The organism is Frigoribacterium sp. CG_9.8, assembly GCF_015751965.1.
Lineage (GTDB): Bacteria > Actinomycetota > Actinomycetes > Actinomycetales > Microbacteriaceae > Lacisediminihabitans.
Genome location: NZ_JADOVH010000007.1, coordinates 1 through 56,392 on the forward strand (window position 1 = coordinate 1; position 56,392 = coordinate 56,392).

The 56,392-nt window shown below is 61.9% G+C and carries 58 protein-coding genes and 1 pseudogene; 28 read left to right on the forward strand and 31 right to left on the reverse strand.

Going from position 1 to position 56,392, the window contains the following annotated elements; all coding sequences use genetic code 11:
* The first annotated feature begins 109 nt into the window (after positions 1-109).
* Positions 110-688 carry a bifunctional 2-polyprenyl-6-hydroxyphenol methylase/3-demethylubiquinol 3-O-methyltransferase UbiG gene (locus tag IWX88_RS12670; RefSeq protein WP_196830858.1) on the forward strand — a complete coding sequence of 193 codons (579 nt, stop codon included), beginning with the start codon at positions 110-112 and terminating at the stop codon, positions 686-688.
* 65 nt (positions 689-753) lie between these two features.
* Here IWX88_RS12670 and IWX88_RS12675 read toward each other — a convergent pair whose 3' ends face one another.
* Positions 754-1,797: an NAD(P)-dependent alcohol dehydrogenase gene (locus IWX88_RS12675; protein ID WP_196830859.1), complete on the reverse strand. Its 1,044-nt coding sequence runs from the start codon at positions 1,795-1,797 to the stop codon at positions 754-756.
* A 119-nt stretch (positions 1,798-1,916) separates the two neighbouring features.
* Positions 1,917-2,387 carry a GNAT family N-acetyltransferase gene (locus IWX88_RS12680; RefSeq protein ID WP_196831034.1) on the reverse strand — a complete coding sequence of 157 codons (471 nt, stop codon included), beginning with the start codon at positions 2,385-2,387 and terminating at the stop codon, positions 1,917-1,919.
* Positions 2,388-2,857: 470 nt separating this feature from the next.
* Between IWX88_RS12680 and IWX88_RS12685 the strand changes: the two genes are divergently transcribed.
* Positions 2,858-4,951, forward strand: coding sequence for an amidase family protein (locus tag IWX88_RS12685; RefSeq protein WP_196830860.1), 2,094 nt, complete (start codon positions 2,858-2,860; stop codon positions 4,949-4,951).
* Here IWX88_RS12685 and IWX88_RS12690 read toward each other — a convergent pair.
* From IWX88_RS12690 to IWX88_RS12725, 8 genes are all read right to left on the reverse strand, one after another.
* A complete protein-coding gene (locus IWX88_RS12690; protein ID WP_196830861.1) occupies positions 4,911-5,816 on the reverse strand; it encodes a MurR/RpiR family transcriptional regulator in 906 nt (301 codons plus the stop codon). The two genes, IWX88_RS12685 and IWX88_RS12690, sit on opposite strands and share 41 nt — an antisense overlap.
* A gap of 85 nt (positions 5,817-5,901) precedes the next feature.
* The gene (locus tag IWX88_RS12695) at positions 5,902-6,840 is read right to left on the reverse strand and encodes an isoaspartyl peptidase/L-asparaginase family protein (protein WP_196830862.1); all 939 of its coding nucleotides are present in this window, start codon (positions 6,838-6,840) and stop codon (positions 5,902-5,904) included.
* Positions 6,840-7,676: a M55 family metallopeptidase gene (locus IWX88_RS12700; RefSeq protein ID WP_196830863.1), complete on the reverse strand. Its 837-nt coding sequence runs from the start codon at positions 7,674-7,676 to the stop codon at positions 6,840-6,842. The genes IWX88_RS12695 and IWX88_RS12700 overlap by 1 nt, the downstream gene beginning before the upstream one ends.
* A 43-nt stretch (positions 7,677-7,719) precedes the next feature.
* Positions 7,720-8,733, reverse strand: coding sequence for an ABC transporter ATP-binding protein (locus tag IWX88_RS12705; RefSeq protein ID WP_196830864.1), 1,014 nt, complete (start codon positions 8,731-8,733; stop codon positions 7,720-7,722).
* On the reverse strand, positions 8,730-9,728 hold the full coding sequence (locus tag IWX88_RS12710; protein ID WP_196830866.1) for an ABC transporter ATP-binding protein: 999 nt from the start codon (positions 9,726-9,728) through the stop codon (positions 8,730-8,732). The genes IWX88_RS12705 and IWX88_RS12710 overlap by 4 nt, the downstream gene beginning before the upstream one ends.
* Positions 9,725-10,609, reverse strand: coding sequence for an ABC transporter permease (locus IWX88_RS12715; protein WP_196830868.1), 885 nt, complete (start codon positions 10,607-10,609; stop codon positions 9,725-9,727). The genes IWX88_RS12710 and IWX88_RS12715 overlap by 4 nt, the downstream gene beginning before the upstream one ends.
* Complete coding sequence (locus IWX88_RS12720; protein WP_196830870.1) at positions 10,606-11,565, reverse strand: ABC transporter permease; 960 nt, start codon at positions 11,563-11,565, stop codon at positions 10,606-10,608. Before IWX88_RS12720 ends, IWX88_RS12715 begins: the two co-directional genes overlap by 4 nt.
* 63 nt (positions 11,566-11,628) lie before the next feature.
* Positions 11,629-13,197: an ABC transporter substrate-binding protein gene (locus IWX88_RS12725; RefSeq protein WP_196830872.1), complete on the reverse strand. Its 1,569-nt coding sequence runs from the start codon at positions 13,195-13,197 to the stop codon at positions 11,629-11,631.
* Between the two features lie 478 nt (positions 13,198-13,675).
* Here IWX88_RS12725 and IWX88_RS12730 point away from each other — a divergent pair, with 478 nt between their 5' ends.
* The 3 genes from IWX88_RS12730 to IWX88_RS12740 are packed head-to-tail and all read left to right on the forward strand — an operon-like array spanning position 13,676 to position 16,116.
* The gene (locus IWX88_RS12730) at positions 13,676-14,374 is read left to right on the forward strand and encodes an SDR family NAD(P)-dependent oxidoreductase (RefSeq protein ID WP_196830874.1); all 699 of its coding nucleotides are present in this window, start codon (positions 13,676-13,678) and stop codon (positions 14,372-14,374) included.
* Between the two features lie 52 nt (positions 14,375-14,426).
* Entirely contained in the window at positions 14,427-15,290 is an 864-nt protein-coding gene (locus IWX88_RS12735; protein WP_196830876.1) for an alpha/beta fold hydrolase, read from the forward strand.
* 22 nt (positions 15,291-15,312) lie between these two features.
* The gene (locus tag IWX88_RS12740) at positions 15,313-16,116 is read left to right on the forward strand and encodes an SDR family NAD(P)-dependent oxidoreductase (RefSeq protein ID WP_196830878.1); all 804 of its coding nucleotides are present in this window, start codon (positions 15,313-15,315) and stop codon (positions 16,114-16,116) included.
* Here IWX88_RS12740 and IWX88_RS14120 read toward each other — a convergent pair.
* Complete coding sequence (locus IWX88_RS14120) at positions 16,113-16,235, reverse strand: hypothetical protein (RefSeq protein ID WP_255526104.1); 123 nt, start codon at positions 16,233-16,235, stop codon at positions 16,113-16,115. The two genes, IWX88_RS12740 and IWX88_RS14120, sit on opposite strands and share 4 nt — an antisense overlap.
* Before the next feature lie 324 nt (positions 16,236-16,559).
* Here IWX88_RS14120 and IWX88_RS12745 point away from each other — a divergent pair, with 324 nt between their 5' ends.
* Positions 16,560-16,718 (forward strand): type II toxin-antitoxin system Phd/YefM family antitoxin, encoded by a 159-nt coding sequence (locus IWX88_RS12745; RefSeq protein ID WP_231369277.1) that lies wholly within the window; start codon positions 16,560-16,562, stop codon positions 16,716-16,718.
* A gap of 412 nt (positions 16,719-17,130) precedes the next feature.
* Here the strand turns inward: IWX88_RS12745 and IWX88_RS12750 are convergent, their stop codons facing one another.
* On the reverse strand, positions 17,131-17,790 hold the full coding sequence (locus IWX88_RS12750; RefSeq protein WP_196830882.1) for a hypothetical protein: 660 nt from the start codon (positions 17,788-17,790) through the stop codon (positions 17,131-17,133).
* Between the two features lie 302 nt (positions 17,791-18,092).
* Between IWX88_RS12750 and IWX88_RS12755 the strand changes: the two genes are divergently transcribed.
* Positions 18,093-18,884, forward strand: coding sequence for an SGNH/GDSL hydrolase family protein (locus IWX88_RS12755; RefSeq protein ID WP_196830884.1), 792 nt, complete (start codon positions 18,093-18,095; stop codon positions 18,882-18,884).
* A gap of 6 nt (positions 18,885-18,890) precedes the next feature.
* Positions 18,891-19,310 carry a GNAT family N-acetyltransferase gene (locus IWX88_RS14325; protein ID WP_196830887.1) on the forward strand — a complete coding sequence of 140 codons (420 nt, stop codon included), beginning with the start codon at positions 18,891-18,893 and terminating at the stop codon, positions 19,308-19,310.
* Positions 19,311-19,438: 128 nt separating this feature from the next.
* On the opposite strand, the gene IWX88_RS12765 is transcribed toward IWX88_RS14325, so the two are convergent.
* The 4 genes from IWX88_RS12765 to IWX88_RS12780 form a co-directional block, all read right to left on the reverse strand.
* A complete protein-coding gene (locus IWX88_RS12765) occupies positions 19,439-19,786 on the reverse strand; it encodes a type II toxin-antitoxin system PemK/MazF family toxin (RefSeq protein WP_196830889.1) in 348 nt (115 codons plus the stop codon).
* On the reverse strand, positions 19,780-20,025 hold the full coding sequence (locus IWX88_RS12770) for a ribbon-helix-helix protein, CopG family (protein WP_196830891.1): 246 nt from the start codon (positions 20,023-20,025) through the stop codon (positions 19,780-19,782). Before IWX88_RS12770 ends, IWX88_RS12765 begins: the two co-directional genes overlap by 7 nt.
* 93 nt (positions 20,026-20,118) lie before the next feature.
* Complete coding sequence (locus IWX88_RS12775; protein ID WP_196830893.1) at positions 20,119-20,376, reverse strand: type II toxin-antitoxin system RelE/ParE family toxin; 258 nt, start codon at positions 20,374-20,376, stop codon at positions 20,119-20,121.
* Entirely contained in the window at positions 20,373-20,621 is a 249-nt protein-coding gene (locus IWX88_RS12780) for a type II toxin-antitoxin system Phd/YefM family antitoxin (RefSeq protein ID WP_196830894.1), read from the reverse strand. The genes IWX88_RS12775 and IWX88_RS12780 overlap by 4 nt, the downstream gene beginning before the upstream one ends.
* A gap of 320 nt (positions 20,622-20,941) precedes the next feature.
* Between IWX88_RS12780 and IWX88_RS12785 the strand changes: the two genes are divergently transcribed.
* Both IWX88_RS12785 and IWX88_RS12790 read left to right on the forward strand, forming a co-directional pair.
* The gene (locus tag IWX88_RS12785; protein WP_196830895.1) at positions 20,942-21,340 is read left to right on the forward strand and encodes a hypothetical protein; all 399 of its coding nucleotides are present in this window, start codon (positions 20,942-20,944) and stop codon (positions 21,338-21,340) included.
* On the forward strand, positions 21,337-21,528 hold the full coding sequence (locus IWX88_RS12790; RefSeq protein ID WP_196830896.1) for a helix-turn-helix transcriptional regulator: 192 nt from the start codon (positions 21,337-21,339) through the stop codon (positions 21,526-21,528). The genes IWX88_RS12785 and IWX88_RS12790 overlap by 4 nt, the downstream gene beginning before the upstream one ends.
* 926 nt (positions 21,529-22,454) lie before the next feature.
* On the opposite strand, the gene IWX88_RS12795 is transcribed toward IWX88_RS12790, so the two are convergent.
* Positions 22,455-24,164, reverse strand: coding sequence for an alkaline phosphatase family protein (locus tag IWX88_RS12795; protein ID WP_196830897.1), 1,710 nt, complete (start codon positions 24,162-24,164; stop codon positions 22,455-22,457).
* A gap of 312 nt (positions 24,165-24,476) precedes the next feature.
* The gene (locus IWX88_RS12800; protein ID WP_196830898.1) at positions 24,477-25,121 is read right to left on the reverse strand and encodes a hypothetical protein; all 645 of its coding nucleotides are present in this window, start codon (positions 25,119-25,121) and stop codon (positions 24,477-24,479) included.
* Positions 25,122-25,403: 282 nt separating this feature from the next.
* Here IWX88_RS12800 and IWX88_RS12805 point away from each other — a divergent pair, with 282 nt between their 5' ends.
* Together IWX88_RS12805 and IWX88_RS12810 are read left to right on the forward strand one after the other, a co-directional pair.
* Positions 25,404-28,124 carry a hypothetical protein gene (locus IWX88_RS12805; protein WP_196830900.1) on the forward strand — a complete coding sequence of 907 codons (2,721 nt, stop codon included), beginning with the start codon at positions 25,404-25,406 and terminating at the stop codon, positions 28,122-28,124.
* Entirely contained in the window at positions 28,121-28,816 is a 696-nt protein-coding gene (locus IWX88_RS12810) for an ABC transporter ATP-binding protein (protein ID WP_196830902.1), read from the forward strand. The genes IWX88_RS12805 and IWX88_RS12810 overlap by 4 nt, the downstream gene beginning before the upstream one ends.
* Positions 28,817-29,049: 233 nt before the next feature.
* On the opposite strand, the gene IWX88_RS12815 is transcribed toward IWX88_RS12810, so the two are convergent.
* The 4 genes from IWX88_RS12815 to IWX88_RS14330 all read right to left on the reverse strand — a co-directional run bounded on the left by IWX88_RS12815 (position 29,050) and on the right by IWX88_RS14330 (position 32,200).
* On the reverse strand, positions 29,050-29,334 hold the full coding sequence (locus IWX88_RS12815) for a hypothetical protein (protein ID WP_196830905.1): 285 nt from the start codon (positions 29,332-29,334) through the stop codon (positions 29,050-29,052).
* 400 nt (positions 29,335-29,734) lie between these two features.
* Positions 29,735-30,907 carry a hypothetical protein gene (locus IWX88_RS12820; protein ID WP_196830907.1) on the reverse strand — a complete coding sequence of 391 codons (1,173 nt, stop codon included), beginning with the start codon at positions 30,905-30,907 and terminating at the stop codon, positions 29,735-29,737.
* Positions 30,908-31,095: 188 nt separating this feature from the next.
* Positions 31,096-31,443: a PadR family transcriptional regulator gene (locus tag IWX88_RS12825; protein WP_196830909.1), complete on the reverse strand. Its 348-nt coding sequence runs from the start codon at positions 31,441-31,443 to the stop codon at positions 31,096-31,098.
* 334 nt (positions 31,444-31,777) lie between these two features.
* Positions 31,778-32,200: a BLUF domain-containing protein gene (locus tag IWX88_RS14330; RefSeq protein WP_196830911.1), complete on the reverse strand. Its 423-nt coding sequence runs from the start codon at positions 32,198-32,200 to the stop codon at positions 31,778-31,780.
* Positions 32,201-33,001: 801 nt separating this feature from the next.
* On the opposite strand from IWX88_RS14330, the gene IWX88_RS12835 reads away from it, so the two are divergent.
* From IWX88_RS12835 to IWX88_RS12845, 3 genes are all read left to right on the forward strand, one after another.
* The gene (locus IWX88_RS12835) at positions 33,002-33,295 is read left to right on the forward strand and encodes a hypothetical protein (RefSeq protein ID WP_196830912.1); all 294 of its coding nucleotides are present in this window, start codon (positions 33,002-33,004) and stop codon (positions 33,293-33,295) included.
* A gap of 127 nt (positions 33,296-33,422) precedes the next feature.
* Positions 33,423-35,612: a hypothetical protein gene (locus IWX88_RS12840; RefSeq protein WP_196830913.1), complete on the forward strand. Its 2,190-nt coding sequence runs from the start codon at positions 33,423-33,425 to the stop codon at positions 35,610-35,612.
* Between the two features lie 12 nt (positions 35,613-35,624).
* Positions 35,625-36,317 carry an ABC transporter ATP-binding protein gene (locus IWX88_RS12845; RefSeq protein WP_196830914.1) on the forward strand — a complete coding sequence of 231 codons (693 nt, stop codon included), beginning with the start codon at positions 35,625-35,627 and terminating at the stop codon, positions 36,315-36,317.
* 184 nt (positions 36,318-36,501) lie between these two features.
* Here IWX88_RS12845 and IWX88_RS12850 read toward each other — a convergent pair whose 3' ends face one another.
* Positions 36,502-36,915: a hypothetical protein gene (locus tag IWX88_RS12850; RefSeq protein WP_196830915.1), complete on the reverse strand. Its 414-nt coding sequence runs from the start codon at positions 36,913-36,915 to the stop codon at positions 36,502-36,504.
* A 454-nt stretch (positions 36,916-37,369) separates the two neighbouring features.
* On the opposite strand from IWX88_RS12850, the gene IWX88_RS12855 reads away from it, so the two are divergent.
* The 3 genes from IWX88_RS12855 (at position 37,370) to IWX88_RS12865 (ending at position 38,616) form a co-directional block, all read left to right on the forward strand.
* Positions 37,370-37,621: a type II toxin-antitoxin system Phd/YefM family antitoxin gene (locus IWX88_RS12855; RefSeq protein ID WP_196830916.1), complete on the forward strand. Its 252-nt coding sequence runs from the start codon at positions 37,370-37,372 to the stop codon at positions 37,619-37,621.
* A complete protein-coding gene (locus tag IWX88_RS12860) occupies positions 37,618-37,878 on the forward strand; it encodes a Txe/YoeB family addiction module toxin (protein ID WP_134380285.1) in 261 nt (86 codons plus the stop codon). The genes IWX88_RS12855 and IWX88_RS12860 overlap by 4 nt, the downstream gene beginning before the upstream one ends.
* 75 nt (positions 37,879-37,953) lie before the next feature.
* On the forward strand, positions 37,954-38,616 hold the full coding sequence (locus IWX88_RS12865; protein WP_185204356.1) for a hypothetical protein: 663 nt from the start codon (positions 37,954-37,956) through the stop codon (positions 38,614-38,616).
* 153 nt (positions 38,617-38,769) lie between these two features.
* On the opposite strand, the gene IWX88_RS12870 is transcribed toward IWX88_RS12865, so the two are convergent.
* Positions 38,770-39,099, reverse strand: coding sequence for a hypothetical protein (locus IWX88_RS12870; protein WP_196831041.1), 330 nt, complete (start codon positions 39,097-39,099; stop codon positions 38,770-38,772).
* 83 nt (positions 39,100-39,182) lie between these two features.
* Here IWX88_RS12870 and IWX88_RS12875 point away from each other — a divergent pair, with 83 nt between their 5' ends.
* The 4 genes from IWX88_RS12875 (at position 39,183) to IWX88_RS12890 (ending at position 43,409) form a co-directional block, all read left to right on the forward strand.
* Positions 39,183-39,503: a helix-turn-helix domain-containing protein gene (locus IWX88_RS12875; RefSeq protein ID WP_185204355.1), complete on the forward strand. Its 321-nt coding sequence runs from the start codon at positions 39,183-39,185 to the stop codon at positions 39,501-39,503.
* A 237-nt stretch (positions 39,504-39,740) separates the two neighbouring features.
* Positions 39,741-40,010: a hypothetical protein gene (locus tag IWX88_RS12880; protein ID WP_185204354.1), complete on the forward strand. Its 270-nt coding sequence runs from the start codon at positions 39,741-39,743 to the stop codon at positions 40,008-40,010.
* A 1,438-nt stretch (positions 40,011-41,448) separates the two neighbouring features.
* On the forward strand, positions 41,449-41,895 hold the full coding sequence (locus IWX88_RS12885) for a MarR family winged helix-turn-helix transcriptional regulator (protein WP_196830921.1): 447 nt from the start codon (positions 41,449-41,451) through the stop codon (positions 41,893-41,895).
* A gap of 110 nt (positions 41,896-42,005) precedes the next feature.
* Complete coding sequence (locus IWX88_RS12890; protein WP_196830923.1) at positions 42,006-43,409, forward strand: deoxyribodipyrimidine photo-lyase; 1,404 nt, start codon at positions 42,006-42,008, stop codon at positions 43,407-43,409.
* Positions 43,410-43,444: 35 nt separating this feature from the next.
* On the opposite strand, the gene IWX88_RS12895 is transcribed toward IWX88_RS12890, so the two are convergent.
* Both IWX88_RS12895 and IWX88_RS12900 read right to left on the reverse strand, forming a co-directional pair.
* Positions 43,445-44,347, reverse strand: a complete 903-nt coding sequence (locus IWX88_RS12895) for a PfkB family carbohydrate kinase (RefSeq protein ID WP_196830925.1) — start codon at positions 44,345-44,347, stop codon at positions 43,445-43,447.
* Positions 44,340-45,269 (reverse strand): pseudouridine-5'-phosphate glycosidase, encoded by a 930-nt coding sequence (locus IWX88_RS12900; protein ID WP_196830927.1) that lies wholly within the window; start codon positions 45,267-45,269, stop codon positions 44,340-44,342. The genes IWX88_RS12895 and IWX88_RS12900 overlap by 8 nt, the downstream gene beginning before the upstream one ends.
* Positions 45,270-45,396: 127 nt before the next feature.
* On the opposite strand from IWX88_RS12900, the gene IWX88_RS12905 reads away from it, so the two are divergent.
* Positions 45,397-46,092 (forward strand): hypothetical protein, encoded by a 696-nt coding sequence (locus IWX88_RS12905; RefSeq protein WP_196830929.1) that lies wholly within the window; start codon positions 45,397-45,399, stop codon positions 46,090-46,092.
* Here the strand turns inward: IWX88_RS12905 and IWX88_RS12910 are convergent.
* Positions 46,035-47,345 carry a glycosyltransferase gene (locus tag IWX88_RS12910; RefSeq protein WP_196830931.1) on the reverse strand — a complete coding sequence of 437 codons (1,311 nt, stop codon included), beginning with the start codon at positions 47,343-47,345 and terminating at the stop codon, positions 46,035-46,037. The two genes, IWX88_RS12905 and IWX88_RS12910, sit on opposite strands and share 58 nt — an antisense overlap.
* Positions 47,342-49,504 (reverse strand): glycosyltransferase, encoded by a 2,163-nt coding sequence (locus tag IWX88_RS12915; RefSeq protein ID WP_196830933.1) that lies wholly within the window; start codon positions 49,502-49,504, stop codon positions 47,342-47,344. The genes IWX88_RS12910 and IWX88_RS12915 overlap by 4 nt, the downstream gene beginning before the upstream one ends.
* A gap of 181 nt (positions 49,505-49,685) precedes the next feature.
* Here IWX88_RS12915 and IWX88_RS12920 point away from each other — a divergent pair, with 181 nt between their 5' ends.
* The 3 genes from IWX88_RS12920 (at position 49,686) to IWX88_RS12930 (ending at position 52,649) form a co-directional block, all read left to right on the forward strand.
* Positions 49,686-50,921 carry a polysaccharide pyruvyl transferase family protein gene (locus IWX88_RS12920; RefSeq protein WP_196830935.1) on the forward strand — a complete coding sequence of 412 codons (1,236 nt, stop codon included), beginning with the start codon at positions 49,686-49,688 and terminating at the stop codon, positions 50,919-50,921.
* Positions 50,922-51,081: 160 nt separating this feature from the next.
* Entirely contained in the window at positions 51,082-51,402 is a 321-nt protein-coding gene (locus IWX88_RS12925; protein WP_196830937.1) for a thioredoxin family protein, read from the forward strand.
* Positions 51,399-52,649, forward strand: coding sequence for a chloride channel protein (locus IWX88_RS12930; protein WP_370568370.1), 1,251 nt, complete (start codon positions 51,399-51,401; stop codon positions 52,647-52,649). Before IWX88_RS12925 ends, IWX88_RS12930 begins: the two co-directional genes overlap by 4 nt.
* Here the strand turns inward: IWX88_RS12930 and IWX88_RS12935 are convergent.
* Positions 52,642-52,824, reverse strand: coding sequence for a hypothetical protein (locus IWX88_RS12935; protein ID WP_196830939.1), 183 nt, complete (start codon positions 52,822-52,824; stop codon positions 52,642-52,644). The two genes, IWX88_RS12930 and IWX88_RS12935, sit on opposite strands and share 8 nt — an antisense overlap.
* 302 nt (positions 52,825-53,126) lie before the next feature.
* The gene (locus tag IWX88_RS12940) at positions 53,127-54,113 is read right to left on the reverse strand and encodes a LacI family DNA-binding transcriptional regulator (protein WP_196830941.1); all 987 of its coding nucleotides are present in this window, start codon (positions 54,111-54,113) and stop codon (positions 53,127-53,129) included.
* Positions 54,114-54,195: 82 nt separating this feature from the next.
* Here IWX88_RS12940 and IWX88_RS12945 point away from each other — a divergent pair, with 82 nt between their 5' ends.
* Positions 54,196-54,930 carry an SDR family oxidoreductase gene (locus IWX88_RS12945; protein ID WP_196830943.1) on the forward strand — a complete coding sequence of 245 codons (735 nt, stop codon included), beginning with the start codon at positions 54,196-54,198 and terminating at the stop codon, positions 54,928-54,930.
* Positions 54,931-55,018: 88 nt separating this feature from the next.
* Positions 55,019-55,849, forward strand: coding sequence for a hypothetical protein (locus IWX88_RS12950; RefSeq protein ID WP_196830945.1), 831 nt, complete (start codon positions 55,019-55,021; stop codon positions 55,847-55,849).
* Between the two features lie 126 nt (positions 55,850-55,975).
* Here the strand turns inward: IWX88_RS12950 and IWX88_RS12955 are convergent.
* Positions 55,976-56,302, reverse strand: a pseudogene (locus tag IWX88_RS12955) (transposase); the annotation flags it as partial.
* Between the last annotated feature and the right edge of the window lie 90 nt (positions 56,303-56,392).

The following is a 56,392-nucleotide window of genomic DNA, read 5'->3' on the forward strand; positions in this document are numbered from 1 at the left end:
ACGTCATGGCTACCGCACCCCAGCTGAGGTCCTCAGCGAGATACTCTCGAACCAGTCAAATCAAGCCGGTGTTGCGACCACCGCCTGAATTCGCCCGCGCTTCGTAGACATGATTTCGTGCCGACGTTCAAAAATCCTCGATGTCGGATGCGGCCACGGGAGCGCAGTTGCTGCACTGCGCCGATGTGGGCACGAGTCCTATGGCATTGACCCGACAGTACGCATCCTCAACATCGCTCTAGAGCTATCGAATCCCGCTTGGTTTCGCCAACTCGGAGCGGCAGACCTCGTGCCCAGGACCCTGCTGGACGCCGGGCTACCCGATCGGTATGACGCGTTGCTGCTCGCGGGAAACGTTGCGGCTTTCCTGACTACCGCCGAACTCGAGTTTGTTTTCAACACAGCCGCGATACTGCTGCGTCCCGGCGGGCGCCTGATCATCGGCACGACCGTCGAGGCTGCTGGAGGGCCCGCAGATCAGGATGCCGCGGCATCGGGTTCCCCTCTCCAGCTGCAGAATCGCTTCGCGGATTGGCATCTTGGGCCATTTCTTGACAGCTCGCGATGGTCAGTGAGCGTCTTTGTGGGGTCTCAGCCCGCCAGTGACCCACACCACACCACCCAGGTGGATTTGACCTCGTCAGAGGGGATCTTTGTGCTCGATCGCACTCGGGATGCTGCGCAGTGAAACGGGAAGGTGTGACCGAGAGTACGGTCACACCTTCCCAACCAGCATTCGCCCAGAGACTGCTTCTAGCGGAAGGTCGCCGCGTCAATCACGAAGCGGTAGCGCACGTCTGAGGCGAGCACACGTTCGTAGGCGGCGTTGATGCCGTCGGCGGAGACGATCTCGACCTCGGGGGCGATGTTGTGCTCGGCGCAGAAGTCGAGCATTTCCTGGGTCTCGCGGATGCTCCCGATGCCGGAACCGGCGAATGAGCGACGGTTGTTGAACAGCGTGAACACCTGCAGCGGCAGCGGCTCTGGCGGGGCACCGACATTGACCATCGTGCCATTGAGGGCGAGCATCGACAGGTACTGGTGCAGATCGATCTTGGCGCTAACCGTGTTGATGATGAGGTCAAAACTGTTTGCCAGTGAGGTGAAAGTCGCAGCGTCGCTCGTGGCGTAGTAGTGATCCGCTCCGAAACGCAATCCGTCTTCCTGCTTGCTGAGCGACTGCGAGAGCACGGTCACTTCAGCGCCCATCGCGTGCGCGATCTTCACGGCCATATGGCCGAGGCCGCCCATTCCGACGACGGCGACCTGTGTGCCCGGCCCGGCATTCCAATGTGCCAGCGGTGAGTAAGTGGTTATTCCGGCGCAGAGCAGAGGTGCGGCCGCCTCGTAGGGGATGCTCTCCGGGACGGAGAGTACGAAGTCCTCCACGACGACGATATGGGTGGAGTATCCGCCCTGGGTGATGGTGCCGTCGCGGTCGACTGAGCCGTAAGTTCCGGTGTTCCCCTTGAGGCAGTACTGCTCTTCGCCGGCAAGACAGTTCACGCATTCGCGGCAGGAGTTCACCATGCAGCCGACCCCCACACGGGCGCCGACCGTGTGCAACGTCACTTCGGATCCGATCTCCGTGACCACACCCACGATCTCGTGGCCGACGGTGAGCGGGTACTGGATATCGCCCCACTCACCACGCACGGTGTGGATGTCGGAGTGGCAGATGCCCGAGTACGCGATCTCGATCAGCACATCTTTCGGTCCGACGTCTCGGCGTTCGATAGTCGTCGCGACGAGCGGATCGGTAGCCGAGGCGGCGGCGTAGGAATTGACTGTAAGCAAAAGCTTTCTCCAAACGTAAGGAACTGGGACCGAGGTAGTTAAGCCCACGAAGCTGGGTTACATTCCCAGCGAGCACGCTCGGACCGCGCACGATGTTCGCGTGCAACTGCAGCCGTTGGTCACCCTTCGGCGTTCAGCACCCGGCTCATGAAGACGCTGTTCGGGTCAGGCAGATAGTCCCCGAACGGCTCACATTCGGTGAAACCGTTGCGGCTGTACAGCCTCCTCGCCGGTGCGAAGAAATGCTCGGTTCCCGTTTCGAGGCAGAGGCGTTCATAGCGGCGTTGGCGCGCGACATCCACAATCCGAGTCAGCACCAGAGCGGCCACGCCACGCCCCCGCGCGGCCGATATCGTGCGCATCGACTTGATTTCACCCTGCTGAGCGTCGATCTCTTTCAGCGCACCACAACCGAGCAATGCGCCATCCTCCCGCGCGGTAAAGAACGTCACGGACTCGTGCGACAGGGCTGACGGGTCGAGGGCGTGCACGCTTTCTGGCGGCGACGTCGCGAACATGTCGGCCAGGTGCTCGGTGAGGAGTTGGAGAACGTCCGCCCGGTTCGGGTCGTCACAGTCGATGTCGATGATGGGCTCGAATCTACCGTTCTTGGCGGGGGTATCCCGGCCAAGGGTGCCGGCCGTATCGGCCCAGGCGGAGTCCCTCTTCGATCAGATGGAGATGATGGCGGAAGTCCGTCGCCGGCTCAGTTTCGGTGAAGCCACACGTGGCATAGAACGGTGCATTCCACGGCACATCGGCATAGGTTCGCAACGTGAGCTCGTCGTATCCGCGATCTCGGCGCCCAGACTGCTCCGACCCCCAACGCGTCCCATGTCGTGCCGTAAAGTCACTACAGGGTTTCATCCCTGAAACCCTTGAGTTTCGGGCCGCCTGCGCGATGAAACCTTTCGAATATCCCTTCGGAAAAATTCGGTGTTGGCAACGAAGGCACTCGTCTTGGTCGCTGGCGTCCGAAATCATGTCCTCTAAGTCGACCAAGGCATTTCCGGCACGTGAGCATCTGGACAATACAAGCCGACCCGAGGAGAAACCCGCCATGAAGTTCACGATCATCGGCACGGGAGCGATCAGTTGCACCGTCGCAGCCGAGCTAATTCGGAACGGCCATGAGGTGGTTCTGTGCGACAGTGATGCCGCGCGAGTGGTGACCATCAACGAATTTGGCCTCACCATCGAGGGCCCGATCGACACTGTAAAAGTGCGGGCGCGCGGAGTATCACCCGCAGACCTGCCTGAGATGCTGGGGGTGGTGGTGCTCACTGACGCTGACTACATGACATCGGCGTTCGCCGGGCTGGTCCGCGACAGGTTGGCCCCAGACGGTTTACTGGTCTGTCTCAACACCACACCGCATTCGGAACCGCTGATCACCGCGCTTGGTTCCCAGCGGATTCTCGCCGCGCTAGCCACAATCGATGCGCAACAGCTAAGTCCGGGACGAATACTGCTGAGAAGCGCGGGAACGGTATTTGTTGGCGAAGTCGCGAGCACGGAGATCACTGCACGAGTGCAGTCGCTGGCCGCCGTGCTCCCGTCTGGCCGACCGACCGACAATATCCAGGGCTGCCTCTGGTCGTTTGCTGCTAAGCAGGCGGTGCTTCTGGCCGTTTCCACTTCGGGCTTGTCAGCGGCAGCATCGCTCAACGCGCTTGACTGGCAACCGCTGTTAAGTGCGCTCGCCCGCGAGGTTCTCGATCAGTGTCCGACTCGGGCCGAAGCAATTGACGACTTTGACCCACGCGACCTCGAGGGAACGCTGAGCCGGATGAGTGCCTCCCCTCCATTCTTCGAGCCGGGCACGGGCGTCATCTCCGGGGCTCTCACTGGCCCGCTCACCACGCAGGTGGCCGCACTAGTTCGCGCCATCGAGTGCGGCGATCGCCCGAAAGACAGAGCCAACCTCGACCTCCTGGCAACCTACGAGCGAACCGAGCGATTGGGGCGACCACTCAATGCTGTTGTGGCGATGTTTCCCGCCCCTCAACGGGCTGCTGCCGGCCCGCTGCACGGCATTGCCATCGCGGTAAAAGACATAATCGATATCAGCGGGCATCCGCGGGGAAACGGAAACCCTCAGGCGATGCGGGGCCAACCCGCGAAGAAAGATGCCCCGGTCGTGGCGGCGCTGCGCACGGCCGGTGCCGACCTCTTTGTTGCCACCTCACTGCTCGAGTACGCAGCGGGGGCCCCGCACCCTGACGTACCGGAAGCCCTCAACCCGTTCGACCGCAACCGCACGGCAGGCGGCTCAAGCGGAGGGTCAGCGGCCCTGGTCGGGGTTGGTGCCTGCAGTATCGCACTTGGCACCGACACCGGCGGGTCGATCCGCATTCCGGCGCATTATTGCGCCACCGTCGGGTTCAAACCGAGCTATGGAGCACTTTCCCTGGCCGGGGTTGAACCACTCGCGCCAAGCTTTGACCACGTCGGCTTCCTCGGCGCGACCGTCGCCGCGGTGGAGCAGGTTTTCATTGCCCTGACCGGGGAAACTCCGGATGCCGAGGCCGGGCCGCTTCGCATCGGCATCATCGCCGGTCAGCTCGACCTGCCCATTCTCGACCCGGAGATCGTGGTGGTGCTCCGGAATGCGATCACGACGCTGACTTCGTCCGGATGCTCGATTATTGAAGTCGATGGTGCGGCGCTCGATGCCGTCAGCACGACCTTCGAGGACATCCTGCTGTACGAGGCGTGGCAGATTCACGGCGCGCGCATCGGCTCGGATCCGCATCATTACGGCCCAGAAACCCTTCGGTTGCTGGTCGGTGGCGCCGAAATCAGCGAGCAACAATATTCTGCGGCGCTCGCCCTGAGACTGAGCCTGTTACCTGCCGCCGCCGATGTTTTCGGCAATATCGATGTTCTTCTCACCCCGGCTGTTCCCTTTGTTGCTCCGGCGACCACACCCCCGATAGATACGCCCGAAGGCGAGGCCGAAGGCCTTTTCTCCGGGGTGTTCAACGTCACTGGCGACCCAGCGATCGTGCTCCCCTGTGGTTGGAATTCCGCGGGGCTGCCGATCGGGCTGCAACTCGCAGCACCGCTGGGGCGGGACCAGAGGCTGCTCTCGGCGGCCGCGTTTGTAGAAACTACGCTGATGTTTGAGAAACGCGCTCCGGCGTTGCCCTAGCCTCGCGGGCACTGGTGTCTTTGAAGGTCCGGTGGATTTGGACGGCGTTTTCCCACTGTCTCATTCGCTCCAAACCCTTCTTGCCGACGCGGTGAAAGACCGCCTCAACGAGACACTCGGCAAGGACGACCAGTGCAGCGAACGAATCGAAGGGCACTCCACCGACGGGAATCGGCAGCACTAAGTCGGCATCCTCAGCACAGGGTGATAGCTCTTCGTCGGTTATGACGATTACGGTCGCGCCCTGCTTCTTGGCCATCATCGATACTCGTCTGGATGACAGTTCATAGCGCCGGAGGTCAATGATGATTGCGACGGAGTCTCGTCTCAGCTCCAAATATTTCAGGGTGTCGTGACCGAGTGGGTCATCCGCAAAGCCAACGTGCGGAATGAGCTGCTCGAGCTGAAGCGCGAGGGTCCGGGCGACCTGTTTCGAAAAATAGCCCCCCGAGATCAGCACGTGCCGAGGCGATGATGCCAACAATGCCACGACCTGGTCGAACTCGGTCGGGGGCACAATCGACAACATTTGCTCGATTAGGGCGATCCGATCCCGGGCCGCAGCCTCAAGGAACGAGCCACCAACTCGCTCGACCGTGCTGTGCGCTGCCCGATTGACGGGGCTGCTCGTTTGATGGGTGATCTCATTTCGAAGCGCCTTTTGGAAATCGGGATAGCTACCCAAGCCCAATCGTTCCACCAGCCGCAAGACGGTCGGAGTGCTGGTGCCGGCGAGCGACGCGAGCAACGCCGCTGAAACGAGCCCCGCACTCGGATAATCAGCAAGCAGCACACGTGCCACTTTCTTCATGGCAGCGCTCAGCTCATCCATCCTCGCGAAAATCTCGTCTTTGATCAGAATCATCGTTTCCCCTGACACATGACGTAATCGGCGGGCAAGCGGTGGTGGATCGACCTGTCCAAAAACCGCACCCCCAAGCCAGTTCGAGTCAAGTCAGTGTCACCAGTTCACCGTCGTGTCGATATGCCGCGAACATGGCATCGGAATTGTAGGCGACCACCACCCGACCGGACGGGTCAACGGCGATGATCCCGCCATTGGCACCTCGGCTGCCGAGTTCGTCCGCAATTGTGCCGCTCACAGCGTCAGCCACGGTGGCACCGAGATAGCGTATCCGCGCTGAGATCTCGTGGGCGACAACTCCCTCGATGAATGATTCGCCCTCACCGGTGCACGAGACGGCAACCACACCGTCCCTGGCGTAGTTACCGGCGCCGATCACCGGAGTGTCCCCCACTCGGCCTTCGCTCTGGTTGACCATTCCGCCGGTAGAAGTTGCGGCTGCGACGTGGCCGCGAGAATCGACGGCGACCGCCCCGACAGTGCCGTGGCGAGAAGCAGCCATCAGCTCCGACTGAACATTTCTGAGCTGGGACAGGCGTGCTTGCGTCACGAAGTAGTTCGGTTCGACCGTTTCGAGCCCCCAGCTTTCGATGAGCCCCTTGCTCGGAGAGACCAGCAGAACATGTTCGGTATCTTCCATCACCTTTCGTGCGGCTCCGATCGGGTTCTTAACGTGGCGAGACACCGCGATTGCACCGGCCCGGCCAGCTCCGGTCATGACCGCCGCATCCAGCTCAGCCTCCCCCGTTGCCGTGAGCGCCGCGCCGAAGCCCGCGTTGAACAGCGGGTTGTCTTCGAGCGATTCGACGCTCGCACAGACGGCATCGAGCGCACTCCCGCCGGCTTCCAGGATGGCCTCGCCGACCAGGTAGGCGTCGGCGAGTCCGGCGGAGTAGTTTCCGCGCTCAACGAGGGACAGCTCCTGAATCTGGCCGCCCGCACCCCCGTGAATGGCCAACGCAAACCCTGTCGGTGCCGGATCGAGAGATATGACGGTGATTGGTAGCTGGGTCGCATCGGGCATCAGCGGCCACCGGCCTGACGCGTAATGTAATTGACCGCGACGAATGACTCAAAGATATTCAAGAAGTTCTCTCCCTCGATTCTGACCTCCCGGTCGCTTGTGCGAACCGCCCCGCGTGCCCACGTAGCGACTTCGGCCATGTCTGCCGTTTGGAAGTCAAGATCCAAAGCGGCTGGACTGCTGATTTGTGGGGTCGCAACGGCGCCTTCGCCAACTCGGCGCATTGCCAGCTCAGCACCAGCCCGAATCGCCGCGCACGACACTGCCGGATGCAGATTCTTTGCACTGAACCTGGTGATCGATTCCTTCGTCACGACCTCCACTGCGTCCGGCGCGAACGGCCTAGTCTCCTCATGCAGAACGGAGTCACCCGTCACCAGGGCGATCGGCACTCCAAAATGATGAGCCACGAGCGCGTTGATCCCGCTCTCTCCCACATATTGACCGTTGACCCTGGCGCCGGAGATTACTTCGGGGTTGTAAGTGTGCGACAGGGTCGAGGGCGGACCGGAGATTGATCCGTGATAGCCAACGAAGAAGATGGCGTCGAAGCTGGCATCGAGCCCCTGCATCATATACATCGGCTTGTGCCGCCCTGAAATGTACTGGGCATTGCCGGCGATTTTGCGCGGATCGAGGTTTGCCATGGTGCTGTGCGAGTCATTGAGCACGATCTCTGTTGCACCACCGGCCAGAGCGCCCTCGATCGCCGCGTTGACCTCGTCCTGGAGTAGTGCACAGCCCAGGGCATACGGTACGCCACTGCCCGGCCGACACTGTTCCCAGTCGACTATCCCGGCGACGCCCTCCATATCGAATGAGATCCAGACCTTCACATTTCCTCCTACTTTGGGCTCGAAAAAGCTGCACAGCGTGCAGTTAGGACGTGGCGACGGGGTAAAACGCCGGCAATTCATTGGCGAGAAGACACGCGCTCTGGTGGTCGGCAGCGACAGCGGTGAGCGAAGGATCGATCTCTCGGCAGGCCGTAACGGCAGCTGGACATCGCGGGTGAAAACGGCACCCACTGGGAATGTCGTAGGGGCTTGGCGGCTCGCCTTCCAGCACCAGCTCAAGATTAACGCTGGATTCGGACATGCGCGGAATCGAGCCGATCAGTGCCTGGGTGTAAGGGTGTCGGGGGTTAGCGAAGAGCTCAGCCGTTTCAGCCACCTCGACAATTCGCCCCAGGTACATCACGGCAACCCGCTGGCTGAGGTGCTGCACGACGGCAAGGTTGTGGGCCACGAAGAGGATGCTTAACCCGAGTTCAACGCGCAACGACGTGAACAACTCGAGGATCGTGGCCTGCACCGAGACGTCGAGAGCGGACACCGGTTCGTCGGCAATGAGCACATCGGGCCGCACCGCGAGGGCGCGCGCTATGGCAATACGCTGGCGCTGGCCGCCGGAGAACTGGCTGGGGTATGCGTCAAGCGCCTCCTCCTGCATCCCGACCAGGTTGAGCAGGCGAATGCTCTCTGCCCGCACCTCGTTGCGCGGCACGATCTTGTGCAGTTTCAGGAGTTCAGCCAGGATCGCGCCGACCGTGATCCGTGGATTGAGCGAGGAGTAGGGGTCCTGGAAGACCATCTGAATACGCCGCGTCGCATCGCGGCCGCGCCGAACCGGCATCGGGAGCCCGCGATAGTCGAGCTGACCGGCAGACGCCTCGACGCTTCCGACCAAAATCTTGGCCAGGGTCGACTTGCCCGAGCCGGACTCGCCAACCAAGGCCAGGATCTCACCGGCCCGCAGCTCGAGATCAATGCCGTCGAGCGCCGTAAGGGATTCCCGACGCAGTGCCCCCGGCCGAAGCTTGCTTAGGATGGGGCTTGGGACATGGTAATTCTTTGAAATGTTGCTGACCCTCAGCACAGCGGATGTGGTCATGCCGGTACCCCTTGAAAGATCGAGTCGGACTCTATGCAGGCCACCGAACGCCCCGGTGCCAGCGACTCGAGCGCCGGGGATGCAACGAGACAGCCGGGCTGCGCGTGGATGCAACGGGGCGCGAAGGCGCATCCGGATGGCCGGTCGGCGAGGTTCGGTGGAAAGCCGGGAATCGGCACGAGCGCCCGGTCGGGTTGATCGAAGTCGGGGGCGGAGTCGAGAAGCCCCCTGGTGTATGGGTGGCGGGGGTCACGGAACACGTCCTTGACCCGCCCGGATTCGACAATGTGCCCCGCATACATGACGGCCAGGTTGTCGCAGGTCTGGTTGACGACCGCGAGGTCGTGAGTGACGAAAATCAGTGCCGCGCCGAAGTCATCGCAGAGTTGCTCGAGCAGGCGCAGCACCTGATGCTGCACCGTCACATCGAGCGCAGTGGTCGGCTCATCGCACAGCAGCAGTTTCGGTCGGCACGAGAGCGCCATCGCAATCATGATGCGCTGGCGGAGACCGCCGGAGAGCTCGTGCGGAAATGCCCGTGCCCGCTTGGCCGGATCGGGGATTCCCGTCTTTGCCATCATCTCGATGGCGAGCGCCATTGCTGCCGCCCGCGACAGCCCGAGGTGGCGGCGTGGTCCCTCGGCGATCTGCTCGCCCACCCGAACGACCGGATTCAACGCCGTCATCGGTTCCTGGAACACCATCGCGATTTCGGGCCCCATCAGCTTGCGGCGAGCAGCCGACGAGGTGCTGAACAGGTCGCGGCCCTCATACGTCACCGATCCGGAGAGAGCGTCGATCCCGGCCGGCAGTAGGCCCGCGATGGCGCGCAGGGTCAAGGACTTTCCGGAGCCGGATTCTCCGACGATTCCGAAGCGCTCACCCTTGGCGACGGTGAAGGAAACGTCGTCGACGATAACCGTTGGTCTATGACCGGATCGAACGACTCCCAGACTGAGGTTGTTGACGCTAAGCAGCGGAGCTGGTGTTGTCATTTTCTTCTCTCCGGGCTGAGCAAGTCGGATAACCCATCGCCGATCCACGACAGCCCAAGGCTTGTGACCACAATCACGAGACCGGGGATGGTCGCTTGCTGCCACTGGGTGGTGATGAACTCCTGGCCGTCGAGGATCATGCTTCCCCACTCCGCGGTGGGTGGCGCAACTCCCAGACCGAGGTAGCCCAGAGTGACAATCGCCATGATGTCGAGGACGATGTCGCTCATCGCGTAGACGATTGCCTGCGACATGACGTTCGGGCCGATGTGACGCACGATGACCCGGCCGTGCGACATGCCTCCCAGCCGCGCGGCGACGATGTAGTCCTGCTTCTTGACCACCAAGACTTCGCCCCGCACGATCTTGGCGTAGGCCACCCACGAGATTGCCGAAATCGCGAGATAGATACTCACCTCACCGGCACCGAGCAGGAACACCAGCACGATCACCATGACGTAAAACGGGAAGGCGAAAAAGATGTCGACGATCTGCATGACGATCGAATCGAACCAGCCGCCGAAGTAGCCGGCGAGAGCACCGACGACTGAGCCGAAGACGAACGGGATCAGAACCGCCATGAAACCGATCCGCAGGTCGACTCGGGCGCCCCAGATCAGCCGCGAGAGCACGTCTCGCCCGTACTTGTCTGTGCCGAGCCAGTGTGCCCCGCCGGGAGCCAGCAGCGAGTTCTGCAGATCCTGCTTCACGGGGTCGAACGGCGCGATCACCGGTGCAAGCACCGCAACGAGCACGAGGGCCCCCACCACGATCAGGCCCGCAATCAACGAGGGGTTGCGGTACCAGGCCTTGAGCGAACGGGTTCGAGTGTTGCGCCGCTTTTCCTGGGCGAGGAACAACAGGGCAGTGGGCGTGGTCATGCTCGTTCCTTGCTGCTGAAATTGACCCGCGGATCGAGAAGGGTATAGATCACGTCGGTCAGGATGCCGACCACGATGACGAACAGCGCGATGAACAGCGCGACAGCTTGAATGGTGGTGAAGTCCCGCGAAAAAATTGCGGTGAGCATGAGGGAGCCGAGGCCGGGAACGGCGAACACCCGCTCGATGACGATCGAGCCGCCTACCAGGTATCCAAGGTTGACGCCGATCACCGAGATGGTGGGGATTGCAGCATTGCGCAGTACGTGGTGAACGAACAGTCCGCTTCCTCCGGAGCCCTTCGAGCGCGCGGTTGCGACATAGTCAGACCCGAGCGCGGCGATCGTTGACGTCCGAAGGCTGCGAATGATGGTGGGGGACATCGAGATCGCCAATGTCAGTGCTGGCAGAAACAGGTAATACAGATGCTCAGAATCTGTCAGCCCGTATCCGCCGACGGGAAACAGGCGGAGGTTGACCGCGACGAGCAGGATCAACATGATCCCGACCCAGAATTGCGGCATTCCCTGACCGAGCAGCGTGAAGATACGAACGAGGAGATCACGGGCACCGTTCGGCCGAGTGGCGGCGATTCCGGCGAGCGGAATGCTGATCACCATGGCTATCACCAAGGCGAAGAGCAGCAGGGTGAGAGTTACCGGGATGGCCTGGAAAAGCACCTCCGAGACGGGGCGCTGATTGACCAGGCTGTCGCCGAGATCGCCCTGCAGAAGTCGCCCGATAAAGGAGAAATACTGCACCCAGAGCGGCTGGTTGAGGCCGAGTTGTTCCCGCAAGGCGGCGATGCGCTGAGGTGTTCCCTTGTCACCCAGGATCGCGATCGCCGGGTCCCCTGGAAGCAGGTGAACCATCAAGAAGACGACGATGGTGACTCCGAAGACGACCGGGACAGCCCGAAGAAGTCGGCCAGGAATAAAATTCAGTCGATGCAGCATCCGGAGCTCCCTCCCCCTGGGAGAGGGGCGGCCGCCGAGGTGGCCGCCTCTCTCAGGTGCGAATTATTTGGTTTTGTAGACGTTTTCGAGGTGGAAGGTCAGAAGCGGGGACACCTTGTAACCGCCGACCTTGTCTGAGGTGGCGAACGCGTACGGCGAGTAGTACAGGTAGGTCAAGAACGCGTCATTACCAGTCGTCTTCTGAAGCTCCTTATAGAGCACCTCGCGCTTGGCCGGGTCAGTCTCCTGCTGTGCTTTCTTGTTGAGATCGTTGACGACCGGGTTGTTGTAGAAAGTGAACGCCGAGTGGTTGCCACTAGTGGGGTCAGTCGCGAAGGTCGTCCACTCGTCCGGGTCCGGAATATCCATCGTCCAGGCAGAGAGGTTCATGTCGAACTCGGAGGTGATGGCGGCCTTCTTGGCTGCCGTCGCATCGAGCTGCTTGATCTCCATGGTGATGCCGATGGCTTTTAGCTCAGCCTGCATGATCTGAGCAACCGAGCTCTGATTCGCGTCACCCGACCGGATGAGAACCGAAGTCGAGAAGCCGTTCGGTTGGGACGACATGGCCAGCTCTGCTTTCGCCTTGGCCGGGTCGTAGCTCGGCCCCGGAGCGTTCTTGTCGTAGAACGGCGTTCCGGGCGGGATGAGCGAGTTCGCCTCACTGCCATTGCCGAAGAGCACTGCCTTGACTAACGCCTTCCGATCGATAGCGAAGGCGATTGCGCGACGAACGTGGATGTCGCTGAAGGGAGCGCGCTGTTGGTTGATCGCGACGTAATCGATCTGGGTCGACGGGAAGGCAAAAACCTTCACGCCCGGGCTCGACTTGAGCGACGCGAAACTCGCCCAGTCTGGCGTGTTGTCGATATCAGTCTGGCCTCCCTGCAGCTGGAGTTTGCGGGTGTTGGCATCGGGAACAACGCTGTAGGTAACGCTGTCCAGGAGCGGCTTTCCCTTTTGCCAGTAGTTCGGGTTCTTGACAAGCTTGAGGTACTGACCCTTCTTCCACTCATCCCACTTGAACGGGCCAGTGCCGACAGGGGCCTCGAAGAACTGCGCGGCAGTCTTGCCACCGTAGTTGTCAGGAATGATCGCGTTGCTGAAGAGTGAAAGGTCAGCCAGAATCGGCGCCCACGGGTACTTGAGCGACACGGTGACGGTTGCGTCATCAACGACTGTGACCTTGTCGATCGCTGCGTTGATGAAGCCCCAGCCGGTGTCGGCTGTCTTGGTGTCCTGGTCGATCGAGAACTTCACGTCCTTTGCCGTGAGGGGCTGCCCGTTCGAGAACTTGACGCCCTGGCGGAGTGCGATCGTGTAGGTGAGGTTGTCGCTCGATACTGTGTACCCGCTGGCCAGCCATGGCTTCACGGTTTTGCCGTCGTCGGTCACGGTGAAGAGGGACTCGCCGATGTTCTGGTACACCTCGATCGAGTAGTTTTCGAACGAAGCCGATGTGCTGTCCATCGAGATTGCGTCGCTCGAGCGGGCAATCCTGAGATCGCCACCCGCCACAGGCTGCCCTGCGGTTGCCGTGCTGTTGCTGCCTGCCGCGGCGCTGCATCCGGTGAGGATCATCCCGCTTATCGCAATCAGACTTATGAAAATAGTCCGATGGTTCTTGTTCATCAACTGCTTCCTTTTCTCTTCGCCTTTTATCGCTGTGATCGGCTTGGTTTCTTCTGCCGATCCGCCACTGCCAGCGTCACGACCGAAGAGTTGTCGTTAACCTATATCGAACCATCAGCAGCTGTAAAGAAAATTACAAAATAAGCTAATTCTGTGAAATTATTATGTCTGAAACACGATGTTGATATCTCTGAAACATTGCTCTCGAGTATTTCTTTCGGGCTAAGCTGCGATCACTGCACCCGCCAGAATCAGAAATCCCACCCCGCTGACGAGCCATGTCGGTGGTCTTGTTCTCGCCCGATTACTAACTCGCCCGCGGCGTTCTCCAGGGCCAAAATGGTCTCCACGCTGAGGCGGATTGGTCCGCGTGAATCACGAGCGCCCCACAACCGTGACGACGTTGACACCGGGGGAGTCCGGCAGCTGGCAATCACCGATAAGCCGTAATTCATCAACCCGAGGAGCATTGAAAAACGTGAACAACCTAGACGGTATGGTCGCGATCGTCACCGGAACCGCCCAGGGAATCGGGCAAGCCATCGCACACGATCTTCGCGAAGCTGGGGCGGTCGTTCACGGCGTCGACCGAGACACTATCGACCTCAGCGATGCGGACGCGACCGAAAGGTTCTTCGCCGGTGTTGGCCCCATCGATATCCTGGTCAACAACGCCGGTGGCGTGGTGGGCCAAACCCACACTCCGATTGATGAGCTCACCGATGATGCGTGGACCGCGGTCTTTGACGCCAACCTCAGAACGACCTTCAACTGCACCCGTGCGGCCGCCCGCTCGATGAAGGTTCGCGGGTACGGCCGAATCGTCACCATCTCTTCCGGCGCGGGGCGGAGCGTGAGCCTCACGGGGATCCAGGCCTACGCATCCGCAAAGGCCGCACAGATCGCCTTCACGCGTCAACTCGCGCACGAACTGGGCCAGTTCGGAATCACGGTCAATTGCGTCGCTCCTGGTTTCGTTCTGTCAAACCCCACCACACAGGCCCAGTGGGAGAGCTATGGCGTTGAGGGTCAGAAGGCGATGCTTGGCCAAATCGCCACCCGAAAGATCGGCTCGGCGAAAGACATCGCGCGTGGGGTTCGGTTTTTCGTCTCGCCGGACGCCGGCTGGGTGAGCGGCCAGACACTGTCCATCGATGGTGGGCATTCACTGTTTTAATTTGGCGCCTCACCCAGCACTCGCCCTTGGCCCACAGGAATTGGACTAGACCATGAATGTAGTTATCAACGGTTGTCGACTCAACGTCGAGGCATTCGGCCCAGAAGACGGTCCGGTGCTCATCGCCCACCACGGCGGAGGAGGCATCGGGTCGCTGGCTGAACCGCGCGAAACGTTTGGCGGATTGGCAGACCGGTTTCGCGTCATCGTGTTCGACGCCCGCGGGTGCGGCTTGAGTGACGGGATCCCGCCCTATTCGCACGAGCAGTGGGCTGCCGATATCGAGGGCCTCCGCCTATGGTCCGGCGCCGAGCAGATCGTCGTCGCCGGTGGCTCGTACGGCGGATTCATCGCGCTCGAGTACGCGGTCGCGTATCCCGAACGCGTCTCAGCGATCCTGTTGCGTGACACGGCCGCTGATGGGAGCAACCTCGAGCTTGCCTTCGAGAACGCCCGGCGAAAGGATCGGGTAGAGATCAATTGGGAGAATTTCAATCGATACTGGACCGGCAACATTCGGGATGATGCAGATCTGAAAGCCTGCTGGGCCGAACTGATTCCGCTGTACGACTTCGAATACGACCCGGTGAAATCAGCCGCCGCAGTCGAGGCCGGCTATTACCGACACGAGTCACACAACTGGTGTTTTCAACACAATTGGTCCGGTTACGACCTCACCGGTTCCCTGGCTGGCGTCCAGGCGCCCACGCTGGTCACAGTGGGTCGCGAAGACTGGATCACTCCGGTTAGCTCGGCGCAGACCATCGCCCGACTGCTACCGAATGCCGAGCTGGTGATCTTCGAAAAGTCCGGCCATTCACCCCAGATCGAGGAGCGCGAGGAATTCAATCGAGTCGTTCGTGATTTCGTCGACCGGGTTGTACCGGCTCCATCCGTTGGCTCCACAACAAACTAAGCGAATCGAAAAGGCGAAGAACATGTCAACACTGCTCGGAAAAGTTGCCGTCGTCACAGGGTCCGGAAATGGCATCGGTCGCGCCATCGCCCTGGCCATGGCCGAGGCGGGGGCGGCCGTGACGGTGTCAGACGTTCTTGTCGAAGACGGCGAACGCACCGTGCGCGAAATCCTGGCCCTTGGCGGGTCCGCGATCTTTGTTCGAACAGATATTTCGGTGGCGGCGGAAGCCCAGAACCTGATCGACACCACGGTCAGCGCTTTGGGTGGGATCGATATTCTCGTGAATAATGCCGGGATGGGCGGGTCCTCCGCCCGGCTGCACGAAATCGAGCCGGATGACTTCGATCGAGTTCTGGACGTAAACCTCCGCGGCACCTTTCTCTGCAGCAAGTTTGCACTCCCACATTTCTTGGCGAAACGTGACGGGCGAATCATCAACATCGCCTCCACCTACGGAATTGTGGCTGCGCCGAAATCTGCCGCGTACTGCGCAACCAAAGCGGGAATCATCCACCTCACCCGCCAGCTCGCAGTTGATTACGGCCCCGACCAGATTCGCGTGAACGCGATCTGCCCCGGCTACATCGACACAAGCCTGGGGCGTCGCGCAGCTCTGCTCAGCGCCGAGGAGCTCGTTGATGCTTCGGCCCGCCGAGAAAAAGCGGCGGCCATGCAGCCACTCGGACGACAGGCGCAGCCGAGCGAGGTCGCGAGCGTTGCGGTCTTCCTTGCCGGGGACGGTGCATCCTTCATGACCGGATCGATCGTCACGGTTGACGGCGGATGCACGACCACCTTCAATTACGGCGAGGCCAGCAACTAGTCGACGACACACGTCGTTCCGATTCCGAAGTTCTTCGCGATGCGCGCGATCGGCGCTCCACCGCAACGCGCGACCGCGACGACGTCACGGCGGAACTCCAGGGGCAAAGCTTTCGGCATGCTGAACATCCATCCGGCGAGGACCTCAGTCCTCACAGCGTTGGAGCCAACCGAATCGACCGCAGTCCCATCGTCCCTCTCGCGAGGGGTGGCCATGGCCCCGTTGGGCAGACACCTGAGGTCAACAGCGTTTTGTAGGGTCGTCCAGATGTATCTATGAAGCCCACCCGCATTTCGTCGCACCTCCGCGCGCGTTGCATATGGAAGCCTTAGCAACCGCCGCAACCGGACGGTCCGGGCGGCATGCCGCTGGCTGAGGCACTTTACGGACCCACGTGCCGATGGATGGTGTGTCCATCGGCAACGGCTTGCGGAACCGCAGCCGTGATCGACGCCGACGACTTAGAGCGCCTGATCGAATTGGCGGAAGACATGGCGGATATTCGCGCGGCCGAGGAATCGCGCGAAGAAATGCGTCGCACACAATCGCAACCGATACCGATACCGTGGGATCAAGTTATTGCAGACCTTGGCCTCGTATGACCTACTCGGTGATGATCGCACCAGCGGCGTCTTGAGCGAGACCGGCGAGCGTTCGTCCGGGGTTTAGGGGTCGAGAAAGTCGCCCAGGCGACAACGCCCGGCGCAAGCTCAAGATCGCTCATGCAGTCAAATCGGCGAGTTCGGTACGTTCCCACTCGGCGGTCTCCGCTGCGTAGAGCGCCACACTGGCGTCCGACGTGTGGGCGATCGCAGTCTTGAGGTCGCTCAACCTATGTGCGCGGTCATCCGCCTCAGCGAGGCGAGCCAGATGGGCCCTCAAAGTTAGGCCATCTCGCGCAGCCTGCACCTTCAATCGATCTCGCAGCTCGTCACTGACCTTGATCGTGGTGTTCAGACTTTAGGTATACCGACGTTGTCAACATCGCCGGAGTCGATCGCAGAGACGGTACTTCTATTGGGACAGAAACCCTATGGGCGCCGGAGTTGCGTGGAAGGAAACTGCACACTTCGAAGCAGCACGTTCAGCCTCGCGAATAGCTCCGCCATCGTTCTTCGACGTGAAACCCCATCGACTGCACGAGGCCGAGACTGGCGGCATTGACTGCAGCTCCCCAGCGGAAAACATTCGGACCCCCTCTGCCGCAAAAGTCAGAATGGATAGAGCCGCCACCGCAGCGCCGAGCCCGCGACCCCGATGACTCTCCAATACAGAAGCGAAATCGTTGTCTCCCACCCCATCGACGATTTGGCCGACTGCGGCAGCAACTAGAACACCACCATCGAGGGCACCAAAGATTCTCTTTCCCGACTGCCAAAGCCCACGAATAGCGTCTCGCTCGGGCGGTACCTGGAAGGTCGCGGGCGTATAGGGGTAGTCAGCGTTATTGGCCAGTTCAAGATCGTAGAGAGCATCGGCATACTCCACGGGTAGCTCTTGGACCGTGATCCCTGATTGCTCTGCCCGCATAACGGCCTGACGGATCTTCATAAGGTCAGGCGGCTCGGACAGTCGCAGCCGAGCGCCCCAACTCTCACCCACGAGCACATAACCATCGGCTTCGAACGCAATGCCTCGAGCATCCTCCGCGCGGATAATTTGGACGTCATTCACTCCTAAACCATAGTGATGCGGTCGTCGGACGAGACGATCACACCGCAAGCGGAACCTCGACCGGGCTCTTTCTCGGCTTAAATCCTGTCTTTTAACCAAAAGAACGCGGCACAAAATCCGGGACGGTTCAGTGCTCCAACTGTGGATGTCGGGCTGCCCCATTAAGTGGGACTATCGGGTACTTCCTGAGGCTGAGAAAGTTGAGGGTTATGTCGTATTTGCGGCAGGCCGTAGCTCCGAATGCAAGGTCATTCCATCGGGGTCAGTTCGCCACATCCGAAGGCCAGACAGAGAAGACATCTGTGGTTTTCCAGAACGGCGAAAGTGGTAAAAGTGCGCTGCGGTCGTTCTTTGTCGATGTTGTCGTGTTTTGTGCGCACCCACTGTTGCGGATGCCGCTTGCGTTATACAAACAAGAGGTCAATTCGGGCCCATTTCCGGCAGATGAGCCGGAATTGGTTATTGCCGGTTCGGACCCTGACCATCTGCTATTCATCGGTGATGTGGCAGTTGCCGGATACGGTGTGATAGAACACGGGATGACCGTTGCGTCCCACACAGCTCGGCTGATCTCCCACGATCGTAGGCGCGGATGCCGGTGGGCAACTATCGGTGCTACAGACCTCACCATCGCGAAAGTGGGGCAAATGGATGATCTGGGGGCCGCCGACGTTGATGTAGCCATCATCATGTTGGGTATCCCCGACGTACTGCTCGCCACAAGCTCAACACGGTGGGCCGCCAATCTGGGGACAGTCATAGATCACATTCAGGATCGTGCCGCAGCTGATTGCCGCATTATTTTGGCCGCAATTCCCCCAATGGGCGACTTTCAGGACATGCCACTGTGGGTGCGCAAATTACTGACACTGCAAATCCACCGTCTCAATCAGGTCACACTGGCGGCCACCTTGCACAGACCCAACACCGTATTCGTGCCATTCCCGGACTTGCGGGTCGGAAAAATGTTCGTGGGGGACCTTTTTTCCTGGAAAGCACTTCATCAGAAGTGGGCACGCGTCATCGCAGCGGCAACGATGACAGCTCTGGATGAAGCTGACAAAACGGGCCCACACCTCACACGTGGAGACTGACCCCAGTTGTCAACCTCCACCCACACACATCGCCCGTCCCTTGAAGATCTCGAAGACCGGATTCGGGACGAATACGTTCAGCCTTGTTTAGGGCTGCTGGCTGCGGTGCGAAAAGACAGCCGGGAGGTCATCGGCTGCTGCGGTCTGATCGCAAACGCACATGGGCAGGAAGATGAGCCCGAGCTTGCGTATGAGTTTCTTCGAAGAGAATGGGGCCACGGTCTCGCGACTGAGACTGCATCTGCAGTCCTCGAATGGGCGGAGTCGTCGGGCTACACCCGCTTGTGGGCGACTATCCGAGACTGGAACACGGCCTCACAACAGGTCGTCTCGAAGCTGGGGTTCGTTGTGACCTCGCGAATAGAGCCAAATGCCGGGCACGGTGATTCCCTCTCCTATCGCAAGGATCTTGAACCTGGTCGCTGATCAGAACATCCGAGAGTGCCTGCATCAGCGAAGCCCCCGGAGGCCCGCTGGGGAAGGCGGAACGGGCACTTGCTGAGCCCCTATCCCGACGGGGATCCTTTCATGAGCCGCCGCGCATCATGCGGGCCTCATATACCCAAGGTCAATCGAATGCCGTCGGCGATCCTTGAGAGGACGTAACTCGGGGCATGTCCGACCGGATAGGGTTCTACGAACTCCCGGCTGACCGGACCGATCTGCGACACCACTGCAACTGAGTCAAGCCCAAGCCCCGATGCGTCGACCGGCACGAGTACGTTGCCAGGGAAGGCCTCGAGCGCAACATTCGACGTCAGCGGCACCACGAGCACGGTCGCAATGTCCGTGGCAAGCAGCCAGTTCTCCTGCATGACAACGGCTGGACGGCGCTTGGCTGGTTCGGAACCTCGCGGAGAGCCGAAATCGACCCAGACGACATCGCCATGGGCGATTACCACTCCGATCCCTCGAGCACCGTGCGCTCAGATTCGCGAAGGAAGGGGCTCTCCGCGGATGGTTGTCCGACCCGTGCGATTACCGCATTGGCCTGCGCCGTCAACTCAGCTTCTCCTTCCAACTCTTCGACGAGGCGACTAGCAGCGAGGCGGAAGAACTCTGATCGGTTCATTCCAAGTCGCCCAGCCACCCGCTCGAAGCGCTCGAAGTCGCGGTCCGGGATCGAGATTGCAGTCTTCATGATCGAAGTATAACTGGTTATACTCAGCTGTCGTGATGGGGGAACCCTCTGTAGGAGGTCAGCGCCGCGGAAAGTGGATCCGCCTGAGGGTGCTCAGCGGTCGTAGACGTTGCTGCGATGACCGAGCGTGATCACTGCGACAACGAGGATGTCGTCATCGACCGTGTAGATGATGCGGTAATTCCCGATGCGAACTCGGAATCCGGAGCGCCCCTGCAGTGTTTTGGCACTTGGTGGCCGTGGATCCTCACCGAGGAGTGCGATCGCGCCGCGAATGCGGTCACGATCCTGATGGTCAATTTGCCTCAACGCACGAACCGCGGCAGGACGCAGTTCGACCTGGTAGGTCATGTCCAGCCCAGATCGGCCTTCACTTGGGCCCAGGGAACATTGGGGCCCTCCTCTGCCATCGCTTCGTCAAACGCGACGACATCTTCGGAGTCTTCGAGCGCTTCGAGCATCCGCTCGTAGCGCTCGGGACTGACAATCACCGCGGCACGTTGACCGCGGCGCTCGATGAACACCGCTTCGCTCTGTGAGCGAGCGATGACGTCGGAAAGGTGGTTGCGTGCGTCCGCGACGCTAACGATGGACATAGCCCAAGTGTACAACCCAAATCTGGAAATGTACATGAATACTGCCCCGACCGGAACCTTCAATGCGACGGGGCGACGGCCATTCCACGCATCGAATAAGCGTGTGGACGCTGTGTCACTTGGGAACGGTCACCGGTGTTGCCAGAGGCGTGCTTCGTTCCTCCTGCCGCGATCACGTCCGCGAGCGGTGACTGCGGTAAGCGGACTTCACTGAGTCTTTCGCGGACGTTGTGCACTCGTCCGCCGCTGAGTAAAGATACCTTTACGTCGACCATTGCCGATGCTACTGTTATGTACAGTTTCCTTTACGTAGGAGTGGAATGCGCGCTTGGATTACTTTTGTCGGTTGTGGGGTCATCGCAATTTTGACCGTATGGGCATTGGCTCACGTCCTACCCAATGAGCTTGCCTTCCTTCCACCAGTTCTCTACGGGTTGATCGTCTTCAGCTCTGGCATCGGCAGCTTGCTGGTTCGCAAGCACTTAGAAAAGGAAAACCGCACGGCCGAGCCAGACAGCATCGAACACGCACTCGCGAAGCACGCTGGCTCCGACGCCTTCACATACGCGCTCGTGATAGCGGTCGCGTTCGGTCTCTGGCTGGTGATAAACGAGCAGTTCATTACGGCGCTGGAAGTCTACGGATTAGTCGCGCTGTGCATTGCCCTGTTTTGGATCCGCTATGCAATGCTGCGCCGCAGCGTCAACGAAGACAAGTGAAAAACTCCATCGCCGCACTTCGACGCAGCCACGGCTACTCGCAAGAAGAACTGGCCAAAATTGTAGGGGTATCCCGTCAGACGATCATCTCAATAGAAAAGGGCCGCTACGCGCCCAGCCTCGCTCTTGCGTTCAAACTCACCCAACACTTTGAAACAACCATTGAACTGGTATTCATGCCGGAGTAGCGACCAGCGCCCTCGTAGAAATCCACACTGGCCTCCTCGATAGGGGAACCTTGACCGGGCACTTCTTGGCCCGAGTCTTGTCTTTTCGCCAGAATAAATGCGGCACGATTTCCGGGACGGTTCAATGTGACTTCACCCCGCTGACGTCCTTCAATATTTTGTTGTCTTCAGCTGTCCAGTCATTGAAACTGTGTGTCAGATCGTACAAGCCTGCTTGCGTGAATAAGCCACGTGCTTCTGTCCCGCCACTCCGCGTTCGAGGTAAACGAATGTACTTGATGAAAACAGTGCCGGGTCTACTGTGCTGGCAGGTAACAGCTGAGATGGCTTGATCGGTAGGCGTCAGTCGTGCCCGCAAGCCGGACCATCACCGGACGGTATTACCCGCCATCGCGAGAGCACGCTCTGAACCACTTTTCGCCCAGATCAGCCGCCCGTAAGGGGAACCGTGAATGGGACGCTGGTTAGGTGATTACGGAACACGCCCTATTGGCAGTCATCCCCGGCGGCCGACACGAGTTTCGTTTCGTCGAAGGTCGCTGACGAGGACGTGGATCTATGGAAAACTTGCCGCTACGAGAGGTCCTCTTGGGATGGTCAATAGCTGTCGTGGTAACCACTATTTACCCTGATCAACCAGACATCCTCAGTTTTACGCGCCGTGAGGACCCCAATCCGACCGGTGGACCGAAGCCAAGGTGTGGACCGCGGACGCCACCTGGCGCGACCCACCCAATATGCACCTGATCCATCGATCTACTGATCTACTTATTCACCCTTCGTCAGCCTCACGTCCACGGCTTCAGAGTGATAGCGAAAACGCCGGGCGCCGAAACGCCGGGACAGTCGACCCCGGTCTAGCGATCCGAGCACACCGTGCGTCTCATCCGCTGACCATCCGGGTCGACCGTCCCGGCCGAACCGCTCTAGTGCCGGGGCAGCACGTCCGTTCCTTCGATTCGAACAGCCTGCAGCTGCTTCGGGTCGAGCCCGAGGAGTTTCAGGATGGTTGGCGCGATTTGAGTCGTCTCGACCGCCGAATCAACGGTGCGTGACTGGTTGTCGTCCCGGTCATCGAAGGCGCCGACCGTCGAGACTACGAGAGGAACATCGCGGTCGTCGGCGCTCGCCCCACCGTGCTCCGCGATCTTCGACTTTCCGCCGGTGTAGACCACACCGGTGGTCACCAGTCCGAAGATATCGGGGTAGCGAGCATCCGATTCACTGGTGCCAAAGTACCGCGCTACCTCAGCTCCGGCGTAGATCGTGCTGAGTCCGGATGCTGCCACGGTCTTCGCCGTTCCGGCAATGGTGTTGCCGGCGGCCGAGTGTGTCGAGAGGTAGGTTTTCGCGAATGCTGCCGCGCCGGCGGAGTGATCGCTCAACCAGAGTTGCATGACATCGTCATTGGTCGAGAAGACCACGAGATCGGCGGCGGTCGGGTGACCGACCCTCCAGTCGGCGTTCAGGCCATCGATGATCGGTGCGTCGGGAACGCGCACCAGAGCGGCGGGATCGGTCGGAGACTGACCGTGCTTTGCCGAAAGGATAATCGTGGTGCGCTTCGCCAGCCCGTGAGAGGCGATGGCCAACTGCAGGCGGCCGAGTGCGGCATCCACATAGTCGAGGGCCTTGCTCAGAAGCAGGCCGGGCACAACGCCGCCCGCCAGGTATCCGCCAGTCAGGCCGTTTGAGGTCGGCAGCTTTTCGGCGGTCGAGACGCTTTGGAAGTTCATGCCGAAGATCGCTGGAACCGGTCGCTTCACCGTGCCGGAGTGGTCGGTACCGCCGATTTCGTTGAGTACGGACTGCACCTTGTAACCGTCGTACTGCTGGGTGGCGAGATTGTTTTTCGTCCAGTCGGAACTGCCGTACGAGGCGGGTGCCGCGCTGTTGATCTCCGGGGTGAACAAGTCGTCGATCCCTTTACCCGACGGGCCGTTCAGAATCTCGTAGGCGGGGTGCTTGTCAGACCATGCTGTGGTGAGTCCTGCAGCCTTGGCGACTTCGAAGATCGTGTTTACCTTGAGGTACTGGTGCGGATACACCGGGGTGCAGGTCTTCGGGTCCACCGGAAGGGCGGCGGGGTTGAGCAGCGTCTCCGGGTGTCCGGTGAGGGAGAGGATGCTGCCGGGAAGCCCAGCGAGTCCCGCTCCGGCATCCAAGGAGTGGGGGTTCTTGTCGGCATCCTCGGTGAAGGCAACTTCGGCTCCGAGGGCTGCACTGGCGCAATTCGTCGTGCCAGCGGGCAGCAGGGCACGATTGTAGCTGTCGTCGTAATAGATGCCGGTCGTGCCCGGATTGCCGCCGGTCACCTGTCCGACCATGCCGGGGAACGAATCCGACGGCACAGGAGTCTGGGCGTGGGTGTAGCTGGTGCCGTTCCCGACGAGGGCTGCGAACGCTGACTGCGGATGGGTCTTGATGTACCAGTCCAGGTCTTTCTGATGCAGTCCGTCCACCGAAAGCAGAAGCACATGCTCCCGCTTTGAGTGCGCGTGTCCTCCCGAGTCGGGGGAGTCGCTGCCCTCGGCAAGTGCCGGTGCGGTGGCCGATCCGGCAATGAGTAGAGCACTCACAGCGACGGCGCCGAGCGCTTTGCCATAGCGAGGAATGAGCGGATGTTTTGAGGTCACGGGGGTGGATCCTTTCGACGGTCGGCCGCTCAATCTGCGGTCGCCTAGCGAACGTAAGGCCCCGACCCCTACGTTCAGGAGAACAAACAATGAACTGGTGATGACGATTGCCCGCCGACACCGACGCCCTCCTCATCCCGACAGCAGTGCACTTCGCCCTCGACTTCTTCTGAACAGATAGGGGCGTGAGCGACCACGCCCCGGGCCGTTCCATCACCCGCATCACGGCTTATGTGGGACGGCTAACGGGCTGCCCGTAAGTGGAACGGCAAGTGCTACAGCTAAGGACTCTAAATCCTCAATGGTCCTGGCTTAGCTCGCTTGGGGATTTCCTCCGCCGAAGAACAATGCGTTTGATCCGATTCCAATGTCTTGTTGTACCTCCGCCGTCACTTCGAGACCGATCGCGCGGGCCTCCATGTGCGCGAGGCCTCCGATCTGTTCCGGCATTGTCGCGTGAAGCATTTGGCTCCGCCATTCCGCGAGCTTCGTGGCTGTGGAAGGGCGAAGGTGTACTTGCTCAGCAGTGACGGGAGACTTCGCCCGAGGGGCCCAATCGAACAAAGCCGTTCCTGCCTCGGCTGTTCTGACCAGGATTTGCGGATACCAGGCGCCTGGCACCGGGTGTCGACCACCTGCACCAAAGAAGTTGTCTCCGCCGCCAGCGGCACACCAGATCTCGATGCTGGGGCCGAGCTCTCGCTGCACACGAGCTGAGAGAAGGAAGGCGTCAATTCGATGCTGAAGTTCGACTTCGTCGCTCGAAAACTTAAACCCGGTCGCGCTGATCATGTCGAAGACTGAGTTCCAATTCTTCAGATCCTTGCGAAGACCCGTGGAAAGGAGCTGAACAACCTCACTATCGTCTTCATCCGTTCTCCCCAATCGTTGCCAGAGAACATTGTCGCCCACCGTGTACTCAGCCATAAGAAGATAAGCGTGACGAGTCGAGGTCATCATCACAACCTAGCGTTGGCCGAGCAGCTTGCGCCCCAGCCCGCCCGAGAGCCCGGCGAGAAAGCAGGCGCGAGTCTGACGGTTGGCAGGCCGGACGCTCAACTGATACTGATCGGCGAAACCCATGGGTCGATGGCGCAGCTGTGCGGGTCATTTACGCGTGTCGGTACCGCTCCTGCGCCGAGCAGGCAGGTGTGATGCATTGTTCCCTCAGCGAGGCGCGCACGTCAACGGGTGGTGCGCGCTAGGCTCCGGTTTTATGTCCAAGGCTGCGGAACCGGAATGACCGGGCGTGCTGTTCCGAGTGCGGTGCGGCGCCTCTCGCGGGATCGTAGCCGAGTGATCGCGGTGGTGTTGTTGGCGGTCGTTGCGCTATCGGCCTCCGGAATCCAGAGCGCGGCCGCGATCGTGCTGCAACAGACCCTTGATGCGAACTGGCGCGGTGCTTACGAAATTCTTGTTACCGCGAAGGATGCTGCGACGGATGTCGACGGGCTGCTGCTCCCCAACTCGCTCGGGAACGCGCAACACAGTCTCACTCTCAATGACGTGGAAAAAATTCGGGCACTCGACGGGGTTGGCGTCGCGGCGCCCGTCGGCGAGGTCATAGTGCCCGGATTTAAGCTGTCAACAATAAAAATGATGCTCGCCACCGCGGCGGCTCACGCATCCGAAGCACCGCAGGCCTTTCGGCTGACGACGACGTTCACCACCGATGACGGGTTGGGGACACGGGTCGTGTCGGAGAACAACCAGAACATCGTCATTGACCAATCCGTGGAAGCTGGTTCTTTGAAATCGGTCACCACAAAGCCTGGCGCCGCGGCACCTGCCAATGGGATCTGGGGCATCAACGGCGACAGCATCTCGCGCCCTGACAACACCAGCTCATCGACTTGGAGTTTCGACCTGAACAGGGGCACGCCGAGCGCGACAGCGCACATCACGCTTATCGACCCCCTAGCCGAGAAGGAGCTGCTCGGCAAGGCAGGCGCATTCCTTGATCCCCTTGTGAAGTTGAAGCCATCCGGATCGACGACGTCGGCGCAGCTGCTCGACTGGGCGAATTCAACGGACAACCGCTACGCGAAGTCTTTCCTAAGCTCACAGATTGTCATCGGAGACAGTCCCACCCAGCCAGCCGCCCCCGTGCTGATCTCTTCGCAACCGTCTACCGATCTGACAATGCAACTCACAGTCGAGTCTTTTGGCACTGCGTCGCCTAACCCAGACTCGGACGGCTTCAACTCGCCGTATCTTCTGCCGCAGGCTCTCACCCGCGGCGACACGGGCAAACTCGTCGGTACCAGCACAAGCGATGTGAGCGCGCTGCTGAATCCTTTCGTCAGCACAGAGGCCTCGATAGCGTGGCCCGGAACCATGCTTGACAAGACCACGCCATCTGGGTCCAGCAGCGCCTTACTGTTCCAAGCAGTGGGTGTGAGCACTCCCGGGCGTACGTCTAGAGCAGCCGGCCAAGGCTATGAACTCAGCGCGAAAGGCTTCAAAGATCCATCACCCGACTACGCGAACTGGCCGGCGAGTGCATTCGCTTTATCCAAAGACGGTGAAAAGCCTGGCTTTGAAAGCACCTATATCGGCACCAGGATGCTTGCCAACAACAAAAACAGCACTCTCGCGGTGCCCGTCGGGGACTTCTCCGACTCCTCAGCGATCAACACGCAATCGTCACTCAGCTACGTGCCCTTAGGCGCTTATGAACCGGTCGCCTCGACAACTGACACGGGCGCGACTCTCAAACCAAACGTCACCGGATTGGGTATCGTCGGCGCTCGGACCACCGCGATCGCATCAATCTATAGCGCCGGGGCGTGGGGGCAAATAGCTCCCGTGAACGCCGTAAGAGTCCGCGTGTCCGGGATCAGCTCCTTCACCGCAGCCGCTCGATCGAAAGTGATCGCAGTGACCCAGGCAATCCAGAACTTGGGCCTGAAGGCTACGATCGCCGCCGGGTCATCACCCACCAATGTGAAGTTAGGCGTCGCCGATTACGCATTCGGAGTGAGCAGCGTCGAGAAGACACAGAAGGTCGGGCGCCTCGGCCAACTCACGCAGCAGTGGTCTGAACTGGGCGCAGCAGCCCGGGCTGATATCGCTGTCTCCACCGCATCCCTGTCCGTACTCGGCATCGCCCTCGGGTCGACGGCGCTGCTGCTCGGCGCCGTTCAGTTCGCCTCCATCCCGCGCCGCCGCGGCCAAGCTGCCGTCATGCGTGAGATCGGCTGGACACGTGGCCATATCCGCCGTTGGATGTTCGCCGAAGAAATACCCGGGGCGCTCATCGTCCTCGCTGCCGGACTTGTGGCCGTTTCCCTGTCCGGGCTTCAGCAAGTGTCAATCCTGATCGCTGCGATCGGTGTCGCTGTTGTGGTGCTGACATCGGTGGTCGCGGTGGTTTTCGGTGCGCGAGCCGCAGCGCGTGCGGTGCGAGTCCGAGAGTCCGGCGGGCGACGGATGCTGCGTCTTCGCGGCCGCAGCACTCGCACGTTCGGACTGCGTCAAGCCCGCATCCACCTGCTCACCTCCATTACCCAGGTCGTCGCCGTGCTCATCGTCGCGCTCTCCACCGCAGGACTTGCCGATGCGTTTCTCGAAGGGCGCCGCCAGGCAGGAGCCAGTCTGCTCGCACAGTTCACCACCGGCCAGGCTGCCCTCTTTCAGGTCGTGCTCGGGACGGTCGCTCTGGCCTCCGGGATCATCCTCGCGGTACTCGCCCGTCGCCTCGATCTCGCCCGCCGCTCCCCCCAGTGGGCGGCGCTGCGGGCGATGGGCTGGACCGCACCGGAACTGCGAAGTGCCCAGCGTATGGAGGCCGCAACGGTAGCAATCCCGGCGATCCTGCTCGCCACGGCCGCAACATACGGCGGTGCGCAACTCCTCGGGTCAACCGCGACCATCCCACTTCTCATTACCGGAGCAGGGGCGGCGATCGTGGCGTCCCTCACTCTTCTGTTCGTCCGACGGAAGGCAACAGCGCAATGACCATCGAGACATCGATCGCGGCTGATGCGCTGGTTGCGGATGTCGCGGCGCTGAAACTTCGTGCCGTCACGATCCACTACGACCGGGCAGACCAGGAGCCCCTCGCCATCATCGACGACTACAACCTCACACTTGGTGCCGGGCAGATGCACTGCCTGGCCGGCCGAAGCGGATCGGGCAAAACCAGCATCCTGCGGGTCGCCGCCGGCCTCGTACAACCGACATTCGGCGAAGTGATCTGGGCTGGTACCTCCCTCGACGGTGCCAAGGATGATGAGATCACCACGCGCCGGCGCGGCACCGTCGGCTACCTCGACCAGGGCGGGATCCTCGTGCCTCGACTCACTGCGCTGGAGAACGTGCTGCTGCCAGCGGTGCCAACCCGCCGGGCGAAGGCTCTCGTGCGCCGAGGATCCGAACTGCTTGATCGCCTCGGTGTTGCCAATCGCGCGGGAAGTTACCCGGACAAGCTCAGCGGTGGGGAACGCCAACGGGTAGCTCTCGCCCGCGCTCTGCTACTCGAGCCGGCCATCGTGATAGCAGACGAACCGACCGCAAGCCTCGACCGTGCAAGCGCGGACTCCGTCATCCAGATGCTGCGGTCCCTCGCCGACGAAGGCATCGTCGTGCTCGTGGCCGCCCACGACCAACACCTCATCGACGCCGCCGACACCCGCACCACCCTCGCCTGACGCAGACCGGAACAGGCCAACCTCCGGCATCACAGCGAAGAAACTGGAAGAGAACCTGTCTCTGCCCGGCCATATTGCCCAAAGAAGGTCGCACGCCTCACGATTATTCGGAAGCCAAGCTTTCGCGGCCCGCAAGCGGGACCTTCACCGGGACGTCTATCGAAAGCCAGCGTCACGGGCATCGATGATTCACGCCTGCCATGTCATAGAAGCCACCGTCCGGCTCAACAACCTCAACTTGCGGAACTCTCAGTGAAGATCCTCCAAGATGCTTTACCAGCCACGATTCTTTCGACTACATCCGAAGAAATTCCGGCACCGCTCCTGATAGTTCTCGCGCTCGCGCCGGCACTTGCGGCTTCTCGAACAAGCAAATCGAGACGTTCGCTCGCTCGTTTGCTTTCTATCAACAGGTCTTGAGTGTTTCTTGCGGCGAACTGGATAGCCTTCTTCAGATCGTCCGGAAGGGGAACATGGTTCGGCGTCTCGTTGGTTGATTCGAACGTGCGTTTATCCATGTCGGCAGAGTAGACCCTGCTCTTACGGGGTCGCGCCCTTCGAACAAATATCCCTTCTCATAGACGTGGAGTCGGCCCGCCTCATGACTTGATCGACCCGCTGAGCAGGCCGCTACTCGGCCAAGCGCCGCACTCCTCGTGCTAGTCGCCAGAGGTTGAAGCTCGCAAGCGATAAATGACTCTGCTGGAGCGAAGAACCGTTGAAAGGCTCGCCTCTGACCTTGCCATCCCATGGCGCCGGCGTACCAAAGGCCGACTATAAGACGGACGACCTACGGGCGGGATTTCCAGTCGGCGCGAGAGCGCGTTCGGGACCACTTTTCGTCCGTATCGTCCGCCCGTAAGGGGAACTTTCAGCGGGGTAGGAATAGGCGGTAACGGATCCACCACCGTGAGGCGATTACGGTGACGCCTGCTCCAGCCCTTCCTTTCCGAGCGGGCCTGCAACATTGCGTATCACTTTTATTCCTCGGGGTCGTCGGGCCATGCTGACGGCCAGAATGACGGCCAGGAACGGAGCGATGAAAGATATCGCGGTAATCACGATGAGACCGAGCGCGGCGGCAAGCGCGACGCTGACAGCCGTGACGAGTGATGCTCGAAGTAAGGCTGGACCGGGAAGTGCCGGTGCAAGGAGCAATCCACCTGTCAAACCGGTCAGGGCTGCAGCCGGGATGAGAAGGGGCCATCCCACAGCATGGTCGATGCTGAGGGAGTAGCTGACTGCGACGCAGATCAGCGCGCCGATCGCGGCGGTGGCCGGTGCGAGTGCGACGCGCCCACGACGACTCACGAGCACCACTGCACCTGCAATGACGGTGATGATTGCGATCACTGCTCCACTGAGAATTCCGACGCGCATGGCGTCCGTGCCGTCGCCCACTGCCGGGAGCCAGGTACTCCCTATGAGGGCGAATGCGGCGCATCCAAAGCCGAGGACTGCGGCAATCGCTGCCACTGTAGCGATACGGGTTCGCTGTCCCTGATTCAGCGCTTGGCGGTGGTAGGTGACACGCTTTGCTCTCGTAGGTCGCGTGCCAAGTTGAAAGCTGGCTACGACGAGAACGACGGCTGCGCCGAGTAGCGGGATGGTTGGCGTCACCGACGAGAGACCAAGTGCGAGGGCGGTCGGGATCGCAAGCAATGTTGAGAGGATCGTGCGTAGGGTTTGCAAGCGAAGTGGCCGCAGGAGGCTGTGGGCTATGAGGAACAGGGCGCAGGAGCCCGAAAACCATGCACATCCGGCGAGGATGGGGAACGCATCGCTGAACCAGCTCCTCGAAGTCCCCGCGTCTGCTTCGTTGAATCCGACACCCCAAGCCGCGAGAGCAGCCCCGCCGAGGGCCCACGCTACTGCGGATGATGCGAGGGCAGCCAACGCGGATTCCGCAGCGATGCGGCCGCCGCGCAGCAGTAGCGCTCCAGCTGCGGTACTGATGAGAAACCCGCCGGCAAACTGTGCGGTGACACGCAAGCCCGTTTGCCACGGATCATCAGCCGCAGCACCGGAGAGCAACACGATGACGGGCCCAACATTGAGCAGTAGCCCCAATGCTGCCGCGATTATGATCACAGCAGGGCTTCCCCGTTCGGCTATGCCGTGGGCGCGCAGCGACCACACTTCTCCGACAGTGGGCCGCGAGTGCCCGAGCCTGTCTGCGTTCTCCTCCAGAGTGCCGAGGACCACCGCGGCGTTGGTTCGCTGCCATTTTGCGGGATACCAACGCAGCAAGCGCTGATAGCGTCGGCGTCGGTGGGCAGTCATACGGTCGCCGTCAAGACAGCGGGAAATTGTTGGACGGACCTGCCACGGCTGACGTTCACTTTCGCGACCGCGGCCCGGGATGCGAGCCGGTCTGCTTCGGCAACGAGTTCATTGCGGCCTGAGTCGAGGATCTCGTAATAGCGACGCGCACGACCGTCAACAATTTCATCCCCGGCGGAACGGATGCGACCGTCACGATCAAGCCGGTCCAGTGACGCATACAGCGTTGTCACCCGCAATTTCACAGTCCCACCGCTGAGCCGCTCGACGTCGCCAAGCAGGGCATAGCCGTGCCGCTTCCCCGCAGCAAGTGCCGTCAAAATCCAAAACGTGGTCTCAGTCATCAGTCGAGTATAACCATGGTGGGAATATACCCGTCGTGAGTCGCCGTGCCATCCACTCTCGACGCGCTCGTCGGGCCTCTTTCGACAACTAGCTATCACCGGTGCCCGCAAGCCGGACGATGAGCGGGCGGCTTTCCACTGTGCTCGTCGAAGCCGATTTCAGCGTGCATTTCGACATTGAGGCTGCCCGATAGCGGAACATGCGGCGGGCACTGTTTCCATCCATGGCAGGGGACCGCCCAAGCTCGCTCTTCGACCCGATCGGGTCGCCGGTAGCCGAAGGGGTCGATGGGGTAGTCGAATGGTGCGCACCGCGGAGTGTGGCACCGGGTATCTAGAGACTCGGCTTCCGACCACCTGAGGTAGACACGGTTTGTGCCACCGATGTAATTCCGTCCCTTGGGGTATTTCGGCGGAGGTATGAAAGATATTGTTTCAGCCCGGGCAAGTGCGGGGTGCGAGTGTCGATGGCTGGCGGGTAGCCCATGCTCCAGTTCGGGAAATCGCGCTCAGTGATTATTTCTTCCGACAACTTCTGAACCTGTTTATGGCGCGGGTCAAGAGCTATCACCGCGAACATTGTGCGGACAGCGTCCTCGGGTCCCTCCAGCAGCTGCAGGATTTGACCGTCCCGGTAGAGCAGAACCCCGGTGATATCGAGTCGTTGATTGTTCGCTCGCCAAATCGTCAGCGATGTCGCGAGATCACTATCTGTGTACGGGTAACTCTCCGAGCTCAGATAAACAAGCGACAACATGTGACTTCCCCTTAACCGTTTCCTAAACTATGGGCTCAGGGATCCATGATCAACACCCCCAGTTCGCGCCTGCGGCGAAGCTCGAAGGTCCTTATCCCTCCGCGAATGCGATCAAGAGCTCCGCGCCCAATCCACCCGGAAAACCGCAAGCGCTCGCGAAGCTGCTGCATTCGTCGGGTGCTGTGGCGCAGACGAGGCTCAGCTCGGATCTGCTGAGCCCTGCTGACGATCCGCGGGGTATTACTCGGTGGTTACGACCACAACTTGGCCGTCACACAGCTCGGATGTCGGTTCGTCGATCATTCAAGTCAAACAGCTCAAAGTCGAAGCGCCGCTCGAGTAAGTCGTAACCACTAGCCCAACCAGGGGCGGACGGGCCCGCAAGCCGGACCCCCTGCGCGACGGATCCGCGGCCAGTGGGGCCGATTGTCGAGCGCGCCGTTGCTGTGTCAGAAGGGAACCCTGAGCGAAGCAGGAGCCGACACTCCTGGAGGCGCGTGGGCCAGACCAAAGAAGAATCAGGACGTGCGCCCGTCCTGACTCATGTCCGTGGGGACCACGCTCTTCAAAGTTTGGCATCCCTGGCTCGCCTGAGATTGATTCTCATGAGAATCTCGCAAATCTGTCTTTCAGCCGAGTCCTTGGCGTGCTTGGCTCAAAGGGGGGGGGTTTCGCGATCGGCCCCTTCCTATAGCTTGAGATCGGGTCGCGGCGCTGACTGTCGACTCCGACTGAAGGGGAACGGCTGCATGGGGGGCGTCACCGTCGGTCACGCTCGAGTTGATGGGAAAAGGGGAAACAATGAAGGCGTTGAAAAAAACACTCTCGATCGTCCTGCTCTCCACTGCACTGGTGGCGGCAGGCGCGGGGGTAGCAAACGCACAGACTGTCTACTACAAGGGTTCCGCGATCAGCTGGGACTACGGACGCATCTGGGGCGTGACGAGCTTCTCTGACGTTCAGTCGGGCGTCTACGAGCACAGTGCCACCGCGAACACCACCTTCTCCGGGTGGAAGAGCCCGGGGGTGAAAGCGCACGCTGAGCAGTTCGTGGGTACGGCCCAGGCGACGGCGTACTGGAACGCTCGGGGCTAGGTCCTCCGCGCAGGAAAATGTGCCTCCCACGAAGTCGCCGTCGTAAGAGGGCGGATTCGTGAGAGGCACGTGCGGTATTCGCCGGCCGGTGAGGGGTCTGCGACGAGAAGGATTGACGGGGGTACGCATGGCCGTGTGGTCGAAAATAACGAGCTCGGCGCTCGTGATTATCATCGGCGCGCTCATGAGTGTGCTCTTCATCCTCAACCAGGGAAACATCCTCCTCCAAGAGGTCGAGGAGTATCCGAGCGGTTCGACTCAGATCTACCTCTACAACGTTCCGGAGGAGCGTGCGGCCGGTGTTCTCGCAGTTTTCGGCGAGTTCAGCGAAGACCCCACGAGCGCTGTCGTCAGGGTGGACCACGAGCTGGCTGATGCCGACGGCACGCTGACCGGAATGCGCATCGGCGTCGCGACGGCGTCCGAGGCTCCGCCGTCGCTCGCACTGAGCCTCCTCGGTACACCCCTGTTCGGCACCGGCCAGATCGAAGATCTCGTCAGCGCCGATCCCGCTGCGTCGATCGGTCTCGACGCCAACGCGGCGGATGTGATCCACGACGTTCCGGAGCTCATGTTCGCTCCGCGGATAACAGTTGTGCAGCTGGCCCGACTCGTGGAGAGTTCGGGCACGATCAACGGCACCTACCGCGTCGTGGGAGGGGGCGAGGAGCGGTTGACCCAGTTGGCCAGCGCGCTCGAACCCGTGACGGGTCTTTCTTCGGAACACATGCTCACGCCCCTCCGCGGCCAGAACACGGACAGTGGGATGACCGCGGGCCTGCTTGGCGGCTTCGTGATCGCCGCAGCACTGCTGCTGCTTCTTGTGCTCGTGTTCGAAGCTGTTCGCGCGTTCCGTGTTCTCGGAGTACATCTTCTTTTCGGACGATCACGGTGGGGGTTTGCGTTCTCGCTCTTCCGTCCCGTGGTGGTGGCTGTCGTCGTGGCGGCAGGGCTCTCGATGGTCCTCACGCTCGCGATGGCGCCGGGATATGAACTCAACCTCACGATGCTCAGTGCGGTCTGGAGCGCCGCTATAGTCGGGGCTCTCCCCGCGCTCGGGTGCGTGGCGATCGCGGCGGTGGCACTTATCGCGATCAAACCAGTCGATGCCATCCTCGGACGCTTCTCGAAGCGACTGCTGCTCGGTGTGCTCGCAGGCTTCTATGTGGTGGCGGTGGCCGGTTTCACCCTGACGTTCGTCTATCTCGACGGCCCGATCAAGGAGGCCGGCACGCTCGCAGCTGTACGCGAATCGTGGTCGGCCGTCGCCGCTCAGCAGATCCTGTACCGCACGGACGTAGGACAGGATCAGGCGAGTTTCACCGGGCAGTCGGGTCAATACCAACGCGATTTCTACGAATGGTACAGCGCGATAGCCGACGATCCGGGCGTGAGCCTGGTCAACACTCAACACTTCGACCGAAGCGTGCTCAACGCGTGGTCGGGCGTCTACGCATCTGTCCCGGAACAGCCTTTCTGGTACGTCGCCGCTTCTCCGAACTACCTCGCCGCACAAGGTTTCACGGTCAACGCGGATCTCGTGGCCCGCGCACAAGCAGGCGAACGTGTGTTCCTGATCCCCGAGACGTGGGACGATTCGGCGCAAGCCGCGATGCGGGGATGGCTGACGGAGAAGAGCGACATCTCCTACGAACCGTCAATCCGCACAGCCTTCTTCGATGATCGGATCGTCAGGTTCGAGGGCTACCGTCCGGCGGAGCCACTGTTCTCGTGGAGCACCGATCCGGCCGGGCGCCAAGGCGCCACCGACGCCGTCATTCTCGTCACCACGCCGGAGAACATGGTTCCGTTCGAAAGCGAGAGCCTGGTTGCGGTCGGGTTGGAGAACAGCTACGTGAAGCTCGACGTGGACGCCGCCACGAGCTACACAAACCCGTCATACCTGGCGTCGTTCCACCTCGATGACAATCAGGTCGAGTTCCTCCCGGTCAGCGATTTCGTTGCCGGCCTCACGAAGACCATTCAATCCGTGCTGCAGCTCTTTGGTGCGGTGATTCTCTTCCTCAGCCTGTTCTGTCTGATCATGCTCGTGGCGCTCACGAAGCTGTACTCGACCACGTATCGAGAAGCCCTGGCCGTCAAGCGGATGCTTGGCTATTCATCCGTCAGCATCTTCGCACCCGCCCTCGCATTGATCGGCGTGGTTGGTGTCGTCGCCACAACAGCGGCCGCACTGTCTCTCTCAAGGAGCGCCGTCCTGGGAAACACCATCATGCTTGCGGTTCAACTCATCGTGTTCGTGTTCCTCGCACGGAGGTATTCCCGGCTGCAGCTGAGCACGACACTCAATGAATAGGACGGACCGGCTATGACCACTCTTCTCGCAATCAAGGACCTGACGAAGCAGTACGGTTCGCGTACCGTTCTGGATCGGGTAGACCTCGAGGTCAGCAGCGGTGAATCGGTCGCGATCGTGGGGCCGTCCGGCTCCGGGAAATCGACGCTCCTGAACATCGTCGGACTTCTTGACAGACAAACCAGCGGCGAGGTTCGGTTCCGAGGCGCGCCTCTTCCGCGTATCAACGGCCGGGCAGCGTCGGCCCTGCGCCGCGACCACATCAACTATCTCTTCCAGTCGTTCGCCCTCATCAGCGCCTCGACGGCCATGGAGAACATCTTGATCAGTCTCCACGGCGTGAGAGGGCGGCGGCGAACGAAAGAGAACCAGATCATGGACCTGCTGGGCCGGCTCGGTCTGCAGCACGTAGCCCACGACAAAGTCATGACGCTCTCCGGAGGTGAGCGTCAACGGGTCGCTCTTGCGCGCTGCATCCTGAAACCGGGCGAGTTGATCCTTGCGGATGAGCCCACCGGAGCCCTTGACGATGCGATGACGGAGATCGCGCTCACCGAGATGCTCGACCTGCAAAAGGACTACGGCAAGACACTGCTCGTTGTCACCCATGACCATCGGGTTGCCGACCGATGCGACCGTGTCTTCGAACTCGGCACGAGGTCGCGGCGCGATGTGCTGACCGTCGACCACGAGCTTCAATGCTGACCTCCGACGTTCTCGTGTCGATCGTCATCCTTCTCTCCTCAGCTCACGCGGAGGGATGATTCTGCGCCAGGTCACGGACGGAGCCGCCCGGACGTGGGACGGTCACCGGACGGCTTTTCAGGTGCTCACGAGAGCGCGGTCGAGGCGCTATTTCGACAGGCCGGGCCGCCCGTAAGCGGAACGGTCAGTGGAACAGCTCGAGAGCTTCGCTGTACCGTTCGTTGTCGGCCCGCGTTTCCGCCGTCACAAGCAGGGCGTGCTGCCCGATCACTCGGCTGTATGTACCCTCGCAGGGAATCACGACTACTTTGGTCATTCCGGACTGCCATGCCGGGATGACAGCGGCAAGGGTCACCCGCTCCGGTTCTTCATCCCAAGATCGGATGTGGCGCTGGGAACTCATCTCGAACCGAGTCTGATTCCACGTCTGGTAATGGTCAGTGAAGGCCTCGTCACCGTAGCTGTTACGCCAACTCGGGCCGGAAAGCTTCTGCAACAGATCAAGGCGTTCAACGGATCCGTTCTCGGTCTGATGAAGCTGCTCAAACATGGACGGGTCGCGGATCTGGCCCGCATGCTCAAGGCACGCGAGCCACATCGAAGGCCATGCTTCCTGCCACTCAGCAGATTTATCCGACAGGAGCGTTTCGGCACCCGCGGACGTGGACGTGGAAAAATTGGAGAGGAGCGGAGGCAGATTATCTCCAGTCGGATTCAGGTTCCACGCTTGCCGAATCCACAGCAAGTCGACCAACGCATGTGGGTCATCCTCGATGGTGAGCGACATGTCGTGTGGCCACGGATCGCCTGGAATTGGAGCAGACGAGCGCATCGAAACCCCCTCAACGAGACTCAAAATGAGTCTCACCCAACGTACTGCGGATAAGCAATGCGCATATGAGCCCACACGCGATTCATCGCAGCGGACGCTGTGAAGCAACCTCAGACATTCCCCCTCGCCGAACGGCTTACGCGACGATGGTGGAGCTATGGGTGCATCTTGTAGTCGCAACCAAGGTGACGTACAATTTTCTGTACGTGAAAGGATCCCAATGCGCACCATGACATATTCAGAATCCCGGGCGAAGTACGCCGAGACACTCTCAGCAGTGGTGGATGACCGAGAAGAAGTTGTTATCACTCGTGCAGGACACGAACCCGTGGTCATCGTCTCGCTCGACGACTACGAGTCGCTCAAGGAAACCGCCTACCTACTGAAGAACCCCGCGAACGCGCGCCGCCTCCTCGGATCGATCGATCGACTCGAGGCCGGCCACGGCACGCAGCACGACCTTAACGAATGAAGTTGATCTGGGACGAGGATGCCTGGGACGACTACTGCTGGTGGCAGACGCAAGACCGCAAGATTCTCAAGCGCATCAATACGCTCCTGAGCGACGTTATTCGCAACGGCAATGAAGGCATCGGAAAACCCGAACCCCTCAAGCACGGCTTCCACGGGTATTGGTCACGTCGGATCACAGACGAACATCGCCTGATCTACAAGGTCGAGAATGACGAAGTCCGTATCGCCGGATGTCGATACCACTACGGGCGCTAACGCAGGCCCGTTGGCGGAACCATGACCGGGCGGTTGAGGGTGGTGCTCTCGATGAGCCAACCGTAGAGTGCTGGCATGACTTTGAACCCGGCCACTTCCGTGCCACCTGTGGTTTCAGCGATGGCAGCTCAACAGGGTGAGCAGCGGACCATTGGTGCGTACCTTCCGCTGAAAGGTGCGGCATTCGTGAGGGTGATGAATCCCGTACGATCCGACGTCGCCCCGCGAGCATCGTGGGCATCGATCGCAGGCGGAGGCTTCGTTGTTGACGCGACGACCGAGTGGTACGACGTGGCGGACGATCGATCCAACGGTCGACCGGATGAAGGGTCGCTCGATCCTGAAACGGCGCGTAGCCTGGCCAGGATCCTTCGCGCTCACACGACGACCCCCGCCGAGTGCTTCTTCCTCGTTTGGGAAGGATACGCGGGATTTCAGGACGATCTTCGTCCCGCGGTGACGATTGAGCTCACCCCGGGCCGACCGATGTTGGTTCTCTCCGGTGACCTCGATGATGGCAGCGAATCTGTCGAAGAAACGCCACGGTCTCGCACCCCACAGTGGTGGGTCCCAGCTGACGGGGCTTGGCTGGTCGGAAACGACATCTATGGGATGAGCGTCTATGTCGCTGGTACCGAGGATGCGATCGATCAGATCCTCGCTGACGAGACCATCGAGGCCTATCGAGCAACACCCTCAATGGGAATCATTGCGGAAGAGTTCGCGCCAGAAACCTAACTCGATCGACGCTGCCCCAGTCTTCACCCGCCGAGCATGCCGACCTCGTGTCAGAAGCGGAACCCTCAGCGGGAATGGGTTGGTGCTCACGGTCCGCCCACGACTTCGACCCTGAAGCCGGTTGAACGACGTCACGGATGAAGATCACGTTGCCTAATGCGAGTGGGTAATCACGGCACCCAGGATCGCGTACGCCGCCCCGATTCCCAACGCGATAAACAACCGCCCAACGACTGAGCGAAACCACGGTACGGCGGCGATTGCGACGAACATGAGTACTCCGGCGCTAATTGTGCAACCCACAGCGATGTTCACATGGCGCGAATCGACGCCAAACCCGCCGCCGGTGCATCCACTTATCCCGCACCAAGTGAGTCCAGCCACTGACCAAAGTGGCACCCCGAGCACGAATGCCAAAGGTACGGTCCACCACAAGTGCTTCGCCCTCGATTTGCCGCGGTCGGCGACTTTGCTGTCACTCATGGCTAATCCAAGTAACCGCCTTGCTCGATCCCTGCGGGAATGAAGACCATCCCGACTGCGGCATTCGCGATGTGCTCAGCCGCGTGGGCGACAAATGGTCAGTCCTAGTCATCGTCGAGCTTGCCTCCGGCGTTCGACGCTTCCGCGAACTGCAACGAGCGATCGACGGAATCTCGCAACGCATGCTCACCCTCACCGTTCGCCGCCTGGAACGCGACGGCTTGGTCACGCGGACTGTCTACCCGACCGTCCCCGCACAGGTCACCTACGAACTGACCGCTACCGGGAGCAGCCTCACCCACCTGGTGAAACAACTCGCAGATTGGTCGCTCGAACACCGCGACAGCATCGGACAGTCACGGACCGCCTACGACGCCCAGAATCCCGACCACGACATCCGCTGAACGCCATTCGGTGCCTGGTCTGCGCAAATAGGCTGCGCTTGGTCTCGATTCTTCGATGCCACTCGACCATCGAGATGGCAATTGCCGCTGGTGGAACCGTAAACGCCTATCGGGAGGTGACCTGGATCCTTGCTTGCTGGTAGGAAATTCTTACCCCTGTCGAGTGCCCACCAAGCAATGTTTCTGCACTCTTCGCCGCGGGATCTTGCAGCCCTATTTCTTGATCGGAGCAGTGCCGTGGCCGACTCTGGCCATGATTTCAGCGGTAAGTTGATTTTCGTTTTGCCAAAGAATGAAGGACCCCTTATTCCTGATGAGGGGCGGGCGATTGATACGATAACCGGCCCGGTCAAGGTCCACCGCGAGGCCTTTCCCGAACATTTGGAGTCGAGCCACAGCAACACAAATCAGGACAACCGACGCGGCAGCTCCTGCACATGCAGCCTCTTCCACGTTGCCCCCGCTGATGGCCGCGCAGACCAACGCAATCACAACCAGAAATGGTGACGGGGCTGCGAATATGGACAAAAGTCGTATTGATGAAAAGCGAAGCGCATAGTCGGCACCCATCAACTCCGACCATGAGGGCAGTGCTCGGCCCCCGCTTTGAATCGAATGCGTCGGGGTAGCGAGAGCCCCCCGGTCTGGAGCCATGTGGGCTGGGGGGTTTCCCTGGCTACCATCGCCGACTGCGGCAATTGTCTCGCTAGCGATTCCGTTGCGGGTTGACCATGCTGCCAAGTCGGCCGGCGACCGTACAAAGCATGCTTCTCGCACGGGATGGCCTGCAGCTCGCAAGTCCGACGAGATGAGCGAACCAAGCCTGAGCTGAAGAGCAAACCCGACCATCACACCAACGAACGGGAGGACAAAAATCGCGATAACGAGCCATACGGGAACACCCGCCACCGCCCTGCCGACTACAAGCGCGATCGCCAAGAAAAGTGGTGAGGCAAACAAGCAATAAAGCATGGTTCGTTTGATCGGAACCAGCCTCTTCGAATACACCACACCTATCAGCGGAACCCAGGCCTGTTCAACCGCACCAGCTACGCCACGTGACCGTGTCAATTACAGCCATCCCTATGACTCGATCATTGATTGTGGCTTCACGGTACCCCACAATCAAGCCCAGAACCCAGCGGTTGCGGATAGCGGAAGAGCAAGATCAGTGCCCTGCAGTGCAGAGCCAGCGCAAAAGCTTGCCCTTGACCGTTCCTGGGTTTTATGTCGACTTTTTTTCTTGGGGTGAACCTCTTGAGATTGACGCAGGAGAGCTCAAAGATACGCGTGAGGAGCACAGAACCGGGAGTCAAGTTCACGTCAAAACCTCGACCAACAAGATGCCCGTAAGTGGGATGCTGAGCGGACACTCCCCCGCCAAGGCTGTGATTCAGACGACGATTTCTTCGCAAGTGCCCGTTTGGGTGCCCCGGCTTTAAGCCCGATGAACGGGCCTCTTACGCGCGAGCTCGTAAATATTGTCTCGACAGCAGACCCCTCGAAAAGTCGAACGACTCTGGACAGACGAGATCCCGATTAGCCGCCTCCACAATGCCATTGCCGTGGAGAGTGACACTCGGCGGATTTGGATGACACCGCACGCGACGCCATCAATCGCCACGCGGAGCGCCAACACGCGAGACGTCAAATAAGGCATTTGGCAATTTCCCAGAAAAATAACGGTTGGATAACTGGCATTCCGTTACCGGTCTGTTATATAGTTCAAGAGCAGAAGTTGTTTGCTGTGGCAGCCTCTGCTGAATGTGATTGCAGGACACTCTTGGTGCAAGGGAGAGGGTCGGTTTCTTGCCTCTGAAACCGGCCCTCAGTCCTGTTTAACGCCCGGTTTCGCACAATGGGCAGTTCTATTGGCATCCAACTTCGCCCCCGGTAGCGTGCCATCCGCCCTCCCCCTCCGTAGAGTTATATCCGGATTGGGAGGATGTCCGTGAGCGACAAGGCGACGGCGGTCACCGCATGGGAGGCACTGTTCCGTGCCCAGGTCTCCGTTATGCGCCACCTCAACAGCGAATTTCCTCCGGGTGAGATTTCCCTCAACGAGTACGACGTGATGTTTAATCTGTCCCGTCAGCCGAGCAGGCAATTGCGTATGAAGGATCTCAACCAGCATGTGCTGCTCACGCAGCCCAGCGTGAGCCGGTTGGTCGATCGCCTCACCACGCGCGGGTTGCTCGCGAAGTCCCACGACGAAGATGATGCACGAGGGGTGAACGTCACCCTGACCCCGGCCGGATTCGAGCTCTTCCGCCGTGTAGCGCGCAGCCATGTGGCATCAATCGCAGAGCGGATGGGTGCCACCCTCAGCACAGCCGAACTCGAGGTGCTCGCCGAACTCTGCAACCGATTGAGAATCGCCGAAGCGCACTAGCCCGGAGCCCCGGTGCGCACGACGCGCGAGCCGGTTCGAACGCCGCGCAGGGTTGTCGGGAAGCACACCGTACGGGCAATCTTCCATGGGGGTCTCGTACTGTTGGGCGTATGCCCGAACCCCGCGAACCCGCTGACCACCCGACGATTGTGTGGCTGCGAGACGACTTGCGGATCGCCGACAATCCGGCTCTTGCCGCCGCCGCCGAGCGCGGCGCACCGGTCGTCGTGCTCTATCTGCTTGATGAAGAGAGCCACGGCATCCGCCCCCTCGGATCAGCAAGCCGCTGGTGGTTGCACCACAGTCTCGAAGCGCTTGCGGCTGCCGTGCGCAGCGTCGGGGCCACCTTCGTGTTGCGACGTGGTGCCGCAGCGGCAGAGTTACCGCGGCTGGTCGCCGATTGCGGTGCCGGTGCGGTCTTCTGGAACCGCCGCTACGGCGGATCGCAGCGGGATGTGGATGCAGCACTCAAGTCGGGCCTGCGCGAGGCCGGCCTCACGGTGCAGAGTTTCCAGGCCAACCTGCTGCACGAGCCCTGGACGGTGAGGAGCGGATCCGGCACACCGTTTCGCGTGTTCACCCCATTCTGGCGAGCCTGCCTCGCCGCCGCGCCTCCCCGCGAGCCACTGCCCGCACCGGCACCCGCGACGCTGTCCGGGGTGACTGGGCTTGCCAGCGATACGCTCGCCGACTGGATGCTGCTGCCCACGAACCTGGACTGGGCAGAGGGTATCCACGAGGCCTGGACTCCCGGCGAGGAAGCGGCGGGAGCGCAACTAGAGCACTTCGTTGCCAACGACCTGGCCCACTACGACCAGGCTCGTGATGCACCCGGCGGTAAACCCACCTCTCGCCTGTCTCCCTACCTAAGATTCGGCGAGATCAGTGCGTTCCAGGTCTGGCAGCGCACCCAGCGCGGCGAGCTCGACGCCGATGCCCGCCGCAACACCCCGAAATTCCTGAGTGAGATCGGCTGGCGCGAATTCAACTGGAACATCCTGTTTCACGCACCCGACCTGCACGAAAAGAACTTCCGCGCCGACTTCGATGCCTTCCCGTGGCAGACACCCGATCCGCGTGACCTCGCCGCCTGGCAGCAGGGTCGAACCGGAATACCTCTTGTCGACGCGGGCATGCGCGAACTCTGGCAGACCGGCTACATGCACAACCGGGTGCGCATGGTGGTGGCATCCTTTTTGATCAAGAACATGCTCGTGGACTGGCGCATCGGCGAACAGTGGTTCTGGGACACCCTCGTCGACGCAGACGAAGCGAGCAACCCGGGCAACTGGCAGTGGGTGGCGGGGTCGGGAGCGGATGCCGCACCGTACTTTCGCATCTTCAATCCCCTGCTGCAGGCCGAGAAGTTCGACGGCAACGGCATCTACCAGCGCCGCTACATTCCCGAGCTCGGCACCGCCGAGTACCCGGAGCCGATCGTGGACCTGAAGAAGTCGCGCACTGTCGCGCTCGCAGCCTATGAGCAGGTGAAGCAGGCGGGAGCTCGCGGCTGAATCCGCAGTCCGCTTGGAGTGCACGCGGCTGGATCTCACACCTTCGCGGCCACCGGAGGACGAGCGCCGAGTTGGGCGACAGCCATCGCTCCCGCGGCGACACCGGCATGTGCCGCGGTCAGATCGTCGCCGGAGACAACCCAGTTCGCCAGAAACCCGGCCGCAAATGCGTCACCGGCTCCGGTGGGGTCCACCCGCTCGACAACAAGTGAGGGGATCTGCACGCTCGGCCTGCCTCGCGCGGCAACGAGCACCCCACCCGTGTCGAGCGTGAGCGCCACCATCCGAAAACCCTCGAGCAGATGCTGCACGATCGACTCCGGGTCATCGAGACCGGTGAGCGCCCGACCCTCCTCACGATTAGGAAAGATCATGCTCGCCCCCCAGACGGCGTCAAGAAAACGCCGGGCGCCGAAATCGGCGAGGAATCCAGCCGAGCCCGGATCGACGGACACCTGCACCCCGCGGCGAGCGCACCGTTCGATGAGACGGCGGATCGCGGTGTCATCGACGCGTCCGAACAGGCTGTAGCCGGTGAAGTGCAGCAGGGCCGCAGCATCCAGCAGCTCATCGCTGACGTCATCGGGACTGAGCAACGCGTTCGCCCCGGTGGAGGTGAGCATGGTGCGGGCGTCACCATCGACGATGATGACGATCGTTCCGGTTGGCAGGTTTTCATCTCCACGCAGGTGCGGCGTGACCCCGGCTGAGCCCAACAGCGTGCCGTGGCGAGCAACGTCGTCGAGTGCCACGCGGCCGACGAAGTCCACTTCGGCACCGAACGACCCCATCCAGCAGGCCGCATTCGCCGCTGAGCCGCCAGCCGCACTGCGAATGATCGAGACGGTGTCGGTGTCGACCCGAATCGCGGTCGTCGGCACCACAACGATGTCGTCGATGACATCCCCAAAGACCACTATGCGTGCTCGCTCAGGCACCGAGTGCGCTCCATTCGATGGCGATCTCGGCGGCAAGCCGAACGTTGTTGCGAGCGAGATCGAGATTAACCTCGAGGCTGCGTCCCTGGGATGCGCTGACGATGAAGCCGAGAAGGAATGGCGTCACAGCCTTGCCGTGCATTCCGGCAGCGTCAGCGGCGTCAAGCGCCTCAATTAACACGCGGTCGTGTTCGATGGGATCCCACTGCTGGTGGCGCGGGATGGGGTTGGCCACCACCATTCCCTGGCCGAGGCCGAGGGCATCCCGGCTGCGCATGATCGCGGCGACCTGGGCGGCCGTCTCGACCGACCAGTCGATCGTGAATGCGGACTCCGTGAGCCAAAAGCTCGGGAAGACGGTGGTGCGGTAGCCCACCACCGGCACGCTGAGGGTCTCCAGTCGCTCGAGGGTTGCGGCGATGTCGAGCACCGACTTGACCCCGGCGCTCACGACGGTGACCGGAGTGACCGCGAGCGTGGAAAGGTCGGCAGATTCGTCAAAGGTGCTGCTCGCGCCGCGATGAACCCCGCCGAGGCCGCCAGTGGCGAAGACGCGCACGCCGGCGAGACAGGCGAGGTGCGCGGTCGCTGCGACCGTTGTCGCTCCGGATGCCCCGGACGCCGCGAGCATTGGCAGGTCACGCACGCTCGCCTTCGCCAGATCCTCCTGCGCGATTCGTCTCACACCGTCAGCATCCAGCCCGATCTGAGGCACCCCGTCGAGCACGGCGATAGTGGCCGGGGTGACGCCGGCATCGCGCAGGATCTGCTCAAACTCTTTCGCCGCTTCATGGTTGCGCGGGCGCGGGAGCCCGTGGGAGATGATCGTGGACTCGAGCGCAACGACGGGGCGCCGATCTTTCAGTGCATCGGCGACTTCGGCAGAGACGGTGAATGCAATGTGGACGGGTGCGGGGGTCATAAGTGATCAGACTAACGCCAGAGGAACACACCGAAATTGTGCGCCCACGTTCGATGCGGCTGAGTGTGTCTGCAGAGTGATTGACCGCCGGAAATTTGATGCTCCACGACCGACATATGCTTATCCGATGCTCACTGTTCTGATCCCCTGGCGTCCTCAGCCATCCCGGCTAGCGGCTGTCGATGCGGTGGTCGATTGGTACGTGCAAAACCTCGGGGATGTCGACATCCGCACCGTCGATTCCAACGATGAAATCTTCAACCTGGCACGGTGCCGCAACCTCGGAATCGACTCGATCGAGGACGTCGGTGAGGTTGTCGTAATCAACGATGCCGACACGATTCCGCAGCGTGAACCACTCCTCGCGGCGATCGCGGCGGCGGCGACATCCGGCCTGGTGCACCTGCCGTACACCCGCTACCAGTGGTTAGGCCTGCCGGGCACGGCTCAGTTCACGGCGGGAACTGCGCTCGAGGAGTGCGACTTCGAACTCGTCAAGGGCGCATGCTCCGGCGTCTATGTCACCACTCCGCAGAGCTGGTGGAGCCACGGCGGCCAGGATGAGCGATTCCGCGGCTGGGGCTTCGAAGATGCGGCCTGGTATGTGGCGCACGAGACACTCCTCGATGAGGTGCCTCGTCGGCACGAGGGTGTCGTCTACGCACTTCACCACGCGACGCAGGTGCGCGAGGGTGATCAGTACGACGCCAATGCCGCCTTGATGGAGCAGTACCGCCTCGCCCGGTCGAGCCGAGATGCGATGCGTCAGCTCATAGGAGCGGATGCCACGGCGGAGAAGGCCCGACGGCTTCCCACGTCGTGACGCAGGCTCGCAGACAGTGCCGCGAGCGCCGTCTGCGACTGGGTCGGGAGGTCGAGTGCCCGGAGTATGGCATCCGATAACTCGGCAGCCGTTGCGGTGTTCGGTGCGAGCGCGATACCGAAACCCGCATCGTCGAGGGCTGCTGCACCGGCGAACTGGTCGGTGGAAAACGGCAACACCACCAGCGGCACCCCGAAGGTCATCGCTTCGGTGACGCTGTTGTTGCCCCCGTGGGTCACCGCGGCCGCCGCGCGCTCGAGCAGTGTCACCTGCGGAAGGAACTCCCGCACGAGCCACTCGCTTGGCAGCTCGCCCAGTTGTGCCGGATCGGCCGATCCGCTGGCGATCGCGCCACGAATTCCCAGCCGCTTGAGCGCCTCACAGACGCGCCCGAGAACATCCGCCCGCACCGACAGGAAGCTGCCGAAGCTCACATAGACGAAGGGTTCGTCACTGGCCGCGAGCCAGGCCTCCACTTGCGCATCGCGCGCCTCTTCGCGCACCGCCGAACCGAGAAAGCGGTGCGGTGGCAGCAGGGCGGTGCGGGCCGGTGGGGAGAGCTCAGACGGGTAGTTGAGCAGAAGAAGCTCGCCGTGTTCACCGAACGCGCTCGCAGACGGTGACGCATTCGGCGCAAGCTGAGCGAGCGCGGTGTTCCACTCGGCGGTGAACGACTCGCTCACCCGGTCGCAGAGGTCGCGAAGCATCCGCAATTCTTCCGGCGAGGGGTCGAAGGCCGCGGGCCACATCGGCGGGAAGCCGTAGACCTCATCGCCGACCGGCAGGGCGGACGGATGCCCGAGAACGACATCCGCATACGGCACCCCGGCGGCGACCAGAGCCAGCCGTGCGCTGAAGGCCAGGTGGTCGACGATGATCGCGTCGGGTTGGATTGCGGCCACCACCGCCTGCACCTCACGAGCGACCCGTACCGGCTCCCACATGAGGTCGCTGAGGCGCGCTTCGGCCTGGAATGCGAGGGTCTCGACCATGCCACGCCTGGTGGCGTCGAAGAAGCCACGCAGGGCGTCATCTTCGCCGGTTGGCTGCTGCTCTGCGCGGATCACTCCCGGGTTCGAACCTTTGCCGAGCTGCAGATTGATGCGCTCGAAGCCGAAGGATTCGACAATGTCGGCCGTTGCCGGCCCGGTCGCCACCACAACACGCTGCCCGGCAGCACGCCACGCGGTACCGAGCGAGGCAAGTGGAAGCAGGTGCGACGCATAGTCGGGACTGATGATGAGCAGCGTCACAGCGCCGCGAACGACCAGCCCCGCGATTCACTCTCCTCGTCTTGCACTCCCTGGTACACGTTCGACAAAGCGCGAGCCATCGCCTGAATCGTGAAGCTCTCCTCCACAGTTGACCGCGAGACTGTGGCCCGGTCGGGAGTGGCTTCGGCAACGGAGGCATCGAGGGCCTTGACCATCGCCGAACGCAGCAGTTCGACATCCCAGGTGGGCGTCAGAAATCCGGTAACGCCGGATTCCACGTAGGTGGCCGGCCCGCCGCCGTCCGGGGCGACCACCATCAGCCCGGAACCCATGGCCTCGAGAAGGGCGATGCCGAACTCTTCCTTGAGGCTTCCGCACACATAAATGCCGTGTGGAGCCGCGAGCCCGGGCAGGCCGAAACGGGCCGCTGCTACCCAGCGAGCGACCGTGTCGTTACGGCGGTGACCCGACAACACCAGACCCGCGGCGAAGCGATCCGCTGGGGCGATGATGGCATCCATCAGCTCGAGCTGCTCTCGTTCATCGGCGGACGGATCTATCAGGTTTCCGCCGATCAGCAGAAGATTTGTCCGGTCTGCAAGCGGGCTGTTCGCCCACGCATCCACGATCGTGGCCATGCCCTTCACCCGGTGGAAACGGCCGACGCTCACGAGCAGCGGCAGGCCTCGGCGCTCCGGCGGCAGCGACTCGAGCAGGTCACGAAGTTCCTGGAGCGATCCCGTAGCAGGCTGCCCCGCGGCATGGCCCGCGCTCTCCTGCACGGCCCGGTCCACGACCTCGAGGTCGATGCCCTCCGGCACGATCGTGTGCCGTTCCGGATGCGCAGTGATGTCGATCCCCACCAGTTCCCTCATGTCGAGCGCGAGCGAGGGGCGGGGGAACAACACGGTGTGGGCGGCATTCGCAGCGAGTTGCTGCACGAGGTGTGTGCGGAACCAGAAGTGCTCCACCTCGTCTACCTCGCCGAAGTTCTGCCGGGTGAGCCGGCCGGAAAGATCGAGAGAGTGGATGACCGCGTGCGGGTCAGGTGCCACCGTGAATACGACCGGAATATCGAGTTCACGCGCGACATCGGCGGCGGCGAGACTGCCGACATCCGCCATTCGCAGGTGAAGCAGGTCCACGCCACCAGCGGCACGCAGCATGCGGCGGATGCCTCGGCGCGCGGCTACCCGCAACGGCCAGGCGCTCGCGGACTGCACCGGTTCGCTCAGCAGTGGCACGCGCCCGTAGTCGTGACCCCATCTCGTGGAGCCAATGTCCTGAACGCTCTGCAGTGCATCGGCAACGGAACCTCGCGACAGGGTGATGACCCGCTCGACCCGTGGCGGGTCACTCTCGTCGGCGATGAGGGCATCCCCGAGACGCACCAGCAGGGTGGCGATGCCGCCGTTATCACCGCTTCCGGCTTGGGTGAGTCCGGCGTCGAGGTCGGCGTGCAAAAAAAGTTGCGCGATCGTGAGACCGCGGTGGGTGTCGTCGGCGACGGGGGACTCGTCCGAGAGATCGACGAGAGAGAGGCGCGCGACATCCGCCAGATAGCCGTCTGTGCGGGAGAGATCATCGAGCACGGTCACGATCGCTCGATCACCGCGGCGTTGGCCGAGCGCGGACACCGCGGCAACCCGCACCGACTCTTCTTCGCCGATGTCTGTTGCGATGCGAACCAGGGCCGGTGTGGCAACGGATTTGCGCACCAGCCCGAGGGTTTCCACCAGCCGGTAGCGTGCCCCGGGATCATCGATGCCGAGAAGTGCGGACTCGAGTCCGATCGCCAGGTGTTCCGCGACCGGGGATCCCCACTGTTCGAGGGTGCGCTGGGCTACCATCCCGGCGAACCCGCCATCGGAGACGAGGCCGATAAGCCTGCCGACGGTATCGAATCGGGGCAGCCGTAGGCTCAGCGCCCAGGCCGCGTGCTCGCGCATGAATCCGCGACTGCTCGACAGCAACCGCGAGAGGGCGATGTCGGCCTGCTCATCAAAGATCTGCGCGAGGGCGTGCGTCGCAGCGATAGCCGCGAGTTGGTCTTCGCTGTTCAAGGCGAAGGTGAGCACTCGCACGGTGCGCGCGCCGCCATCACGACTGGCTTCGAAGGCGAGATCATCGGCAAGTCGCATCGAGTCGACCAGCCGGTCGGCCCGCACTACTGCGTCTAGCGATGTCTGGATTCCCACCCCCCGATGATAATCGGGGCTTCCCTGAGAATCTGGTGGGGGTGTGCTGGGTACGCGAGCCGTGCGCCACTCGCCAGTCGCCTCCGGCAATCACCGGGTTCGGATCAGGAGCCCGATCAGTTCGGCTAACGTAAATGGGGCTCGCACGATGCGGCGCCAATTGAGAGCCTCGGAGGCACGCGTGCGCGTAGTAGCGATTGGCGACGTCGGCGTGATCGACGAGATGATCCACGTTGGCGATGAGGCGATGTTCGAAGCCTTCATCGACGCGATGCGCACACGCGGTCTCGAATCCGTGGTCGCCATCTCGGCCAACCCGAGCGAGACCGTTGCGCGTTACAGCGACGAGGTCTCCCGCGTGGAGGCCATCCGCGGAATCGGATTCGCCCCGACTGCCGGAGGCCGCGAGGCCCAGGAGGATCGCCTCGACCGGGTAGTTCGCACCGCCGCCGGTGAGACTGGCTTGCTGCCCGACGATGATTCCGCGCACGCCGTGATCGACGCCATCCGCGAAAGCGACGGTGTTGCGGTCACCGGTGGCGGCAACCTCGCCTCCACCTGGCCGTCCCACATCTTCGAACGTCTGGCCATTGCTGGAATTGCGGATGCTCTCGACCGTCCGGTTGTCGTGAGCGGACAGACCCTCGGCCCACAGCTCACCGAGGCGGACTCTGCGCTCGTGAGCCGTTTGCTCGGTATCGCTCGGCTAGTGAGCGTGCGCGAGTCAGCCTCGTTCGCGGTTGCGAAGCGGCTTTCAGCGCCGACCGATCGGCTGCGGCTGGGTGCCGACGATGCCAGCTTCCTGCTCGGCGAGGCACTTCCAGCTCTTCCGTACTGTGTCGTCACCCTCGCCAACCATGTCGGGGATGCGGACCGCGACGCCGTCATCACGGCCGTCGCCGACCTGCTCGACGAAGTTATCGCAACAGCCGACCTCGACATCATTTTTCTCGCCCACTTCGGTTCTCTCGATGACTCGCGGGTGAGAGGCGATTCCGTGGTGCACGAGCGTGTGATGGCGCAAATGGAGTCCCAACGGGTGATGGCGGCCGTTCCGACGGATGCCCGGGCGGCGGCGCGCATCGCCCGCTCCGCATCGCTCGTGGTCACCAGTCGCTACCACCCGGCGGTCTTCGCAGTGCCCGCCGGGGTCGCAACCATCGGAATCCCAGTCGACGACTACACCAGCGTGAAACTCACCGGCGCGCTCGAGAACTTCTCCCAGAACGGCATTCTGCCGGTGACCGCATTGCTTGCCGGCGACGGCCCAGCGCTGGTGGCTCGAGTGTGGGAGGCGCGGAACGCCACAGCTACCGCCGGGCGCGCCATCGCCGAGACCCAGCGCGCGGCGACCGCTGCCTGGTGGGACCGGGTGGCCGATGTCTTCCAAGCGCACAGCACGACGCGACACGGCTAATCTCCGATCGAGGCCCGGGTCGAGCCCGTCGACATCTATGCCCGCCTTCGGGCGGCCTGCACACGATCTGAGTCAGCGGCAGCGGTGCAACAGCTGCCCGGGTGCCAGCGGGCACCAATCTGAATGGATCGTGCACTGGCAACGAGAGCACAATAGGGGTATGCGAGTCGAGATTCTGCACATCCCCGATTGCCCGAATTCCGCCGAGGCCGAAACTCGAGTGCGAGCCGCTCTGGATGAATCTGGCCACTCGAGTACCGAGATCGAGCTTCATCTGCTGAGTTCAAGTGACGACGCGGCAGCGGTGGCCTTTGCCGGCTCACCGACCATCCTGTTGGACGGGATCGACGCTTTTGACGGCGACGGGCGGACAGCGGATCTGGCCTGCCGCATCTACCGCACCCCAACCGGGTTCGCCGGGGTGCCCACGGTCGAGGATCTCATCGCGGTGATCCGTCAGCGATACGAGACCGGTAGGTGACCCGTGCGCTGCAGCCCTCGTTCTCCTGGCTAGCTCGGCTTTCTGCGGTCTCGCTACTGGTCGGCATCGGTGCCGGAATCAGCGGCCTCGCCGTGAGCCTCGCTCTTCGTGGAATCGAGCATCTGGCCTACGGCTATTCGACCGGCGCCCTTTTCGACGGGATCAGCCACGCTCCACCCTGGCAGCGCGTCGCGGGACTCGCCATCGCCGGAGTGATCGGTGGCACGGGCTGGTGGGCCCTGCGCCGCTGGGGCGCCAGCGTCGTTTCCGTCGAACAGAGCATGACCGGCACGCGGATGCCCCCCGTCTCGACCGTGATCAACGCCGGGCTTCAGGTGATCATCGTCGGGCTCGGCGCATCGATTGGCCGAGAGTTGGCCCCGCGGGAGTTGGGCGCCGCGATCGCCGGATGGCTCAGCGATACGGCCGGCGTCAGCTCCCGGGAACGGCGCATCCTGATCGCCTGTGGTGCCGGTGCGGGCCTCGCCGCGGTCTACAGCGTGCCGCTCGGTGGCGCGCTGTTCACCATCGAGATCCTGTTGGCCGAAATCAGCTTCGCTACCGCTCTTCCCGCACTGGCAACCGCGGCGATCGCAACCGTTGTGGCCCAAACCGTCATGCCAGCGACGCTGCTGTACAGCGTGCCTCCCCTCGACCTGACCCCGTCCCTCTTCGTCTGGGCCACGATTGCCGGACCGGTGCTCGGATTCGCTGCGGTCGGGTTCGTTCGCGTGGCGCGGTGGGCTGAAAGCATTCGCCCGCGATCGTGGTGGATTCTGATTGTGATGCCTGTGGTGTTCACAGCCGTCGGGCTGGTCGCCATCCCGTTCCCGGAGGTGCTCGGCAATGGACAGTCACTCGGCCAGGCCGCGTTCTCCGGCCTGCTGCCGATCGGTGTGCTCGGGCTGCTCGCCATCGTGAAAGTCGTCACCACGACCGCGACTATCGGCAGCGGTGCGGCGGGTGGCACATTGACACCCTCGCTGGCGATCGGCGCGGGCCTGGGTGCAGCACTCGGTGGGCTGTGGGGGCTCATCTGGCCGGGTGGCCCGGTGGCTGCGTTCGCGTTCGTCGCTGCGGCGTCCTTCATGGCCTCCACGATGCGCGCGCCATTCACCGCGATCGTTCTCGTGATCGAGTTCACCAATCAAGGACCGGCGCTGCTCGTGCCAACAATGCTGTGCGTTGCCGGGGCAGTATCCGTGAGCTATTTGCTGACGCGGTGGAGAGTCACCGGAGTCACCTGAGTCGCGTGAGCGCCGGCGTCAGCGTCAGCGTGAGTCGCCCGAGTTGCCTGAGTCGCCTGAGTCGCCTGAGCGTCAGCGTGAGCGCCGGGGCGTGGGCGTGGATTCCGTGAATTCCGCTGATTCCGTAGCTGCGCTCGACTCCGGGTTGGGCACCGCGGCTGGTCAGTGCCGTCATGGGGACCCTCTCACCGATGCCGGGGATTGTCTGCCCCGCTCACGACGTCCATCTTTTTCTCTTGCGCCGACCATCCGCGCCGCACCGGTGACAACATCCGTGTCGCTGAGAGCGGAGATTCTCCGGCCTGACCGGCGGGTCACCCGATCTGGGCGGCGTGGCGGCGATCCATCCGCTCTCGGCCCCAGACATTCAGGCTGAGACATTCGGCCCCAGACATTCGGCTCCAGATATTCGGGCTCAGACATTCGGGCTGAGACGGGAGCCCACACTCTCTCCTGCGCTCGCAGGCCTCGCGCCAGCTAACTGGTCGAAGTACGGAAGATCACCGTCGAAAACAGCTCCACGTGAAGGCTTACCCCTGGCACGCCGGATGCCGCAGCCAACGCCGCGCTCGCCAGAGCATCGACTGGCTGGCGCACCGAGGTGAGTCCCATCGCCTCGGCAATAAGGGTGTCGTCAAAGCCCGACACGGCCACGTTCCGACGCTGCATCGATGAGCGGAGCTCCTGCAACACCCTGACCGCAATGATGTCGTTCGCACAGATGATGGCGTCGGTCTCTGGCCAATCGCGCATGATCTGCTGCACCGCTACATCGGCTGATGCCGCAGTCAGCGTTCCCCGCACCACCCGCAGCGACTGTTCGGGGAATGCGTTCTCCATGAGCGTTGCGAACGCACCCTCACGCTCGAATGACGTCGCCATCGTCGACGATTGCCCCACGAACGCGAAGTGTTCGCGCCCGCCGCTGCGCAGCCGTCCCACAATTTCATCAATCGGCTGGGACTGGTTCACGCGCACCCAGGGAAGCGCTTCATCGATCACCCGGTCCACCTGGATGGTCGGCACCACCCGCGCGGTCTCGGCCAGCGCCTCAAGACTCTCCGTCGCGTGCGCGGGAGAGATGAGTACGGCATCCACGCGGCGGTCGAGAAGTGTGTAGAGCGCAGCGCGCTCCACCTGCGGATCGTTATCAGCGTCGACGATGAGCACGCTCTGTCCCTGTGTGCGGGCCGCATGCTCGATGGCCTGCACGAGCGCCGGAAAAAACGGGTTCGTGATATCGGGAATCACGAGGCCGAGAGTGTCCGTGCGCTGAGTGCGCAGCGAGCGAGCGACCGAGTCCGCCCGGTATCCCAGCCGGTTGGCGGATTTGCGCACACGTTCCACGATGTCGGGGGCGACGACCCTCGCACCGGTCAACGCCCGAGACACGGTTGAGATAGACAGGCCTGCATCAGCCGCGACTTCGCGAATGGTGATGCGGCCAGCGAGGCCAGTGCTCATGTGGAACATCACCTCCATTTGCTGTTCAAATCTGATGCTAGATTACTACTCGGAAAACGTTTGCCAATCCCGAGGAGCCGAAATGCCTGCTGAAACCCGATCCCTGGCCGGAACGGTCGTCGCCGTCACGGGCGCGAGCGCAGGAATCGGGCGCGCAACAGCGCGCCTGCTCGTCGAGGCCGGTGCGAAGGTTGCCATCACCGCGCGTCGCGAAGAGCGTTTGACCGATCTCGAAGCGGAACTCGGCAGCGACTCAGTCGTGTGGGTTGCCGGCGACATCGCCGACGCGGCCACCAACGCTCGCCTGGTGGCGGTCGCCCTCGAGAAATTCGGACGCCTCGACTCGCTCGTCGCCTCCGCGGGAATCGGCGTCTACGGCGGAATCGTCGACGGCACCGATCAGGAAATGCAGACCATGATCGACACGAATTTCACCGGAACGGTCTGGGGAGTTCGCAGCGTCGTGCCCACCTTCCTCAAAGCCGGCGGCGGTGACATCGTAATCGTGACCTCCGTTGCGGGGATCAACGGAGGCGCAGACGAGGCGGTCTACGCCGGAACGAAGGCGGCACAGCTCGTTTTCGCCGGGGCGATCGACCGTGAGCTGCGCGAGTCGGGTATCCGTGTCACGGCACTGTGCCCTGCCGCGGTGAGCACCGAGTTCGCAATCGGCACAGGGCGCACCGCCGGGGACGCCTGGCTCGAGGACGTACTGACCCCTGAGGATGTCGCAGGCTCAATCCTCTTCACTCTGCAGCAACCGCGTCGCGTGCGCACCACTCAGGTCACCATGTGGAGCGCGGCCCAAGGAAGTTGAGGTGGTGATCGCGACGCCACCGGCTCAGGCCCCAGGCGTTGCACTGCTGGCCAGATATCGGTCTGGGAGTGGTGAGAGGATCACTGACATGACGCCGGCGAATGATGAAGAACTGCAGGTGCTGCGCAAACGTGCATACGGGCCGAATGCCGATATTCATCGTGACCCCGGCGCGTTCGAGAGACTTCGTGAGCTTGAGGGCGCAGTGCGTGGGTCGGTTGCGTTCATTGACTCTGGCGATTTCGACGCTGGCTCCACGCCGGCAGAGCAGGCTGGCGTCACGCCGGCAGAGCAGGCTGGCGTCACGTCGGCAGAGCAGGCTGGCGTCACGTCGACACAGCAGGCTGAAACTGCGTCGGCCCCAGTCGAAGACGAGACAGCACTTCCAGCCAAGACAGAACTCCGACCGTTGTCGCGAGTGGGCCGCTCCCGCTTGTTGATCGCCCTCGGGCTGGCAGTCGCTTCAATCATCTTCGCCGGTGCGCTGGTCCTGAACCAGCGCCCACAAATTGATCCCCTGCAGGCGGGTGCTCGCGAGGTCGTCCGGTTGTCGGTGGATCCTTCGTATAAGGTCTCCTCCTACTTCTTCGGATCTGAGTTCGGCCGTGACCTCCAGGCTCAGGCTTTCACGGAGTTTGATGGTCTTCGTGCCGTGGTTACTGTCGGCTACGGGGGTGGGTCGAATGATGCCTGTCTGAATCTTTACCCCTCCGCGGTCACCGTCGACCCGAAGGCGAGTTCATTCGCCGGGCGGTTGCGCATCGGCTGCGCGTCAGGCAATTTTCCCCCGAGAATTCAGTTCAGAGCGGATGCCGCAGGCCTCCCCGCAGATTTGCGGTCCGCGTTTCCGAAATCGGCAGCGCTCCAATTCGTCTATGACAGCGCCACCAATGAGGTAGTCGTCTTCGCCGAAAAATGAGGGGTTCAACCAGCTTGACGGCTCTGCTGCATGGATAGGCAGCACAACACAAGCACCACAGGAAATAGTCGCTGTTCTTGGACAGCAAACCCCCGGCGAGGTAGCAGGGGTGCGTCCCTGGTGGTGGTCGGCGGTCACGGTGACCAGGGCCGCGTCGGAGCGTTTGCGACGCTCCAACAGCCACTCCGGGAAATAGGTCCCGGAACGCAACTCCGGGCTCGCGACATCGATCGCCCCGGCCCGGGTATCCAGATCACGATGCCGGTAACCGTTTCGACGGGTGGCGCTCTGAAGGCTTGGTTTGCCCCATTCGGTGCCGACAACCGAATCGGCATCAGCGGACAGCAGCGCCTTGATCATGGTCTGCAGCAGACGTCACATCAAGTCAGGGGACGCATCAGGGAGGGCCTCACCGAGAACTGTCGCAGGGTCGACAATATGTGGAACGGTCATCGTGTTGATGTCCTTCGAGTGGGTTGTCAGAGATTCCTCGAACGATCACACGGTGACCGCGTCCACGCCATCACCGACGCGGTAGGCCAC

Coding starts and splice junctions, on each gene's coding strand:
- IWX88_RS12670 (WP_196830858.1), top strand. CDS start 110: ATGATTTCGTGCCGACGTTCAAAAATCCTCGATGTCGGATGCGGCCAC.
- IWX88_RS12685 (WP_196830860.1), top strand. CDS start 2,858: ATGAAGTTCACGATCATCGGCACGGGAGCGATCAGTTGCACCGTCGCA.
- IWX88_RS12690 (WP_196830861.1), bottom strand. CDS start 5,816: ATGATTCTGATCAAAGACGAGATTTTCGCGAGGATGGATGAGCTGAGC.
- IWX88_RS12695 (WP_196830862.1), bottom strand. CDS start 6,840: ATGCCCGATGCGACCCAGCTACCAATCACCGTCATATCTCTCGATCCG.
- IWX88_RS12705 (WP_196830864.1), bottom strand. CDS start 8,733: ATGACCACATCCGCTGTGCTGAGGGTCAGCAACATTTCAAAGAATTAC.
- IWX88_RS12710 (WP_196830866.1), bottom strand. CDS start 9,728: ATGACAACACCAGCTCCGCTGCTTAGCGTCAACAACCTCAGTCTGGGA.
- IWX88_RS12715 (WP_196830868.1), bottom strand. CDS start 10,609: ATGACCACGCCCACTGCCCTGTTGTTCCTCGCCCAGGAAAAGCGGCGC.
- IWX88_RS12720 (WP_196830870.1), bottom strand. CDS start 11,565: ATGCTGCATCGACTGAATTTTATTCCTGGCCGACTTCTTCGGGCTGTC.
- IWX88_RS12725 (WP_196830872.1), bottom strand. CDS start 13,197: ATGAACAAGAACCATCGGACTATTTTCATAAGTCTGATTGCGATAAGC.
- IWX88_RS12735 (WP_196830876.1), top strand. CDS start 14,427: ATGAATGTAGTTATCAACGGTTGTCGACTCAACGTCGAGGCATTCGGC.
- IWX88_RS12740 (WP_196830878.1), top strand. CDS start 15,313: ATGTCAACACTGCTCGGAAAAGTTGCCGTCGTCACAGGGTCCGGAAAT.
- IWX88_RS14120 (WP_255526104.1), bottom strand. CDS start 16,235: ATGCCGAAAGCTTTGCCCCTGGAGTTCCGCCGTGACGTCGTCGCGGTC.
- IWX88_RS12770 (WP_196830891.1), bottom strand. CDS start 20,025: ATGAAGACTGCAATCTCGATCCCGGACCGCGACTTCGAGCGCTTCGAG.
- IWX88_RS12775 (WP_196830893.1), bottom strand. CDS start 20,376: ATGACCTACCAGGTCGAACTGCGTCCTGCCGCGGTTCGTGCGTTGAGG.
- IWX88_RS12780 (WP_196830894.1), bottom strand. CDS start 20,621: ATGTCCATCGTTAGCGTCGCGGACGCACGCAACCACCTTTCCGACGTC.
- IWX88_RS12785 (WP_196830895.1), top strand. CDS start 20,942: ATGCGCGCTTGGATTACTTTTGTCGGTTGTGGGGTCATCGCAATTTTG.
- IWX88_RS12800 (WP_196830898.1), bottom strand. CDS start 25,121: ATGACCTCGACTCGTCACGCTTATCTTCTTATGGCTGAGTACACGGTG.
- IWX88_RS12805 (WP_196830900.1), top strand. CDS start 25,404: ATGACCGGGCGTGCTGTTCCGAGTGCGGTGCGGCGCCTCTCGCGGGAT.
- IWX88_RS12810 (WP_196830902.1), top strand. CDS start 28,121: ATGACCATCGAGACATCGATCGCGGCTGATGCGCTGGTTGCGGATGTC.
- IWX88_RS12815 (WP_196830905.1), bottom strand. CDS start 29,334: ATGGATAAACGCACGTTCGAATCAACCAACGAGACGCCGAACCATGTT.
- IWX88_RS12825 (WP_196830909.1), bottom strand. CDS start 31,443: ATGACTGAGACCACGTTTTGGATTTTGACGGCACTTGCTGCGGGGAAG.
- IWX88_RS14330 (WP_196830911.1), bottom strand. CDS start 32,200: ATGTTGTCGCTTGTTTATCTGAGCTCGGAGAGTTACCCGTACACAGAT.
- IWX88_RS12835 (WP_196830912.1), top strand. CDS start 33,002: ATGAAGGCGTTGAAAAAAACACTCTCGATCGTCCTGCTCTCCACTGCA.
- IWX88_RS12840 (WP_196830913.1), top strand. CDS start 33,423: ATGGCCGTGTGGTCGAAAATAACGAGCTCGGCGCTCGTGATTATCATC.
- IWX88_RS12845 (WP_196830914.1), top strand. CDS start 35,625: ATGACCACTCTTCTCGCAATCAAGGACCTGACGAAGCAGTACGGTTCG.
- IWX88_RS12850 (WP_196830915.1), bottom strand. CDS start 36,915: ATGTGGCTCGCGTGCCTTGAGCATGCGGGCCAGATCCGCGACCCGTCC.
- IWX88_RS12855 (WP_196830916.1), top strand. CDS start 37,370: ATGCGCACCATGACATATTCAGAATCCCGGGCGAAGTACGCCGAGACA.
- IWX88_RS12860 (WP_134380285.1), top strand. CDS start 37,618: ATGAAGTTGATCTGGGACGAGGATGCCTGGGACGACTACTGCTGGTGG.
- IWX88_RS12865 (WP_185204356.1), top strand. CDS start 37,954: ATGACTTTGAACCCGGCCACTTCCGTGCCACCTGTGGTTTCAGCGATG.
- IWX88_RS12870 (WP_196831041.1), bottom strand. CDS start 39,099: ATGAGTGACAGCAAAGTCGCCGACCGCGGCAAATCGAGGGCGAAGCAC.
- IWX88_RS12885 (WP_196830921.1), top strand. CDS start 41,449: ATGTCCGTGAGCGACAAGGCGACGGCGGTCACCGCATGGGAGGCACTG.
- IWX88_RS12890 (WP_196830923.1), top strand. CDS start 42,006: ATGCCCGAACCCCGCGAACCCGCTGACCACCCGACGATTGTGTGGCTG.
- IWX88_RS12900 (WP_196830927.1), bottom strand. CDS start 45,269: ATGACCCCCGCACCCGTCCACATTGCATTCACCGTCTCTGCCGAAGTC.
- IWX88_RS12905 (WP_196830929.1), top strand. CDS start 45,397: ATGCTCACTGTTCTGATCCCCTGGCGTCCTCAGCCATCCCGGCTAGCG.
- IWX88_RS12925 (WP_196830937.1), top strand. CDS start 51,082: ATGCGAGTCGAGATTCTGCACATCCCCGATTGCCCGAATTCCGCCGAG.
- IWX88_RS12935 (WP_196830939.1), bottom strand. CDS start 52,824: ATGACGGCACTGACCAGCCGCGGTGCCCAACCCGGAGTCGAGCGCAGC.
- IWX88_RS12940 (WP_196830941.1), bottom strand. CDS start 54,113: ATGAGCACTGGCCTCGCTGGCCGCATCACCATTCGCGAAGTCGCGGCT.
- IWX88_RS12945 (WP_196830943.1), top strand. CDS start 54,196: ATGCCTGCTGAAACCCGATCCCTGGCCGGAACGGTCGTCGCCGTCACG.
- IWX88_RS12950 (WP_196830945.1), top strand. CDS start 55,019: ATGACGCCGGCGAATGATGAAGAACTGCAGGTGCTGCGCAAACGTGCA.